Raw genomic sequence first — 57,671 nt, 5'->3', positions numbered from 1 at the left:
CGGCCGGCGCGAGCAAGGTGAGCGACCTGTCCGTGCTGGGCCACCCCATCTGCCAGGAGCTGGCCGCGGCCGTGGGCGACACCGTGAACATCGCGATCCGCGACGGGAACGACGTGATCGGCATCGACCAGGCGATCGGCACGTCGATCATGAGCATCGACTGGGTGGGCAAGCGCACCCCGATCCACGCCACCTCGGCGGGCAAGCTCTTCATCGCGCACATGACCCCCGCCGAGGTCGCGGAGATCTTCGCCAAGCCGCCCGAGCAGTACACCCCGCACACCATCGTCGACCCGGTGCGCCTCAAGGCGGAGCTCGAAACGATCCGCGAACGCGGCTACTCCACCAGCAGCGAGGAGCAGGAGATCGGACTGGCCGCCATCGCCGCCCCGATCCACTCCTTGAGCGGCGAGATCATCGCGGCCGTGACACTGTCGGGGCCGACGTTCCGCATCAACGAGACCACCATTCCCCACCTCGCAGAACAGGTGATGGCGGCCGGCGCGAAGATCTCCTGGCGCCGGGGACATGTGAAGCGCGGATGAGCACGGCACAGGGCTGACGCAGGCCGCGAGACCGAGGGCGGAGCGGGGCGCGGCGCCAGGGACTCTTGACGGCTGGGGATTCCCAGGCTCACCATTTGTCTCGCATCACGATGTCGTTTCGCAATATGAAACAACCTCTCGGTCGACATCCATGACCGATCACTTCCGAAGGCGCGGCGCGATGACGCAGCCGACGCCCCAGCCCCGTTGCGTCCCCGAGGAGCGGCTGTGCCCTCAACCACCCTGGATCCCCTGCTCCAGCCCTTCCGGCTCAAGCACCTCACCCTGCGCAACCGGGTGGTCAGCACCTCCCACGAACCGGCGTTCGGCGAGGACGGCATGCCCAAGGACCGCCCTGGACTTCACCGGTGAGGTCAAACGCAGACTCGGCATCCCCGTGATGCACGCGGCGCGCATCGCCGATGTCGCCACCGCGCGGCACGCCCTGCGCGAGGGGCTGCTGGACCTGGTCGGCATGACCCGCGCGCAGATCGCCGATCCGCATCTGGTCGCCAAAGTGCGGGCCGGGCAGGAGGACCGCATCCGGCCCTGCGTCGGGGCGAGTTACTGTCTGGACGCGATCTACGACTCCGGCGACACCAAGTGCATCCACAACCCGGCGTCCGGCCGGGAACTCCACGTACCGCACGTCATCTCCCCCACGATCGGCCGCCGCAGGAAGGCGGTCGTCGTCGGTGGCGGTCCGGCCGGCCTGGAAGCGGCGCGCGTGCTGGGCGAACGCGGCCATGACGTCGTCCTGTTCGAGGCGAGCGACCAGCCCGGCGGGCAGATCAGGCTCGCCGCGTCGAACCCCCGCCGAGGCGACCTCAGCCAGATCGTCGACTGGCGCCTCGCCGAGTGCAAGCACCTCGGCGTCGACCTGCGCCTGAGCACATACGCCGAGGCCGACGACGTCCTCGCCGAACACCCCGACCTCGTGATCGTCGCCACCGGAGGCACACCCAACCGCAGCTTCCTCAGCGAGGGCGAGAACCTGGTCGCCGACACGTGGGACGTGATGACGGGCTCGCTGCGACGTCCGCGCGGTCCTCGTGCCGCTCCTGGCGAGAGACCGGCCGAAATCCTCGTCTACGACGACCACGGCGGCTTCCCGGCCATGGACGCCGTGGAGGTCCTCACGGCGTCGGCCGACGTCCGGATCGAGTACGTCACTCCGGAGCGCACCCTCGCTCCCGACGTCGGCAGCATGAACTCCCCCGCCTACCTACGGGCGTTCACCGCACACGGCGTCACCACCACGCTCGCCCAGCGGCTGCGCGCCGTGCGCCGCACCGGGGACGGACGGCTCACCGCGACCCTCTACAGCGAGTACACCGAGGCCGAGACCGAGCGGATCGTGGACCATGTGATCGTCGAGCACGGGACGCTGCCCAACGACGAGCTGTACTTCGACCTCGTCCCCGGCTCGACCAACCTCGGCGAGGTCGACCTCCGCGCCCTGCTGGCGCACGAGGAGCAGACGGTGGTCCGCAACGAGGCGGGGCGCTACCAGCTGTTCCGCATCGGCGACGCCGTCGCCGCCCGCAACGTCCACGCCGCGATCTACGACGCGCTGCGGCTGTGCCTGCCGGTCTGAGCGCCGCCTGCCCGTCAACTCCTGTGTCCTGTCGGAGAGATGCGATGAACCCAGTGGCACCGGCCGCCGAGGTGGCCGACCTCGTTTCCCGGCGTCCCGCCGGACAAAGCCTTCAAGCCCCTTTCTACGTCGACGAGGAGTTCTTCACCCTCGACATCGAGGCGGTCTTCGCCCGGCACTGGCTGTTCGTCGCGGCCGAAGCGGAGCTTCCCGAGCCCGGCGACTATGTGACGGTCACGCTCGGGTCGTACTCGGTCATCGTCGTCCGCGACGACGACGAGGGCGTACGGGCCTTCCACAACGTCTGCCGCCACCGCGGCGCGCGCATCCTCGACGAGGGGCGCGGTTCGGTGGGCAACATCGTGTGCGGGTACCACCGGTGGACCTACGGCGTGGACGGCAGACTGCTGCACGCCGAGTCCCAGGCGCCCGGCTTCGCCCCGTCGTGCTTCTCGCTCAGGTCCGTGCACGCGCGCACCGTGGCCGGGCTGGTCTTCATCTGCCTGGCCGAGGAGCCGCCCGCCGACTTCGACGAGGTCGCCGCCCGTATCGAGCCGTACCTCGCCCCGCACAACCTCGCCAAGGCGAAGGTCGCCACGCAGATCGACCTGGTCGAGCACGGCAACTGGAAACCGACCATGGAGAACAACCGGGAGTGCTACCACTGCACCGGCCCTCCCGAACTCCAGACCTGCTACTTCCCCATCTACGGCTACGCGGAGCAGGACGTCCCTCCGGCACTGCGACCGGCCTACGAGCGCTTCCAGCGGGCCGACGCCGACGCCCGCGCCACCTACGAGTCGCTCGGCCTCCCGTACGCCGCGATCGAGGGACTGGACACCCGCGCCACCGGATTCCGCATCCAGCGCGAACCCCTCGACCTGGCCGGGGAGTCCTTCACCCCCGACGGCACGGCCGCCTGCACACGCCTGCTGGCCGACTTCCCCACCGCCCGCCTGGGACGGCGGTCCTTCCATCTGCAACCCAACGCCTGGTTCCACTTCCTGGCCGACCACGCGATCACGTTCGCCGTGATCCCGCTCGGCCCGGACCGCACGCTCGTCCGCACCACCTGGCTCGTGCACGCCGACGCCGTCGAGGGCCTCGACTACGACCTCGACACCCTGACGAAGGTGTGGAAGGCCACGAACGAGCAGGACGCGGTGTTCGTCAACCGGTACGTGACCCGGCTCAAGGCACACCTGGAGCAGAAGCGATGACCGAGACCGAAGAACTGCTGGTGTGCCGCCAGGTGCACCCGCTCACGCACGACGTCACCACGTTCGTGTTCGAGTACGCCGAACCCCGGCTGTTCCGGCACGAGCCGGGCCAGTTCCTGACACTGACCCTCGATATCGACGGCCGGCCGGTTCAGCGCTGCTACACCATCTCCTCCCCGCCCACCCGCCCCTTCCTGCTGTCGATCACCGTGAAACGCGTACCGGGCGGACTCGTCTCGAACTGGCTGCACGACCACCTCAAGCCCGGTGACACCGTGCGCGCGCACGGCCCGCTCGGTGAATTCACGACGGCCCGCTATCCCGCCTCCAAGTACCTCTTCCTGTCCGGCGGTGTCGGAGTGACGCCGTCGATGGCGATGACCAGGACGCTGTACGACCTGGCCGACCCGGCCGACGTGGTCTTCGTGCACGGCGCCCGCACCCCGGCGGACATCGTCTTCCGCCACGAGCTCGACCTCATCGCCGCGACCGCGCCGAACATCCGCGTGGTCCACGTCTGCGAGGAGGACCGCCCGTACGCCCCCTGGGGCGGCTACCGCGGCCGTCTGACGATCGAGACGCTCCGGCAGGTCGCGCCGGACTTCCTCGAACGGGAGGTCTTCACCTGCGGACCCGCCCCCTACATGGCCGCCGTACGGAACATGCTGGCGGACGCGGGCCTCGACATGGACCACTACCACGAGGAGAGCTTCACCTTCGAGACACCGGCCACGCCGGCCGACACTGCGCTCGCCACCGCTACGGGCGCCGGTTTCAAGGTCGAGTTCACCCGCAGCGGACGCACGGTCGAGTGCGACACCGACACTTCGATCCTCGCTGCCGCGTCGCGAGCGGGGCTCAGCCTGCCGGCCTCGTGCGCCCAGGGCATGTGCGGTACCTGCAAGACCACCCTGGTCTCCGGTTCCGTCGACATGCAGCACAACGGGGGCATACGGCCACGCGAGGTCGCCCAGAACAAGATCCTGCTCTGCTGCTCGAAACCATTGGAGGATCTCGTGATCGACGCGTGACGCCGGCACGAGAAACGAACCGTTCCTGAAGACTGGGCGGGAGTGAGTCCTATTGCCAGAACCCATGCTCAGCCAACGCCCCGCAGGGTGTTCGGCGTTCTGGTCCCCCGTGTTCGCTCCGCGTCCGGCTCGCATGGATCGTGTCCGGGGTCCGGGAGGCGGGGACGGGTTTCCTCACGCCCGGAGACGCCCGGTGCGGCCTGGACGATCCGATGCGCCTGCCCATCGCTCCGGTGAGCAGGGGGCGGGGCCGTCCGTCGCCGGATCGGGTGTCTCTGAGCGCGCCTGCCGATCGCCACGGCGGCCGCGTCGTGGCGAGTGGTCTTCCTTTTCTTCCCGGTGAGGGGCTTTTCAGTGCTGGGCGCCCCACTTGGATGTCCCGGCCTCACGGTCGGCCCGCTCCCGCTCCAGCCGGTCCTGAAGCAGGTACAGACGGCGGGTCTTGGCGAACCACTCCCGCCGGGTGCGGTAGCCGCCCGGCGCCTTCTTGGTGCCCTTCTGTCCGGCCGGGAGGGACAGCCGGTGCGTGATCGTGCGGATGCCGGCTTCCAGGTTCTGGATATGGGCGAGCTGACAGCGGCGGGCCAGGGCCCACTGATCATGCGCGGACCGCCCATGTGTCCGACGAGTGGTCGAGGCCGTCCGCGCAGCGGGCCCTGAGGTCCTTCCCGGCTAGCGAACCCAGGTGCGCGTCCACCAGGGCGCAACACCTTCTCATCCTGCGGCGTGAGCTCCGTGAGGCGGGTGCGGATGGCCACGCCGGTGGGGCCGAGCGCGACGAACGGCACCGCCACCTCCCGCAGTCTGCCCACCCTTCGCTCGACGTCTACACAGCGTGTGTGGCTGAAGGTCTCCACGATTCGAGGGGATTGACACAGCGGGCCTGTCCATCGCGACGGGACACCCGGACAACCGGGCCGCCGCACCACGACAAAGTCGTAGACGACGGGTTCTCCGAAGTCAGCGTGGTCAGGCGGTTTCGCGGCCGGCTTCCCGCTCGATGCCCAGCTGCTCGATCGCCGAGGCCATGTGCGCGTGCAGGATCTCTCGGGCCGCCACCGCGTCGCCGCGCGCGATCGCGTCGGCGATGGGCGCATGGGATGTCGCGGACATGGCCACATCACGGCGTTCGCCGGCGGCAGTCATGATCACAACGCGCATCGGTCCCTCTAGTTGCCGCCAGGTCTTCAGGAGAATCGAGTTGCCGGAGAGCTTGCACAACAGGAGGTGGAAGCCGAGATCGGCCTCGACTTTCGCAGCCAGATCCGCCCCTGATTCGAAGGCGTCGTGGAGCTTTTCCAGGGCCTTGCGCAGGGCTTCGGCCGCTTCCTGCCTGCTCGGTGACGCGATGATCTGTGCCACCGCGAGTCCCTCCAGCGCTTCCCGGACCTGGAAGAGTTCCCGGACCTCGGTGGGGGTCAGCTGGGACACGCGGAGCATGCCGCGCGCTCCCGCGGTGACGAGTCCCTCCTGCTGGAGATGGCGCAGGGCCTCCCGTACCGTGCCGCGGCTCACCGACAGGCGTTCGGCGATCTCCACTTCTCCGAGATGGTCGCCGGGGCGGTACTGGCCGGTGGTGATGGCCGTCCGCAGGGCCACGAGCGCGCGCTCACGGAGGGTCGTCGAGCGGGTGAGACTGGAAAGCGCCTGACCGGACACCGCCGAACCTCCTTCGACTGCACGAGCGATCATAGTAGCCCAGCTGTCATCTGTTGACAGTCAGCAGCGTTCTGTACCGCGTGGCAGCAAGTGCCGTACGGCCGGAACCGCGCTACCCGGGTAGATCGCCAGGTCTCCGTTCGAACGGGTTGACATCGCCTCTCCATCGGACTCAGCATCGACTCTCGACTGTTAACAGTCGACAGCCAACAGCGGGGGCCTCGGGACGGTTGCCCGCCTACGGTCAAGGAGGATCGGCATGGCTGAGTCCAAGTCCGGACAGCCGGCGGCACAGGGATCGCCGGAGCGTCTGAGAGTCGCCATCGGGTGCGGAGTCGGCGCGACCATCGAGACGTACGACTTCATCGGCTTCGGAACGGCCGCGGCTCTCTACTTCGGCGACGTGTTCTTCCCCGACTCCGACCCGCTGTCGGCGACCTTGTTGTCGTTCGCGACGCTCGGGATCGGCTTCGCGGCACGTCCGCTGGGCGGTGTCATCGCCGGTCATCTCGGGGACCGCGTCGGCCGCAAACCCGTCCTGGTCGGATCGCTGCTGCTGATGGGCATCGCGACCGTGCTGATCGGCTGTCTGCCCACCTACCAGATGGTCGGGGTCTGGGCGCCGGTCCTGCTGGTGATCGTCCGCGTGATCCAGGGGCTCGCCTTCGGTGCCGAGTGGGGCGGTGCCATCCTGATGACCTTCGAGCACGCCCCGTGGCGACGGCGCGGCCTGTACACGGGCATCACGCAGGCCGGCTTCCCGGTGGGACTGCTGCTCGCCAACCTCGCTTTCCTGTTCAGCGGGCACACCCTGGACGACACCTGGGCCTGGCGCGTGCCGTTCCTGCTCAGTGCCGTCCTGATCGCCGTAGGTATCTTCATCCGGCTCAGGATCGACGAATCGCCCCAGTTCGAGGCCCTCAAGGAGTCCGGCGAGGTCGTCAGGAACCCGCTGCTCACGGTCATCCGGGAGGACTGGCGCAACGTCCTGCGGGCCTTCTGCCTGCGGATCACGGAGACCGCGGGGTACGCCGTCTCGGTCACCTTCGTGCTGTCCTACCTGGACGACGGCGACGCCCCCGACGTCTCGGGCACCACCAGCCTCACCGCCCTGGTGACCGCCGCGGCCGTCGGCATCGCCGCCACCACGCTCTGGGGGCGTCTGTCGGACCGGGTCGGCCGCCGTCCGGTCTACCTGTTCGGATGTGCCGTGAGTTTCCTCTGGGGCATCCCGCTGTTCCTGCTCGTCAACACCGAAGCCGCGGCACTCATCCTGATCGCCTTCGTGATCAGCTACGCCGTCTGCCAGAACTCGCTGGCCGGTGTCCAAGGAGCCTGGTTCTGCGAGCTGTTCGCCACCAGGACCCGCACCGCCGGAACGTCCCTGGCCTACCAACTCTCCGCGGTGGTCTCCGGGTTCACTCCCCTGATCGCCACCGCGCTCTACTCCGCCACCGGGTGGACGGGGCCGGCGGTTCTCTTCACCTGCTACGGGCTGCTGGGCCTCGTGGCGACGCTGCTGACACGCGAGACGTGGGGCGTGGACGAGCACCGGGAAGCCGACCGAGCCGTGACCGCATCCGCCGAACCCGCCCTCCCCGCTTCCCACTGACAGAGACGAGGATCGACGTGATGTCCACTCAGTCACCCGACACAGGGGTGTCGTCCACCCGGCGCGTCAACGCCCTGAAGGACTCCGCCCACCGCATCCGCATGCACGCGCTGGACATGGGCGAGACCCAGGGCCAGGGCTACATCGGACAGGCGCTGGGCGTGGCCGACATCCTGGCCGTCCTCTACAAGGACGTCCTCAACCACCGTGCCGACGCACCGGACTGGCCGCAGCGCGACAGGTTGCTGCTGTCGATCGGCCACTACGCGATCGCCCTGTACGCCGCACTCGCCGAGGCCGGCGTGCTGGACGTCGGGGAGCTCGCCACCTACGGAAGCGACGACTCACGGCTGCCCATGTCGGGCATGGCCTCCTACACGCCCGGCATGGAGATCTCCGGCGGCTCCCTGGGGCACGGTCTCGGCATCGCAGCCGGCATGGGACTCGGTCTGCGCCACCAGGGCAGCGACGCGCACGTGTACAACCTGCTCTCGGACGGTGAACTGGACGAGGGCTCCACCTGGGAGGCGGCGCTCGCCTGCGCTCACCACGGTCTGGACAACGTCACTGCCATCGTCGACGTCAATGCCCTGCAGGCGGACGGCCCGACCGAGGGCGTGCTGCGCACCGAGCCGGTCACGGCCAAGTGGGAGGCGTTCGGCTGGCATGCGGTCCGGGTGAACGGCAACGACATCGAGGCGCTCCTCGCGGCCTTCGACGGTTTGCGCGGGCACCGCGGATCACCGGCCGTGCTGATCTGCGACACCAGGATCGGGTGCGGCGTACCGATGCTGGAGACCCGGGAGAAGGCGCACTTCATGCGCGTCGAAGAGCACGAATGGCAGCTAGCCCGCGGCGAGTTGACGAAGCGCCACCGGGTGCGATCCGGCTCCGACCGCGCGACCCGGGGAGAGGGACTCGTCCGATGAACAACGCTGCGCCGACCCAGGCCGCCATCACCCCGACCGGAGCCCCGAAGCGGGGGCTCACCACCTCGGCGATGATCGCCTCGATCGCCGAAGAGGGACAGCGCACCACCAAGGCCCCCTTCGGGCACGCACTGGCCCGGCTCGCCGACGAACGCCCCGACGTCGTCGGACTCTCCGCGGACCTGGCCAAGTACACCGACATGCACGTCTTCCGCGAGGCCCACCCGGACCGCTTCTTCCAGATGGGCATGGCGGAACAGGTGATGCTGGGCGCGGCCGCGGGGCTGGCCGAGGTGGGCCTGACCCCGTTCGCCTCCACCTACTCCGTCTTCGCCACCCGCCGTGCCTACGACTTCCTGTGCCTCGACATCGCCGAGCCGCAGCTGAACGTCAACGTCGTCGGCGCCCTGCCCGGCCTGACCACCGGCTACGGTCCGAGCCACCAGGCGACCGAGGACCTGGCCATCCTGCGCGGCATGCCCGGCCTGACGATCGTGGACCCCGCGGACTCGGTGGACATCGAACAGGCCGTGCCGGCACTGGCCGCGCACCCGGGCCCCACCTACATGCGGCTGCTGCGCGGAGCCGTTCCCACCGTCCTGGACGAGTACGACTACCGGTTCGAACTCGGAAAGGCGGCACAGTTGCGCGGTGGACGCGACGTGCTGTTCGTCTCCACCGGCCTGATGACGGTACGCGCCCTGACCGCGGCCGAGGAACTCGCGGACGACCATGTGGACGTCGCCGTCCTCCACGTGCCGACGATCAAGCCGTTCGACCGCGAGACGGTGCTGCGGGAGGCCGGCAAGGGACGCCTCGTGGTGACGCTCGAGAACCACAGCGTCGTCGGAGGTCTCGCCGAGTCCGTCGCTTCCTGCCTGGCCTTCGCCCGCCAGACGGCACGCATCGTCCCGATCGGGCTGCCCGACGCGTTCCTCGCCGCGGGTGCTCTGCCCACCCTCCACGACCGCTACGGCCTCTCCGTCGCGGCGATCAAGGAGCGCGTCCGCCGCGAACTCTGATCCGCGCGCACGAAGCCCCGCACACACCGGCGCCACACCCTTTCCCACTCCTCAGGTCCTCAGGAGATCCACATGGCTATCGAGCACACATCCCGTACCGCCGTCGTCACCGGTGCGGGCTCCCGACGCGGCATCGGACGTGCCACCACACACGCACTGGTAGCCGCCGGCTACCACATCGCCGTCCTCGACCTGGACAAGGAAGCCGCCGAGGACACCGCCCGGGAAGTGGCCGCCCGGCACGGGGTGGCGGCCCTGGGCCTCGCGGCGGACGTCACCGACGCAAGGGCGGTCGACGCCGCGATCGGGGAGGCGGAAGCGGCACTCCCGCCGATCGGTGCCCTCGTGAACAACGCGGGGATCACGTCCCCGACCCGCTTCCTCGACGTCACGCCCACCGAGTGGGACCGGATCTTCGAGGTCAATGTCCGCGGAAGCTTCCTGGTCACCCACCGCGTGGCTGCCGGGATGGCCGAGCGGGGGTTCGGCCGCATCGTCTTCCTGTCGTCCGTCTCGGCCGAGCGCGGCGGCGGGGTGTTCGGAGGAGTGGCCTACTCGGCGGCCAAAGCCGCCCTCCTGGGCTTCGCCCGGTCGCTCGCCCGTGAACTCGGCCCGTCCGGAGTCACGGTCAACTGCGTCGCGCCGGGCCTGATCGACACCGACATCACCCAGGGGAAGCTGGACGAGGAGCGCAAGGCGGCGATGATCGCGGACATTCCGGTACGCCGCATCGGCGGTGTCGAGGACGTGGCCGACGTCATCGCCTTCCTGGCCCGGCCCGAGTCGGGCTACCTCACCGGTGCGACGTACGACGTCAACGGAGGGTCCCACATCCACTGAGGATGGCTTCCTCTGCCCGCACTGAGCATCAGCCGACCTGGGTCGGCAGTTCACGGGAGGATGGCGTGGGCCGACGCCGGGTCTGTGGTGTCGGTCGACGCCTTCTCCGGTGGGGCGTCGGCGACGGCCGGCGCGGCGAGCGGGTCGGGAGCGGGGAATGCAGCGGTCAGCCCGAGACATGAACTTGAACCTCGATATTGCACTTCCCCAAGGGAAGCGCGACCAACTGCTGTGCGGGCGCGCCCAGTTCGAAGCGGGTCATGCCGGTCGGCTGCGGGGCGGCCGACTCCGTCGCCGGTCGTGACCGCCGGACCCTCTCGTCCGCGAGAGCGGCCAGTTCCGACTTCCCCAGCGGTGCCGTTTCCCCGGAACCCACCCGTCTGCAGTGCCTGTACGGCCCTTCTGCCGAACCAGGCGCGTCCGGTCCGAACATCACCAGGCCGAGGGGCCGAGAACCTGCACCTGTCCCACAGCTGTCAATGTTGTGCACTTTCTTGACCAGGGTTAGGCACGCGCCTACCTTCAGCGTGTCCCCCCGGTCAAGGGAGACCGAGATGTCCCCGTCCCCCGTCGCATCACCGTCCACGGCCCTCGAACGAGCCCGGCAGCTGCGCCGAGTCGCTCTCTCCGGGCTGCTCGGAACAGCCGTGGAGTTCTACGACTTCCTCGTGTACGGAACCGTCGCCGCCCTAGTTTTCGGCGAACTGTTCTTCCCCGGCGCTGACCCCGCCGTCGGCACCATCGCCGCCTTCGGCACCTTCGCCGCCGGCTATGTCGCCCGACCGCTCGGCGGCATCGTCTTCGGCCACTTCGGCGACCGACTCGGCCGCAAGTCGATGCTGCTGCTCACCATGGGCCTGATGGGCGGCGCCAGCTTCCTCATCGGTCTGCTGCCCACGTACGCCACGATCGGCGTCTGGGCGCCGGTGCTGCTGATCACCCTGCGCGTGATGCAGGGCATCGCCATCGGCGGTGAATGGGGCGGCGCCACGCTGATGGTCGTCGAGCACGCCGGGGAGCGGCGCCGTGGACTGTGGTCCAGCTTCACGCAGATGGGCGCTCCCCTCGGCTCCCTGCTCTCCTCGCTCGTCGTCACCCTCGTCGTCGCCATGCCCAGGGACCAGTTCACGGCCTGGGGCTGGCGCGTGCCGTTCCTGCTGAGCGTGGTGCTGCTCGGCGTCGGACTCTTCGTCAGGCTCAAGGTCGTGGAGAGCCCGCTCTTCGCCGAGGTGAAGAAGGAGGGCGCCGAGGCGCGGCTGCCCATCCTCGACGTACTGCGCCGCCCGCGCCCCGTGCTGCTGGCCTGCTGCGTCGGCATCGGCGCCTTCACCGCCCAGTCCCTGCTGACCAGCTACATGATCGCGTACGCCACCGGCATCGGCTACGCCCGCCCGCAGGTGCTCACCGCGCTCACGGTCTCGGCCTGTGTCGCCCTCGTCGTCCTGCCCTGCGCCTCCGCGCTCTCCGACCGGATCGGCCGCCGCCCGGTGGTTCTCATCGGAGCCCTCACCTCGGTGGCGACCGCCTTCCCCGTGCTGGCGCTGGTCGACTCCGGGTCGCCCGGCCTCCTCATCCTCGCCATCGTCCTCGGCCACGGCATCGCCCAGTCCGTGATGTACGGACCGCTGGGCGCCCTGCTCACCGAGATGTTCGGCACCCAGGTCCGCTACACCGGCGCCTCCCTCGGCTACCAGGGCGCCACCCTCATCGGCGCCGGCTTCTCCCCGATGATCGCCGGAAGCCTGGTGGCGGGAAGCGGCAACGGCACCCCTGTCGCCCTGCTGATCTGCGGAGGCTCCCTCATCACCGCGTTGACCGTCTGGTTCGTGCGCGAGACCAGCAAGGCATCCCTCTCCGACACCACCGAACCCACAGGAACCCCCCGCACGGAGGAGATCTCCGCATGACCACCGGAACGTCCACCCGGACCCGCACCTCACGTCGCACCGCCTGCGCGGTGGCCCTCCTGCTCGCCGCCACCGCTCTGCCCGTCCCGGTGGCGGCCGCGACGGCGGCCGCGACGACCGGGACCAGACACATCGAGGGGCGACTCGCCTCGGGGGCAACGTACGTGATGGACGTGCCCGCCCACCACTGGAACGGCACCGTCCTGCTCTTCAGCCACGGTTACAACGACGGCCCGGAAAACCCCGCCGAGAACGCCGGGGACGACGCGACCAGGGCGCTGCTGCTGGAGAAGGGCTACGCGCTCATCGGCTCGTCGTACGCCACCACGGGGTGGGCGGTGGCGGACGCGGTACCCGACCAACTCGCCACCCTGTCCGCCTTCACCGACCGCTTCGGGCCGGCCCGTCGGACCATCGCCTGGGGCCGGTCGTACGGCGGATTCATCACCACCGCCATCGCCGAGCGCGCCGGGGAGCGGATCGACGGTTCCCTGTCCCTCTGCGGCCTGGTCCACGGCGGTGTCGCGAACTGGAACAACACCCTCGACCCGGTCTTCGCCATCAAGACGCTGCTCGCACCCGACTCCGACGTCCCGCTGGTGAACATCCCGAGCCAGACGGCCGCCAACGAGGCGGCGAGCGCGCTGACGAGCGCGGTCCACGCGGCCCAGGCCACACCTGAAGGGCGCGCCCGCATCGCCCTGGCCGCCGCCCTGCACAACATCCCGGGCTGGAACCAGCCGGCACAGACCCGGCCCGCCGCGGACGACTGGGACGCACAGCAGGCCAACCAGTACCAGGCCGTCACGGGGCTGTTGAGGATCGCCGCCTTCAACCGGCGGCAGGCGGCCGAGGTCAGGGCGGGCGGCAACATGTCCTGGAACACCGGGTGGACTACGCGAGACTGCTCGGCAAGTCCTCCGTCCGCAAGGAGGTCACCGAGCTGTACAAGAAGGCCGGCCTCTCCCTGCGCGCCGACCTCGCCGCCCTGAACCGCGCCCCGCGCATCAGCGCCGGCCCGGACGCCGTCGCATGGATGAGCCGCACCAGCGCCTTCACCGGCAAGCTGACCAAGCCGCAGCTGACCGTCCACACCATCGGCGACGCCCTCGTCCCCGTGCAGACCGAGAGCGCCCTGCGCCGCGCGGTCACCGCCGCAGGTTCGGCGTCCCTCCTCCGCCAGGCGTACACCGACAACGCCGGACACTGCACCTTCAGCCCCGCCGAACAGCTCGCCGCCCTGGACACCCTGGAGGACCGCATCACCACGGGCAAGTGGCGCGGCACGGACGCGAGGTCCCTCAACTCCCGTGCCGTGGCCGCCGATCCCACGACTCCGACCCGCTACGTGCCGTACCGCCCCACCCCGTACCTGCGGCCGTACGACCTCGCCCACCCCGCCGACGGCCAGTGACAGCCCTACGGCCGTCCACCGGACCGTCGGCGGGCAGCCGTACCCTTGCCCGCATGGAGGACCACGACATCCTGGACACCTCGGACACCCCGGACACCGCCGTCGGCCCGCAGCCGCGCCCGCAGTCGCTCATGCTCGCCTTCTTCGGCAACCACGTCCTCGAAGAGGGCGACCGTGACCTCTGTGTCTACTCGGGCAGCATCATCGACGTCCTCGTCCGGGTCGGAGTCGGTGAGCCGGCCGTACGCTCCACGCTGTCCCGCATGGTCAACCGCGGCCTGCTGCAACGCCGGCGCAAGGGACGCAGGATGTACTTCGGGCTCACCCCCCAGGCGACGCGCGTCCTGTGGGACGGCCGCACCCGCATCTGGACACAGGGCGCCGTCAACGACGACTGGGACGGCACCTGGACCCTGCTCGGCTTCTCCCTCCCCGACTCCTGGAAGCGCCAGCGCCACGACCTGCGCTCCCGCCTCACCTGGTCCGGATTCGGCGCCCTGTACAGCGGCCTGTGGATCGCCCCGGGAAACGTCGACATCTCCGGCTTCGTCGCGGAGCTCGGCCTCACCGACCACGTCAAGATCTTCCACGCCAGGGCCGACGTGACCACCGACATCGAGCTGATGATCCGCGACACCTGGGACCTGGAGAGCATCGCCGCCCGCTACGTCACCTTCGACAAGCGCTGGACCGCCCACCTGGGCACCGGCTCCGGCGACGACCCGATCGGCACCCGCCTGCGACTCGTCAGCGAATGGCTCGACACCATCCGCACCGACCCCAGACTCCCCACCCGCCACCTTCCCCCCGACTGGCCGGCCCGCCCCGCCCAGGAGACCTTCCGACGCGTCGCCGAACAGACCACCGAGCCCGCCCGGCGCCTGGCCAGGAAGCTACTGGACACCGTCCCGCTGCGGTAGGCGAAGACATCCACGACCACCGACGCGCAGCGCGCTGCTCACCGCCGGCGCCGGCAGCTCCCGCATCTACGGGCCCGAGGGCGCCGACATCGACCCCTCCCTGATCGACCTGGCCAGGAACGCCGCCGACCCCGCAGGGCACTACGCGAAGACCGACGCGACCGTCCGCTCCACGACGACCGGCCCAAGTCACCGTGGTGCGGCCGGACGAGGGCGAAGGACCGCACTTCCCCGACCCGGTCGAGCCCGCCCCGGACGAAACCGCGGCATGAGGCACGGGCACGCTTCTGCGGCTGCCCCAGCTTGGAACGCTGGGGCGCGCTACCCGGGCGGTACGGCTGCACGCGCCCCCGCCGCGCCTCGGCGACGGACCACTGAACGGACCTTCGGCCGGCTCCTGCACCCTGCCCTCACAGGCCCCGTTATCTTTTTCGCGGTCCTGCAAGAGGGCCGCTGGCCTCCGGGCCCGGCATGACTGTGTCCCCCTGTCGAACGGATGACCTGGGGGGTGGTGTCACCGGGCCCGGGAGGTGCCGTCGGAGACGCTGATGAGAGGTCCGGCCACCGCCCGGTCCGGCGCAACGCCGGACAGCTCGCGGGCGGCAGGTCTGCATAACGTGGATGCGCGCGTACGACACCACTGCCGAGGCCGGCCTGTTCAACTCGCCTGGAAGGGGCGCGATGTTCGACACCGAAGGCGTGGGCGTGTTCCTCGGCCTGGACGTCGGCAAGACCGCTCATCACGGTCATGGGCTCACCCCGGCCGGGAAGAAGGTCCTCGACAAGCAGCTGCCCAACAGCGAGCCGAAGCTGCGGGCCGTATTCGACAAGCTGACCGCGAAGTTCGGCATCGTTCTGGTGATCGTGGACCAGCCCGCCTCCATCGGCGCCCTGCCGCTGACCGTGGCCCGGGACGCGGGCTGCAAGGTCGCCTACCTGCCTGGACTTGCCATGCGGCGGATCGCCGACCTGTATCCGGGCGAAGCCAAGACCGACGCCAAGGATGCCGCGGTGATCGCGGACGCGGCCCGCACCATGCCGCACACCCTGCGCTCTTTGGAGCTGACCGACGAGATCACCGCCGAGCTGACCGTGCTCGTCGGCTTCGACCAGGACCTCGCGGCCGAGGCCACCCGCACTTCCAACCGGATACGCGGCCTGCTCACCCAGTTCCACCCGTCGCTGGAGCGCGTTCTGGGCCCCCGCCTGGACCACCAAGCCGTCACCTGGCTGCTGGAGCGCTACGGCTCCCCGGCCGCACTGCGCAAAGCCGGCCGCCGCAGGCTCGTCGAGCTCATCCGGCCCAAGGCCCCGCGCATGGCCCAGCGGCTGATCGACGATGTCTTCGAGGCGTTGGACGAGCAGACCGTCGTAGTCCCGGGGACCGGCACCCTTGACATCGTCGTGCCCTCCCTGGCCCGCTCTCCCGCCGCCGTCCACGAACAGCGCCGGGCCCTGGAAGCCCAGATCAACGCCCTGCTGGAGGCCCACCCTCTTTCCCCGGTCCTGACGTCGATGCCCGGCGTCGGCGTCAGGACCGCCGCCGTCCTGCTGGTCACCGTCGGCGACGGCACCAGCTTCCCGAGAGCCGCCCACCTGGCCTCCTACGCCGGCGACCACGAAGTCGTCGGGCACGTCGATCCACGGCGAACACGCGCCCCGAGGCGGCAACCGCCAGCTCAAACGCGCCATGTTCCTCTCCGCCTTCGCCTGCATGAACGCCGATCCCGCCTCCCGCACCTACTACGACAAGCAACGCGCCCGCGGCAAAACCCACACACAGGCACTCCTCCGCCTCGCCCGCCAACGCATCAGCGTCCTGTTCGCCATGCTCCGAGACGGCACCTTCTACGAACCCCGCACGCCCACGGACGTCGAGCTCGCCGCATGACCCCAGCAAGACCGAATCACCCCAAACCCGACAGGGGCGCCTTGACGAAGGACATAGAGGCACCCATCCCGTCACGGCCACGTCCAGGCGGGCGAGGGCGGCCGCGACCAGGGCGGGTGCCGCCTCGTGCCCTTCTCGGACGAGGACGCCGAAGCGCGCCACAGCGCCACCTGGGTCACCTCCGCCCGGACCGCCGCACGCATCCGCTCCCGGAGACCGAGCGGCTTGGCGACAAGACAGCAAAGACTCATCTTGATACTGCGTCTCATATTGGGCTATGATCTCACTCGAATACTTCGTTCGAAGCTTTGGCGACAAGACCTGTTCGACTGCCGCGACTACCGGGCACGCCCGCGAGCCGCGGCAAGGAACCACCGCATCCGGACCGGCCCCGTGCCGCTCCGTCAAGACGAGGAAGGCACGACAATGGCGAAGATCCTGTTCATCATGACCAGCAGCGACGCGTGGACGCTCAAGGACGGCTCGAAGTGGGCCGGCGGCTACTGGGCCGAGGAGGCCGTGGTCCCGTTCGAGGTGTTCAAGGCCGCCGGCCACGAGATCACCATCGCCACGCCCGGCGGTGTGGTCCCACCCGTGAACCCGGTCAGCCTCACCCCCGAGCCGGCGGGTGGCGAGGCCCGCGCCGCGCGCATGCGCGAGGTCATCGACACCGCGCCCGAGTTGGCCAAGCCCGTCGACCTGGCCGATGTGGACCTGTCCGGCTTCGACGCGGTGTTCGTCCCCGGCGGCAACGGCCCCATGGAAGACCTGGCGTACGACGCCGACGCCGGGCGTCTCGTCACCCAGGCCCTCACCGGCGGCACGCCGCTCGGCATGGTCTGCCACGGCCCGGCCTCCGTGCTCACCGCACCGACCGAGAACGGCTCGCACCCCTTCGCGGGCTACCGCATCACCAGCTTCACCAATGCCGAGGAGCAACTGATCGGCCCGGGCGACAAGGCCAAGTGGCTGCTCCAGGACCGCCTGACCGAGGCGGGAATCGCAGTGATCGCGGGCGAGCCCTTCGCCCCGCACATCGAGGTCGACCGCAACGTCGTCACCGGCCAGAACCCCGCCTCGTCCGGTCCGGCCGCCGAAGCGCTGCTCGAGCAGCTCGCCTGACCCCTACCGGCGCGGGGCGGTTCGCCGCCGCCCCGCGCCCACGAGCACCGACAAAGCCCCACCCCCCACCTACCCCAGCGCCGCGAGCCCCTCTCGCTGCAACGCCTCTCACCCGGCCCACGTCATCGTCACGCCGCGCTGCCCCCGGAACGGCCAGGACGGACGGTCGCCCGCGGCAGCAACTGAAGCGCCAGGCAATGCCGTTCGAACGGCTCGACATAGAACGGCTCAGGGCGCGAGCGGCGGACGTCGGCACCGATCTGAGGGACTGTCAGGCCGAACTTGGCCTTGCGCCGATCCACGGCGACTGCGGCTTGCGAGGCGATCGCGACGGTGCTCGCCACTGCGGCCGTCGACCCTCGAAATTGCCCGTTCGAGCGGGAAGAGCACTGCGACATCTCTTGACGTGCGCCCTGCGAATGCGTAGACATGATCGCGCGGTCACACGCTTGACCTCGCTCGATACAGGCATCTCGACCACAGGCATACGGCCACCAGGAGACGCGATGACACCAGGAGTGGGACGCAACACGGACGCGCCCGCACCACGCAGCGCGGACGTCGCCCACCTGGCCGGAGTCTCACGCAAAACGGTCTCCCGGGTCCTGAACAACGAGCCCTACGTCTCCGACGAAGCCCGCCGACGCGTCCTCGAAGCCGCCGAGCAACTGGGCTACCGCCTCAACCACGCCGCCCGCGCACTGGCCTCAGGACGCACCCGTACCATCGGAGTGGTCGCCCTGGGAACCGCCGGATACGGCACCGCCTCCCTCCTCGTCCACATCGAGCACGCCGTACGCGACGCCGGATACGCCCTGCGCATCGTCAACACACCCGACGGCGACCCGAAGAGCATCGCCGGCGCGGTGGAAACACTCCTCGAGCAAGGCGTGGACGCAATCGTCGTCTCCGAGCCCGTCGTGGAAGGAGAAGTCTCCGTCCGTGTCGACGTACCCGTCCTCTTCCTGGGGGCACCGCCGGCCTTCACCGCCGCCCGGACACTGACCGTGGACATAGCCGCCCACCAGCTGGCACGGGCCGCCACCGAACACCTGCTGGACCTCGGACACCTGACCGTCCATCACCTCGCCGGACCGCTGCGGTGGTACGCCTCCAAAGACCGCCTGGAAGGCTGGCGGGCCGCACTGACAGCACGCGGCGCGCGGAAACCGCCCGTCGTCGAGGGCGACTGGTCACCCGCCTCCGGACACGCGGCAGGCCGCGAACTGGCCTCCGACCCCGACGTGACCGCGGTCTTCGCAGCAGGCGACGAGATGGCCATCGGCCTCATCCACGCCCTGCGGGAAGCCGGACGCCGCGTCCCACAAGACGTCAGCGTCGTCGGATTCGACGGCAACTCCGTCTTCGCCTACATCACCCCACCCCTCACCACCGCACGCCAACCCTTCCAAGCCGCAGCACGCGAAGGCATCCGGCGACTCGTCCACACCATCGAGAAACCGGACACCGACCTCCCACCGCCAATCGACCCACCCATCGAACTCATCCTCCGCGGCTCCACCGCACCCCCACCACCCCACCAGGGCTAGCCAGCACCACCCACACCTGAACACCGGCCTCTCCGTCTTTCGTCAGCAACATCGCCACTGGCGGCAGGGCCGTCTCCAGCAACGGCTTCCCCTCGGTGTGGGAGCCGTTCCTCCTGGTCGACGACAACGAGCTCATCGTCTGCTACTCCGACCAGCGCGACACCAACCACGGCCAGAAGCCCGTCCAGCGGGTCTCCATCGATCTCCGCATCTGGGGCCCCGCCGTGGACGGCGTGTCGATGCCGGCCTACGCGGACCGGCCGGGCATGCCGTGGTCACCCCGCTGCCCAAAGGCACCCTCGCGGTGAGCGGCGACATCTGGAAGACCTGTCCCTCAACACTGAGAACGGCGCTCCCGACGCCTGGACCCGCATCCGCTCCGACGGCGCCGCCGCCGGCAACAGCCGCTGCCTGCTCCCCATGGCCGACGGGCAGAGCCTGATGGTGTTCAGTGTTCCGCGCGGGCGGACCCGGTCCGCCGGGACCGGGACGGCCGCTGCGTTCCGCCCGCCTCCTGGCTCGACCGAAGGCTCGGCCGGACGCGCGGTGGAAGTGCGGGGCTGTTCCGTTCCCGCACCTCCACCGCTGGGGCCGCTCAGCCCGACCGTGTGGTGGCCGCTGGTGTCATGACACCTGGACGAGCTGCCATTGCTGGTCGAGTGCGCCGGTGTCGGTGTACTGGACGACGCGGGCGCCGTCCGCCGTGGAGGCCTGCCACACGGCCAGAACCTTGCCCGAGTTGCGGTTCACGATCTTGTAGTAGGAGCCGACCGGCACGAGTTGCCACTGCTGGTCGGCGCCGTAGTTCTCGACCCACTGGATCGCGTCCGTCCCATTGCTGGTACTCGCGGACGGGATCGCCAGCACGCGACCGCTGTTGCGGTTGAACAAGGTGCGGTAGCCGCCGCCGACGTCGGTCACGTGCCAGTGCTGGTTGTGCCCGCCGTTGTCGGCCCACTGCACGACCTGGGCGCCGTCCTGCAGATTGGCCTGGTAGACGTCGAGCGCCTTGCCGCTGGCACGGTTGATGAGCTTGTAGTACGGACCGGCGGAGTTGCCGAGATCCACGTCGCCGACGTACACGCTGTTGCGCGCGTTGACCCAGAAACCCTCGACCGAAACGATGAGCACGCGCCCGGTGCCTCTGACGTACTGCAGCTGCCGGCTGTACCCGCGCGGCATGACCGTGCGCACCGGGGTCCACGCGCCCGCGCCGTTGTTCGTGTTGATCCGGACGTCGGTGGAGCCGTACGAGTTGTAGGCGAGGCGGCCGTTGGGCAGCGTGATGACGTACGGGCTGCCACCGTGGTCGATCGTCGTTCCGCCGTTACCGGCGTTCCACGACTCCGGGTTGGACGAGATCTTGAAGTTGTTCGGCGTGTTCGCCTGACCGACCATCTCGTACACCATCATGTACTGGCCGTTCGCCATCCTCGTCACGACCGGCATGCCCGGCCGCATGGCGCGGTCCGCCAACGCGACGTCCTCGACCACCGGACCCCAGTTGACGGCGTCGGTGGAGGCCTGGTGCACGATCTTCTGGTCGTGGTTTGCCTTGTCGCGTTCATCCGAGTAGTAGACGATGAGCTTGTTGTTCGCAACCAGCAGGTACGGCTCCCAGATCGGTGTGGGGTTCGCGCTGCCCCACTCGCCGCCACCGACCGCTATCTCACTGACCCAGCTCCAGGTGAACCCGTCGTCGCTGCTCCGGTAGAGCTCAAGGGCTGTCGCGGACCGGTCCGGTGGCGTGACGATCCCGGCCAGCAGGATGGTCCCGGCCGGCATGTTGCCGATCGCCTGCGGCAGGACGTACAGGAACGGGCTGGCCCAGTTGCTGCCCCAGCGCCGCGGCGACTGGTCCGCAACGGAAGCGATCTTCGACCACGACTGCCCGTTGTTCGTGCTGCTGAAGATCGGGAACGTCTGCCCGGCGGCGGGCTGGTTGTTGTCCTCGAAGGTGACCAGGATCCGCCCGGTGTTGGTCTGCGCCGACTTGGCGTACGACGTGCAGTACGGGCGGTTGCAGTCACCCGACGGCGCGAACAGCACGGACGGCCCGAACGCACTCGCCGGCGTGGTGGACACCAGCAGCCCGCACGCGACGAGTATCGCCACGAGCCACGCCGGCGACAGCTTTCTCAGAAGTTTCATCTGACGTTGCTCCTTGCTCGATCCGTGCCGGTCAGGGCGCGGGCACGATCTTCCACTGTTGGTTGATGCTGTTGATGTCGCCGTACTGGGCGACATCGGCGCCGTTGGTGGCTCGCCCCATGCCATCCAGGTAGAGGACCGGTGGCGCGGTTCATGATCCGCACGTGGTCGGATCTGGCCGCCGCGTCCTGCTTGCACAGCGCGACCGCATGGGCCCGGGTGGACGGCGCTCACCGTGTCCGGTATCGATGCGGCATGCCCATGTCAGTCGCCCTCCTGTGCCGCGGCGTCGAACGGCTGACGCACCGTGGTCAAAGAGGGGTTCACTAGGCGGCGACGGGCATGCCCTCGAACCCGACGACGCTGATGTCCTGCGGCAGTCGGCCGCCGACAACGCACGGATCAGGGTCCCGGGCCATCTCGTCGCCCGCGGCGAACACCCCGGTCACGGCGCTGTCATCGGCCAGTTCGCGGCCTGCCGCGTATCCGGACGCGGCCGACCAGTCGCCTTCGACAACAGGCGGCACGCTCCGGCCTCGCGCCGCCAGCGCGGCCCGCCCCCCTTGGAGGCGGTTTCTGGCGGCCTACCACCGCTGCGGGCCGGCGCCATGACAGACGGTCGCGTGCTCCGGATCCAGCAGGTGTTCGGTCGCCGTTCGTGCCAACAGGTCGGCCACGATGCCCGCGGCAAGAGACCGGGCCGCGGCGAAGACCGGCGGCGCACCGAAGAGCGAAGACCGGCGACGCACCGAGGAAAAGGACCGGCACGTCCGGGCGGAGGGAGACTTCTCCCTCGTCGATCGGCGCGAAAATGACGATGCCGTCCGCACCCTGCTCAAGCGGCGACTCCACGACGCCGGCGACACCGCCCCGGTCGCCTTCCATGGTGCTGACGACCCGCAACGCGTAACCCGCGTCCCGGACAGCTCGCCCAATGGCCACCAGCAGCGAGGCGACGCCGTACCGGGCGGTCCCGAGGGTCGCCACATGGATGGCACGAGGACGACCGGATGCCGACGACCGGGCTGCTTTGTTCAGCCGGTGGCCAAGCGCTTCGGCAGCGTCGAGAACGTGGCGGCACCCCTCGGCGGACACGTACGACTCGCGGTTGAAGACCCTGGACACGGTCTTCCTCCAGACGCCGGCCAGACGAGCCACATCGGCACTGAGCGGCACGGCGAAGCTGCTGCTCGGTCCCTGCAGTCGCGTCACGGCGTCTCCCGATGTCCGCTCGCCAACATGGCGCCAGGCTGATCAGTATGACCGCGCGGTCATGACAGCGCGGTCATGTCTACGCGGTAAGAAGCGCCCCCGTCAAGAGTCTGAAACACGCACGTAGCCTCAGCTTGGCGGGCCGCTTCTGTCGCCTGTAGGAATACGCGCAGGGCGGTGACCCTGACCGCGGAGGGCCCGACCTTCCGTGAGCGTCAGCGGTTGGCGGTCAGGGCACGGCATGAAACTCCCGGCCAAAGTTCACGAGTTGGCCAGCCAGGAACGTCGTGACGTGCCCTCCTGTGGGACGGGAGACCGTGTGTCAGGTCCCGTCGGCCCGTGCTGCCCGCGCGTGGTTGAGGAAATCCGTCAGCCCCACGGGCGACGTCATCGGCTAGCGGGATCACCCTCCGGTGTGCGGCGAACGCGGCCCGGTACGAACGTGCCCCACTTGATCGAAGGCGGCCCGTAGGCCGCAGTAGCTGAGCTGCGGAGACGCCGCCAACCTGGGTGAGACCCCGCCAGGCGTCCCGCTCCGCCGGAGCGAGCCACCGCGGTCTCTCCTCCATACCGTGACTGTATCCGGTCGTTGATTTGTCATCTACCTTGCCCGGGGGATTGCCGCGAGGGGTATGGGCATTCGGCAGGGCCGGCGCGGGAAGCCGCTCCCCCATAGCCTTCGACCGCCCGCGCCGGACCGCCAGGCAGCCAGATCTCGGCCGCGATCCAGGTGTATCGATCAAGGGCGTTGTCGACACTCGCCGGGCTTGATCATGAGGAAGCATCCGGTGCCGGCGCTCCGCCATGGGTAAGCGCTACCGGCACGCGGCCCGGGCGACCGGGCCGTCAGGACAGGTCCTCGTCCAGCTTGCCGACGACGCGCTCGGAGACATCGGCCAGCACCCGCAGCTCCGAGGGCGTGACGTGGTCGAGGAACAGGTCGCGCACCGCCTTGACATGCAGCGGCGCGGCGGCCTCGATCGCCTCACGCCCCGCGTCCGTGATCACCACGAACGCACCGCGCCCGTCCTCGGGACACTCCTGGCGCACCACCAACCCCCGCTTGGCCATGCGGGCGATGTGGTGGGACATCCGGCTCTTTTCCCACTCCAGCGCCCGGGCGAGGTCCTGAAAGCGCTGCCGCCCCTCCGGGACATCCGTCAGATGGACCAGCACGGCGAAATCCGCGGCCGAGATGTTCGACTCGGATTGCAGCAGGCGTGACAGGCGACCTCCCAGCCGCTCATGCAGGCGCACAAAGCTCCGCCACGCGTGCTGCTCCTCTGGCGTCAACCACCGCGCCGTCTCGTCCATGGTGAAAGTGTAAACCTAGTTGACTTCTCATCGAACTGTCGTCGGTCCGAGGCAACCTGATCACCACCGCCAGGCCCTGATCGAGGGCCGCACACACCCCCGGGGCGCGGCACGACCTGTCCTGCCCCGACTGTCCCGTGCCGCGCCCCCGGGCCTGCTGCCTCACGACCGAGACCGTCGGGCCGGCGTGTCAGGCCGTCAGCGTCCGCACGTTCCACATCACCGGTCCGGCCTGCCCGGTGAGGGACGGCCCGGGCCCGGATGCTCTTGCCCCGCTGCCCGTAGCGGCAGCCCCAGCGCGTCGTGAGCTGCGCCACCAGGCACAGGCCCCGGCCTCCCCCGTCGGCGGTCCGAGCCCGTCGCGGCCGCGGTTGCGCAGTGCCGGGGGGATGACCTCGCAGACCTGTACACCTTCGGTGTCCCGGTACCTCGCGGGCGCCTGCGCCGCGAGGCACTGCACCAGGGCGTCCAGGCGGGTGAGCAGTTCGCCGTCGGGGGCGAGTTCGAGATCGGCGAGCGTGTGGAGGGCGGCACGCAGCCGTCCCATGCCGGCGGTGGCGTGCAGACGATCTCGAAGACGAGGCCCGGCCCGCGGGAGTACGTGAACGCAAGGCGATCGCGACCGCCGGTGACGATCCCGACGACCTCGTTCTCGTCGCACGCCTCGTCGACGACCGGCTTCCGTCCCGTCATGGCAGGACCCCTGGCCGCAGGAGTACGGCTCGAACCAGACAACGAGTCGCTCGGCGCCCACGTCGGCGCCGAGGAACTGCGCGCACTGCCGAACCGCTTCCCGGAGTCGCAGCGCGGACGGGCCGTGATCAGCGCACCGGCCGCCGCTTGGCGGTGCCGAACACGCAGTCCGAGGCCGACCCCCGTGTCGGCCGCAGGTTCACCGGCGGCCCGTCTCTCGATTTCCTGCGCTCTCGAGCGACTGACGTTGACACGTCATCCACCGGCCCACTAATTTAGATGACGCATCAATTACTGCTGTGGGATCCGCCGAGCGGGCCCGCACAACCCGATGACAAGAGGTACCTGTGAACGTCACCTTGTGGGCTGTCGCGGCCCTGCTCGCGCTGGTCTTCCTCGGCGCCGGCGCTGCCAAGCTCGCCCAGCCGAAGGAGAAGCTGCTCGCCAGCCCGTCCATGAGCTGGGCCGAGGCCTTCTCGCCCGGGCAGATCAAGACCATCGGCCTCCTGGAGGTCCTCGGTGCGGTCGGGCTGATCCTGCCCGCGGCCGTGGACATCGCTCCCGACCTGGTCCCGCTGGCCGCGTCCGGCCTGGCCCTGACGATGTTCGGCGCCGCGATCACGCACAGCCGTCGCGGCGAGTCCCAGTCGGTCGTGGTGAACGTGGTCCTGCTCGCCCTGGCCGCCTTCCTGGCCTGGGGGCGGTTCGGCCCGCACGCCTTCTGACGGCAACCGAGAGAGAGGCAAGCCATGCCTGCCATAACCGTGGACGACGTGCTGGTCCTGCCCCGCCTGCCGGAGCTCGATCCGGCCGGCACGGCCTACCGGTCCGTCCGCCGCCTCACGTCGGCACAACACGGCTTCGAGGGGGAGGGCTTCCCGGTGCGCCGGGCCTTCGCCGGCGTACCGCCGCCAAAGCTGGATCCGTTCGTTCACATGGATCACGTGGGCGAAATGGAGCAGGCGCCCGGAGAGCCCCAAGGCACCCCGTGGCATCCGCACCGCGGCTTGCGGTTCCCCGGTGCGTCGGTCTACCGCGACCTCGCCGACATCCGCGTCAGTCCGGCCCGGCTGGCCGGTAGGAGGTCTTGCGAGGCGGGTGAGGACGTCGCGGATCTCCTCGGCCTTGGCGGTCTCGATGTTCTTGACGGTTGAGCCGTGGTAGGAGCCGGTGCTGGCGTGCACCGTGGCGAGGCCGAAGCGCCGCTGAACGGGCCCTGACCACACCGCCACGGTCTGGATGCGTCCATAGGACATCGCGGTGAGGTGTTGGTGGAGCAGTCCGCCGCATAGCAGTAGTTCGTCCTCGGTCAGGCAGTATCCCGTCGCCTGCCAGCGGGCTCCGAGGCGTTGCCAGCCTACGGCCGCCCCTCCAGCGAAGGCCGTGACGAGGGTCCAGAACGGCCATACGGCCAGATCGGCGTGCATGAGCTGGACGAGCGCGGTGGGGACAACCCCGAAGAGGAGGGCGATGAGCGTGGTCCAGAACGCGAGGGTGAGGCGCCACAGAGTCAGGGCCTTGTGGGGCAGGCGTGTGAAGGTCACGCCAGGTGGCTGGAACAACGCGCGGGGCTCGCGGGGTGGGGTGCCGCTCATGGGGAAGCTCCAGGGGGGTGGGATAGACCGGGAGCGGGGCCGGCCTGCTGCGCGGGGCGGCTCGCCGCTGGCCGGGCACGGCCCGGCTGACTGCACAGTGCGGAAGCGGTGACTTAGCGCCGCAACCCCGCGCCTCACCCACCACCGGCACGGGAGCACCTGCCGCGGTGTGGGGCTCATCGGCCAGCAAACGGCGAGGGCCGTCCCGCTGGGGGACGGCCCTCGCCTTGGTGAACGGATGCCTTCTCGGTGGTGCAGCTAGGCCACGACGTCGGGCCGCTCGTAGCCGTCGATGACCTTCCTCACACGGGTGCCGAGGATGGTCTCCCCGGGACCGGCGAGCCACTGTGCGGTCGTGAGGGACGGTGCCTCGCGCAGGCTCGCGATGAGCTCGGACAGGTCGATGCGAGGTGCCCGGTTGGCGTTGCACGCGCTCTCGAAGTCTCCAACCCCGGGAACGTACGCGACGTCGTGGCCATCGGCTTCCTCGAAATAGGGGTCTAGCAGACCGCCTCTCAGGCGCTGGTGCTGCGGTCGAGGATCGTGCTGGCGTGCGCGGAGGGCCTGTCGAACGCGCGAGTCGCGGATGACCTGGGCATCTCGCGCGAGACCGTACGCAAGTGGCGGTCCCGGTTCGCCGCGGACCGGCTGGAGGGCCTGGCAGACCGGCCGCGTTCGGGGGCGCCGCGAAAGATCACGGACGAGCAGGTCGAAGCTCTGGTCGCCAGGACGCTCGGCCAGGCGCCGCCGACGGGTGATTCGCACTGGTCGACGCGTTCGATGGCCGGGGCCACGGGGATGTCGCAGTCGGCTGTCTCGAGGATCTGGCGGGCGTTCGGCCTCAAGCCGCACATCGTGGAGACGTGGAAGCTGTCGACCGACCCGCAGTTCGTGACCAAGGTCCGCGACGTGGTGGGCATTTACCTGTCCCCGCCGGAGAACGCCCTGGTCCTGGCGGTGAACGAGAAGTCGCAGATACAGGCCCTGGACCGGACTCAGCCTGTGCTGCCGATGGCGCCGACCACGCCGGCGAAGATGACGCACGACTACGTCCGGCACGGCACGACCAGCCTGTTCGCCGCCCTGGACATCGCCTCCGGCTCGGTCATAGCCCAGCACTACCGCCGCCACCGCCACCAGGAGTTCCTCCGTTTCCTGAAGGTCATCGACGCCGCCGTTCCCAAGCACCTCGACCACCTGGTCCTGGACAACTACGCCACCCACAAGACCGAGCCGGTCAAGAAGTGGCTGCTTCGGCACCCCCGCTTCCATCTGCACTTCACTCCTAACGACTCAGGACACTAGGTGTGGGAAACGGGGGAGGGGAAGAGTCAGGAGGTGTGGGCGGCCAGTCGGCGGTCGACCTCGTCGGCGGTGGCGTGTCCGCAGGCCAGGGTGGTGACGCGCTCACCGTCGACGGCGAGGAGCGTGGGGAAGCCGCTGACGCCCAACTCGGCGGCGCGCCGGAAGTCGGCTTCCGCCTCCGCCCGCGTCTCGGGTGCTTCGAACGCGGCGACGACCGCCTCGGCGTCCAACCCGGCGGCCCTCGCGAGCTGCCGGTACGTCGCCGCGTCGGACAGGCTCTGTCCGTCGACGTAGAAGACGGTCTGGAGGTCCGTGGCCAGCTCCGCCGCACGCTCGGGAGCGACCCGGCGCAGCGCGGCCACCCCGCGGGCGGCGCCCTCGGAGTCCATCACGAACGAGCCCTCGTCGGCCAGCCGCTCGTAGGCCTCGCCGAACCGGGCGCCGGTCTGCTCGCTGATCTGGTGGTTGGCGCCCTGGATGAAGCCGAACGAGCTCATGGGTACGCGCCGCCGGCCGGTGAACAGGCCGCCGGAGACGACCTCGACCGGCAGTTCGGGGTGCCGGGAGGTGACCTCGCGCAGCGTCCCGGAGAAACCGTGTGACCAGCCGCAGTAGGCATCGAAGACGTAGACGAGCTTCATCGAAGACCTCGGGGGACGTGGCGCCCGCCTTGTGCGGGCACTCACCACGGGCAACATTATCTGACTCATCAGATATTTCAACGCGGGCAGGCCCGGCTGTGTGACTCGTGGCACAGTGCGCCGCTCAGGGCAGCAGCGGCAGGGAGTCGCGGGCCGCGTGGCTGAGAATCCGCAGATCCTCCGCGAAGCGCTCCCGGTGGGAGGCGGGCAGAGGGTCCAGGAAGTACCGCTTGATGTTCTCCACATGGAGCCGGGAAGCGCGCACGGCGGTCTCCTCGCCCAGCGCTGTCAGGCGTACCAGTCGCCCCCGCCGGTCGCCCGGATCCGTGACCCGCTGCACCAGCCCTGCCGCCACCATCCGGTCCACCAGCCGCGTCGCCCCGCCCGTGGTGAGCACCTGCTCCTGGCTGATCGCCCGCATCGACAGCCCTGGTTCGCCCGCCCGCCCCAGGATCAGCAGCACCTCGTACATCAGGTGGCTGATCCCGCACTCCTCCTCCAGTCGCCGGCCCAGGATGTACTCCAGCCGGGTCGCGGCACCCTGCAGCCGCCCGAAAGCCAGGACCAGTTCGTTGTCGGCCGCCTTCTTCGCGGTCGTGATCTCCCTCTGCCCGTCCTGCTCGCCCACGGCACCTCCGCATGTTCGTCCAGGCGGAACCTATCGCGCCTGATCGCATGCGGGGGCCCGGAGCTCATGTGGACCTCGGCGGCACGCCTGCGGCGCGGCCGGTACGGCACAGCGACCGCGAGCAAGGTGCCCCGTTGCCGCACCGCTCAGGCAACGCTCCCCCGCGATCGGCCCATGCCTGCTGGACGCCACCCAACTCGACCCCGCCGCACTGCGACCGTGGGCCGCGCAGCCCGGAACGGACCGGGCTGAGGAGGGGCCGACGTGCGGATCCGCATACGTGCCCGGTCCTGCCCCAGCTACTGCTGGGAGGTGCCCCCGGCTGGACGAAGGCCTCGCCGACGGACTCCGTCGGCCCACCATCGGCGCGCAGTTGCAAGCGCCGCGGTCTGCCGAACATGTCGGTTGACGGAGTGCACCCGGCGGTGCTCAACACCCGCATGGCGGATGTCGCGCGCGCCCTGCGCCGTCTGCCACTGCCCGAAAACCTGTTCGAGGACCCGAGCCCGCTGCGCTCGTCGACGCCGGCGAGGGGTACCGTCCTCCGGCGCCCGAGCCGCGCGGACGACGGCCGGCGCCGCACCGCCCCCGCCCTGTGCCCGGCGTGCCGGGCTGTCCATCGAACGGTTGAATTCGATCCCGACGTCGGGGCGACGCAGAGTGTCCCGCCTCGGCCGCAGAGTGGACGCTGCCGCTGCGCACGAGGAGATGGAGCAGTGGCAGAGAGGATTACCCCCATCATGTCCAGCAACTTCAGCAGGCGTCGGATTCTCGCGGTCGGTGCGGGTGCGGGTCATGTCCCTTCTCGTGTCACTCCAGCGGACGTGACCTCCAGCCGATGGCTGAGCGGCTGCCGGACGGCAACGAGCAGAACCTGGCGGGGCGCTGGGCAAGCGGGCCAACTGCCAGGTTGCGGTAGAGCGTGCACGCGGTCTCCGACACTGCCTCCTGTCCGCTGCAGTGGCGGTTGTGGGTGCCCCGAGGAGTGGGCGAACGATGCCCGACGGCGCAGCCGTCAGGTGGGCGGCGCCCAGTGCCGGGCGACGAACTAACGCATCGCCGTACGGGCCGGCGAATGCAGCCAGGCACCGCAGGCGAAGTCCTTCTTCGCGACAGCCACGTCGATCGGGCGAAACCCGGCGACCAGACTACGCCCGTCGGGGAGGATCACGTCCCGGTACATCCCGTCCGGCACGGCCGGCGCCAGGTCGTGCCCGCTTCGTCGTCGAGGCGTCGCGCAGTCCGAGTCGATCGGCCGGTTGACCAGCACCACGGATTCGCCCAGGTATCCGCGGTCGACCCGGGAGACCGACCCCAGCGCGAGAGCGGCCCGCATCCGCATCCGGCCGAAAGCACCGGGCGTACGGCATCGCTCCCGGCCGGGAAGACGACCGACTGGCCGTCCCCCTGCACCTGCTGCTGCGCACGGAGGCGCAGCACCCGGGCCCGGTGCAGCGCTTACTCGACCACGAGCCGGAGCCGGCACTGCGCGTCCTCCAGTGCGCGGCCACAAGGCCGTAGTGCTTTACATTTCAAGCATTTCCCCGCTACGGTGTCTGACGTGTCAGATAAATACCTGAACGGAAGTAGTCAGACCTTCAGAGGAGAGCAGTCGTGACCAAGATCAGTCGCCGCGGTGTACTGCCTGCCACGCCGCAAGCCAAGCCGTCCAGCCCGGAAAGCAACTCTGGGCGACGGAGACCGAGCATCTCCATGAAGCATGCGCTGCCTCCGGTGTTGAGCGTGCTCGTCGCCGTCGGTCTGTTCGCCGCCCCGGTATCGGCAGCGCCGGCTTCCGAGGTGCGCTCGGCCAAGCCGTTCCCCAAGGTCTTGAACTTGCCGAACGGGTTCTCCCCCGAGGGCATCGCCATCGACGAGCGCGTGGCCTTCACCGGGTCGCTGGTCGACGGGTCGATCCAGCGCATCAACCTGAAGACCGGCGCGACCGAGCAGTTCGCCCCGTCGCCCGGCCCGAGCCGGGTCGCGGTCGGTATGCACGTCGACCGCTTCGACCGGCTGTGGGTGGCCGGCGGCGGCAAGGGCTTCGGCCGGGACCTCATCACCAGCTTCCGGGTGTACGACACGAGGTCCGGCGCGCTGCTGGCCGATGTCCCCGTCCCCGAGGCCGTGTTCCTCAACGATGTCATCGTGACCCGCAGTGCGGTCTGGTTCACGGATAGCTTCGGCCCGAACCTCGTCCGGGTGCCGATCGGAGCCAACGGCAAGATTGGTTCGCCTAAGAAGGTGGCGCTCGGCGGCGACTGGACCGGTCTCAGTGCCAACGGCATCGTCGCCACGCCCGACGGCAAGCGCCTGATCGTGGCCCAGCAGGAGGCCACCGAAGGTTCGGGTGGGGCTCTGTATGTTGTGCCGAACGACTCCGCCGAGGTGGCGAACGCTCGACGGATCACTCTCCACGGCCACCTGGACTCGCTCGCCGCGGGCGCTGACGGCCTGGTGCTGATCGGGCAGACCCTGTATGTGGTCAACTCCGAGGGCGTCGCCGAGATCAAGCTCTCGCGGTCGCTGACCGCCGGACGGGTCCTTGGCACGACCGAGGTGCCGGATGCGGGATGGCCGACCACGGCCAAGCCGTTCGGCTCCCGCCTCTACGTGGTCGACGGCAACTTCGGGGAGAACTTCTCCAACATCGGTAACCCGAACGCCGTCTTCAAGGTCGTAGCCATACCCCTGCCGTGACGCACTCAACCCGGCAAAGGCGGTCCGACCATGCTCGGACCGCCTTTGCCGTATTATTCCTGTCCTTGTGTCCCCAGTGCGTCCCCGTCGCCCCTGAGAGACCTGTCCGATAAGGATCCCTGGGCTGTCGCTCCGGAATCAGCAGCACCTCGGGGTCGTCCCGCAGTGGCCCAGGCCGTGCCGCCTGGGCACTCGGCAGCCAGGTGCTGCTTGGGCGTCGCCACCACCCTCATCGGTCTGGTGCCGACGAGGGACTCCATCGGCATCGCCGCGCCGATCATCCTCGTCGTGCTGCGGATCCTTCTTCCCGCCCGCTGGCAGGGCATGGAACACATGGCGGTGAGCTGGGGAGGCACCAACCCGCCCACCGCCACCGCGAGCAAGGAGACCTACCTCTCGTCCATCCTCGCCTTCGCCTCCCGTATGAAGCGGGCCGGGGTCGATATCGAGCTGAGCGACCATGCCTTCGCCGACTACGGTCTGGAACGCATGGAAGAGCTGCGCAGTGCGCCCGAGGGCCCCGAGAACCCGTTCATCCTGGGGACCTCCGTAACACGGCGCTTCATGGAGGTCATGGAGAACATAGGTCGTTGGGCATGTCGCCAACGCGGCGATCTCGTGACTGCCAGTGCCGAGCCGACCACTCGATCAGGGTGGTGACCTCGGTGACGCGGGGCGCGCTGAACTCCATCAGTGACAGTCCGGTGGAGTGGGTGGCCTCGGCGTTCGGGCCGGCGGTGCGCCTGGCCTGCTCGTAGAAGTGAGGATGTCGTGGGGTCGTGATCGTGGACGACCGGGGCCCGCGCACGGCCCTTGTACCGCTGCGGGGGCGGAAACGGCGGTACGGCGTGACGGGCGCTCCGCGGTGAGGCCCGGACACGAGTACGGTCACCGTCGCACGCAGCACACGGCGGCAAAGGCGACGGGCACAGGTGGCTGCGGGGGTTGAACTCACGGGGTGTCTCCAGGTGGGGCGGGTGCGCCTCTACGCTCCGGTCGTGTCGGGGACGGGGGTGTTGAGGAGCTGCTGCTCCCAGAAGGTCACCACCCCGGTGGCGCCGCCGTGCGCCAAGGTCGCCAGCTGGTCCTCGGGGGAGATGAGGTTCGTCCGGGCCCAGTCGCGCTGCCACTCGCCCGTGATGGCCATCCAGGTGATCGGGACGATCCCGGCCTGCACCATGCGCTGTACGGCCATGTCCCCTGTGACGGGTCACACCGGAACCGTCAGCGTCGCGGTGTACCCCTGCTCGACGCTGCCGCTGACCGTCGCGAGCTGCTGGTCGTACCCGTCGTTGAAGACGCTGTCCGACTCCAGGGAGAGCTCGCTGAGATTCCTCACGCTCTCGCTGTAGCCGTCGGTGGCGTACACCCTGTCGCTCACGTCCTTCGGCAGCGCGAGCTGCGAGGTGTTCGTGATGGACCTGGCCGCCGTGGCGTCGGCCAGGCTGCCGTAGACCTCGAAGTGGACGTGCGGCCAGCGGCCCGGGTAGCAGCCGGGGAATATGCTCTTGAACGTGACCTGTCCCTTGTCGTCCGCCTCCTGGACGCCGCGCAGATAGTTCTCGTCCGTCACGCCGTCGTTGTACAGGGAGTACCTGCCCTCCCGGTCGCATTGCCAGATGTAGACGGCGGCGCCCTTCTTGGGGGTGCCGCAGCCGGAGGCGGCGTCCACCACCGTGAGCGTGATCGTCAGGGGCACGCCCTCGGCGGTGCCGCCCGCGGAGTCGCCGAAGCTCTTCGTGATGTCGCTGCGGACGACACCGCTCTCCCTCAGGACGTCCACGCCGTTGGAACCGTCGCCGGGGAAGGGGCCTTCGGTCTCCTCGGGGATCGTCTCGCACTGAACGGGCGACGACGCGGACGACGGGGAGGACGACGACGGGGAGGGCGACGGGGACGAGGACGCCGTGGTCTCCTCCTCGGAAGTGCAGCCCACCAGCGGCACCAGGCTCACCCCCGCCAGCAGTCGCACCATCCGGCGACGGGCGAGAAGGGGAAGGTCGTAGGAAAGCCCCCGGTCGTGCTCGTGCACTTCCTCGGCGTGGTGTGCGTTCATGGCAACAGACTGTATGAGCCGGTTGCTGTAGGGCACCAGGCATCCGGGCTGTCGGTCCCCTACCGATCGACTGTCATTTGCGTGTCACTGCGCTGACCCCTTCGTCGGTGACCAGGCGGTGGCGGTCTTGTCGTGATGGCCGATGCCTTCGCGATGACGGGGGCCGGGGCCTGGAGGACGATCTGACGGATCGCGGAGGTCCTGCGCGCTGCGGAGGGACGCGGATCTGACGCAGATGGACTTGGCGCTGACCGGGCTGTCCGGGACGCCGTGCCACTGCGAATTGCGGGAGTTGCCGCCGCTGGTGGATTTCGGACTCATGGTCGAAGTCGGGCTGCCGCGCTGGGCTTTCGCCCGTGACAGCCGGCGATGAGCATGGCGCGGCGGCCCAGCCGGTCACCGAGGTGGCCGGCGAGGGCGGCTCCGACCGGTCGGAAGAAGAAGCTGTTCCCGATGGTCGCGAACGAGATGATGAGCGAGTCCTCGCCGAGCCCGTCGAAGAACAGCTTGCTGAACACCAGGCCGGTGGACAGGGCGTAGATGAAGGGTCGTACCACTCGATGGTGGTGCCCGCCATGGCGGCGAGCGCGACCGTGCGGTGCTGGCCGCTGGTTGCCGGTGAGGATGGGGACATGGCACGTCCGATCGTCGTGGGTCCTCGTTGACCCGGAGCGGAGACAGGGAGTGCGGGGTGGAGCTGGAGGGTTGGGGGTGGGGACGGGGATGTGTCAGACCGCGTAGTCGGGGGCGATGCGGTCGATCCTGCGGCGCAGTGCGTCGAACAGGGTCCTGCCGGCCTGGGTGCGGTCGCCCATCTGGTAGGACTCCGTGGTCGAGCGCACGGCGGCCTCCAGGGTCACCGGCATGAGCGGCTGCCCGGACGACTGGGCGGCGAGCTGGATCTCGCAGGCCCGTTGCAGGGTCCACAGGGCCGCGAACGCGGCGGGCAGGGTCGGGCCGAGCGCCAGCAGGCCGTGGTTGCGCAGGATCATCAGGTTGCGGTCGCCGAGGTTGGCCACCAGCCGCGGCTTCTCCTCGGGGTCGACGGTGATGCCCTCGAAGTCGTGGTAGGCGACCATGTCGTGCAGCTGGGCGGCGTAGAAGTTGTCCGAATCCAGGCCGCCGCGCAGGCAGGCGACCCCGGTGCCCGCGGTGGTGTGGGTGTGCATGATGGCGTGCGCGTCAGGCCGGTTGGCGTGGATCACCGAGTGGATCAGCAGCCCGGCCTCGTTGATGGGCCAGTCCGAGTCCGACAGGATGTTTCCGTCGAGGTCGATCTTCACCAGGTTCGAGGCGGTGACCTCGTCGTACGTCAGGCCGAACGGGTTGATCAGCAGGTGCCCGTCCTCGCCGGGCACGCGCACGGTGATGTGGTGAAGATCATCTCGACCCAGCCGAGGTGATCGAAGATCCGGTAGCACGCGGCCAGTTCGAGCCGCGCCTGCCATTCCGCATCACTCATGCCCGCGGGCTTCTTCGTGCTACCGCCTGGCCAGGCGCAATGCCCGGCCGTTCGCGGGCGGCAGGTCTGCATAACGTGGATGCGCGCATACGACGCCGAAGCCCTGGCCAGCACCGCACGAACCCCGTTCGGGAGGATGGGTTGTACGACATCGACGACGTGGGTGTTTTCCTCGGCCTGGACGTCGGCAAGAGCGCCCATCACGGGCACGGTCTGACTCCGGCCGGCAAGAAGGTCTTCGACAAGCAGCTGCCCAACAGCGAGCCGAAGCTGCGGGCCGTCTTCGACAAGCTGGCCGCGAAGTTCGGCACCGTGCTGGTGATCGTGGACCAGCCCGCCTCGATCGGGGCCCTGCCCCTGACCGTCGCCCGGGACGCCGGCTGCAAGGTCGCCTACCTGCCCGGCCTGTCCATGCGGCGGATCGCCGATCTCTACCCGGGCGAGGCGAAGACCGACGCAAAGGACGCCGCGGTGATCGCGGACGCCGCCCGCACCATGCCGCACACCCTGCGCACGCTGGAACTCACCGACGAGATCACCGCCGAACTGACCGTCCTGGTCGGCTTCGACCAGGACCTCGCGGCCGAGGCCACCCGCACCTCCAACCGGATACGCGGCCTGCTCACCCAGTTCCATCCCAGCCTGGAACGCGTCCTCGGCCCACGCCTGGACCACAGCGCCGTGACCTGGCTGCTGGAACGCTACGGATCTCCAGCCGCCCTGCGCAAAGCCGGACGCCGCAAGCTGGTTGAGGTGATCCGGCCCAAGGCCCCGCGCATGGCCCAGCGGCTGATCGATGAGGTCTTCGACGCGCTCGACGAGCAGACCGTCGTGGTCCCGGGCACCGGCACCCTCGACGTCGTGATCCCGTCTCTGGCCCGCTCGCTCGCGGCCGTCCACGAACAGCGACGAGCCCTCGAAGCGCAGATCGGGCAGCTGGAGGCTCACCCTCTTTCCCAGGTCCTGACCTCGATGCCGGGGGTCGCGGTCAGGACCGCCGCCACCTTGCTGGTCACCGTCGGCGACGGCACCAGCTTCCCCACCGCCGCCCACCTGGCCTCATACGCCGGCCTCGCCCCGACAACAAGGTCTTCGGGAACCTCGATCCACGGCGAACACGCCCCCAGAGGCGGCAACCGGCAACTCAAACGCGCGATGTTCCTGTCCGCGTTCGCCGCCCTGCACCGCCTCCCGCACCTACTACGACAAATGCCGGGCCCGCGGCAAGACCCACACACAGGCTCTTCTCCGCCTCGCCCGGCACCGCATCAGCGTACTGTTCGCGATGCTGCGCGACGGCACCTTCTACGAACCCAGAACCCCACGCCTCGCTTGACGAAAGACATAGGTGCGCCGTGAAGCGCGAGTTGTTCGAGTGGCGGTGAAAGGACGCCACCGCCGTCCTGTCGCAGCAGGGCGGTTGAAGCTGAGGGCAGCCCGACCCGGGAGGTGCCGGGAAGGGTGGCAAGCGGCCCTGACAAAGCCGGGACGTATCAGCACTGCCAGATGGTGCGGGTCCGGCAAGCGAGACGGAAAGGAGTACGCGAGGAACCGGCGTTGACGCCTCCTTACTCGTCACCAGCTCGAACCTGGCGGATCTGGGCTGGTTGCGGTGCGTCTCCGTCTCCCTGGAGATGGGGAACTTCCCGGTCGGTTGCTATGTGTCGGCCGGGGAGGCCACGGCGAAGTGCTGCGGGGTAGTCGTGGCGATGCCGCGGGGGTATAGCCGGGCTCCTCCTCCGTCGATCGAACAGCATGTGAACACGGGAACCGTTCCGGTCCTGACCTGCGGCAACGCCTCCAGCGAGGCCGCAGGCTGGGCCCACCGTCGGCCGAACGGGCCGGGACGGGGCGGAGCCGCCGTAGTACTCCGAGCCGGGGAGAGCCCGGCACATGGGGAAGGGCGGCAGCGGAATCGAGAAGGGAAGGAGACTGCAATGCCGAAAGAAGCACCGCTGAACAGCGGTGCACCAGAGGCCCCAATGGGGCGCACCAGCGGGTATCGGGGATGCAGGCCAAACTTCACCGTTGGGCGGCGGCCGACGAAGGCCGCAGGTTCGACGATCTGTTCAACCTCGTGTGCGACCCGGCGACGCTGCTCGTGGCGTTCGAACGGGTCGCGGGAAACAAGGGGGCCAGAACGCCCGGAGTGGACGGCCTCACCGCCGTCAACGTCGAGCGGGAGATTGGCCCTTATGGGTTTCTGGAGGATCTTCGGCCCGTACTTAAATCGGGTGAGTTCCGCCCGCTTCCGGTGCGTGAACGGAAGATTCCCAAGCCCGGCGGCAGCGGGAAGGTCCGCAAGCTCGGCATCCCGACCATCGCCGACCGGGTGGTCCAGGCAGCCCTCAAGCTGGTGCTGGAGCCGATCTTCGAGGCCGACTTCAAGTCGGTCTCCTACGGCTTCCGGCCTCTGCGGCGGGCACACGACGCGATCGCTGAGATCCACTTCTACGGCACCCACGGCTACCGCTGGGTCCTGGACGCGGACATCGAAGCGTGCTTCGACTCGATCAACCACACGGCCCTGATGGACCGGGTGCGAGTGCGAGTCAAGGACAAGCGCGTGCTGCGGCTGGTCAAGGCGTTCCTCAAGGCCGACGTCCTCACCGAGGACAACAACCGCGAGGACACCCTCACCGGCACCCCGCAGGGCGGCATCCTCTCCCCACTGCTGGCGAACATCGCCCTGTCGGCGCTCGACGAGCACCTGACCGGGCCCTGGGAGCCGGGCGGGGAGATGGCCACCAGCCACCTGCGCGGACGTCGCCGTGGCGCTGGACGTCCGAACTGGCGAATCGTCCGCTACGCGGACGACTTCGTCGTCCTGACCGACGGCGCACGCGGCGACGTCGAGACGCTGCGCGAGGACATCGCCGACGTGCTGCATCCGCTCGGTCTTCGTCTCTCCGAGGCGAAGACGCAGGTGCTGCACATGTCTGACGGGTTCGACTTCTTGGGGTTCCGCATCCAGTGGCGCCGCAAGCGGGGAACGAACAAGTGGCACGTCTACACCTTCATCGCTGACCGGCCCATCCGGCAGCTGAAGGACAAGATCCGTGCCCTGACGAACAGAACATCGCAGCAGAACCCCAGGGACGTGCTGATCAGGCTCAACCAGATCATGCGCGGCTGGGCCAACTACTTCAAGCACGCGGTCTGCAAAGCCACCCTGAGTTCCCTGGCCAGCTTCACGGGCACCGGGTGATCAGCTGGTGGATGGCGCTGCATCGCTGGAAGTGGAAGGACGTCCGCCGACGGCTCACCGACCACAACGGTCGGTGGCAAAGGCCCTCAGCGGACGGGATCGAACTGTTCGACCTTCAGGCGGTGGCGGTCACCCGCTACCGCTACAGAGGCAACACGATCCCCAACCCCTGGGCCCGCCTCAACCACGCCTGAACGGCAGAGTTCGTGGATAGCCCGGTACTCGGAGACGGGTACGCCGGGTTCGGCGAGCGGCACGGAGAAACGGACCGGTGGCAACACCGGCACCGCGCTCCGTGCCGACTCAACAGGCACCCCCATCGAAGATGATCGCCGTCCACCTCAACTTCCGCAGCAGCGCCAAGGACGCGGACGAACCCCCGCCCACCCCTCCTACTTCCTCAAGCCGCCGTCGTCACTGGCGGCACCGAGGACGCGTTCTCCGGCCGCGCGGCTGCCACCTCATGGGTTTCGAGGGCGAGATCGCGCTCGTCATCGGTTCGCGGGCGCGGCGGGTGTGGCCGGAGGACGGCTGGTCGTACGTCCGCTGGGTGACTGCCGCCAACGACGCGGGCGTGTACGACCTGCGGTACGCCGACCGGGGTTCCCATCTCCGCTCGAAGGGCGCGGACGGCTTCACGCCGGTCGGGCACCTGGACGTCGTACCTGCCGAAGTACGCGGAATTCAACGCGGGCGTCGAAAAGTCGGACGCGCTGCTCGCGGGCACGATCTCGCTCGCCTTCTTCGGCATGCTCCAGCCCCTCGGCGGCCTCCTCTCCGACCGCTACGGCCGCCGCCCCTCGCTCCCGCCGTTCCTCGCTCCCTGTTCAAGGAGCTGGGTCACGCGGACCTGTTCCCCTGGTACGTCGGCGTGCTCTGCCTGGGCTCCTCACTCGTGCATCTGGGGCTTCCCGAGACCGCGCACCGGGCTCCCAAACGGTGATCGTACGGCTGGGGTCGCCACGGCAAGCAGGCCGGACTCGCCGTCGGTCGGCGAGCCCGGCGCTCGGATGCTGGTCAGCCCTCCTTCGTTGGGGTCAGTTGATGCGGACGATCTTCCAGAGCTGGTCGTCAACGTCGAGGCTGTTCCACTGGACGACGGCCGCGCCGTCGGCGGTGGAGGACTGGGCGACGCCGGCGACGAGGGTGCTGTTCACGTTCCGGAGCCGGTAGTAGCCGTCGCCTGCGTCGGTCAGCGTCCACTTCTGGGAGTCGGCGCTGGAGGCGGTGTTCTGGACGATGGCAGCGCCTGCCGTGCGGGAGGAGCTGCGGATGTCGAGGTTGAGGTTGCTGTTGACATTCTTGATGGTCCAGGCCCCGTTGCCGGCGGACTGGAAGGTGAACAGCTGGCAGATGCAGGCGGAGTTGTACCACTGGTTGGCCGCGGTGTCGGTGGCGGTGGAGGCGCCGGGGATGTCCAGGTACTTCCCGCTGTTCTTGTTGACGAGGACGTACTGGCCGGTGCCGAGGGGCGGCAGGGCGGTCTGGTCGAGGTCCCAGCGCTGGCAGGCGCAGCCGGTGCTGCTCCACTGGGCGGCGGTGGTGCCCACGGTGGTGGAGGCGCCTGGTATTTCGAGGTTCTTGCCGGTGACCCGGTTCGTGATGGAGTAGCCGCCGGCGGGAGACGGAGCGACGGCCCATTCGTGGTCGAGGGTGCCGTTGTCGTCCCACTGCAGAACCCTGGCGCCGTCGGCGGTGGACTGGTTCTCCACCCCGAGGACCTTGCCGCTGGCGACATTGAAGATCTTGAAGTACCCGGAGGGCTGCCGCTCGAAGCGCCACTGCTGGTCGGTGGCGTTGGTGGTGTTCTGCTGAGTGGCGTAGGTGCCGTTGCTGGTGGACCCGCCCGCGATGGTGAGCTTCAGATCGCTGTTCGCGTTGGAGACGGTGTAGGTGGCGCCGTCGGAGATTCCGCCGCCCAGATCGATGACGCTGATCCTGACGGGGTTCAGGGTGCTCACTCCCACGCGCCCGCCGTTGAGCACCATCAGGCTGTGCCCGTCGGCCAGGGGAAGCAGACCGCGACTGTAGCCGCGGGTGAGGCCGGAGCGGATACGGTGCCAGGCGTCGGGGGCGCCGTTCTCGGTGTTGACGAACAGATCGTCCACGGTGTCGCCGCCCGCGACGAGGGTGCCGTTCGGGCCCCCGGTGGGCAGCCAGGTGACGAAAGGCGACCCGTTCGGGCTGATGCCGTCGGTCGACCGCAGCACCCGGCCGGGGACGGAGCCGAACGACTCGGGGCCGGAAGCGACCTTGTAGTACACGGTGCAGCCGCCCTCGGGCGCACCGCAGTACTCGTACGTCATGACGTGGTTGCCGTTCGGCAGCTTCGCGACGGTCGGCATGCCCGGCCGGTCGGCGTACGTCGGCATCGCCACGTCGTCCACCACCGGGCCCCAGTTGCGGAGGTCCGTCGAGACCTGGTGGACGAGCTTCTGCCCGTGGTCGGTGTCGCGCTGGTCCGAGTAATAGACGATGAGCCTGTCACCGGACAGCAGGAAGAAGGGTTCCCACACGGGGGTGTAGCCGTTGCTGGAGATCGCCCGGCCGCCGGTGGCGATGTTGGTGACGAAGCTCCAGCTCTGCCCGCGGTCGGTGCTGGCGTACAGGTCGATCTTGGTCCCACCCCGGTCGGCCGGGACGGAGTCACCGGCGGCCAGGATGGTTCCGGTGGGGAAACCGCCCATGGCCCGGGACAGTTCGAACAGCTCGGGCTGCCAGCGCATGCCCCAGCCGTTCTGCGTGTCGGCGACCTCGGAGATCTTGGTCCAGGAGGTGCCGTTGTCGGTGCTGCGGTAGATGGGGAAGACGGGGGTGCCGTTGGTGTACTGCTCGAAGGTGGCGAGGAGGGTGCCGTTGGCCGAGCCGTTGTACTGCAGGCGCAGCCCCCGCGCATAGAGCGAGCCGGGGGCGGGCGCGTCGGACGGCGGGGTGTACAGGGTCTGGGCGGGGCGGGAGATGGCGTCCGCCCTGCCCGCGGCGGGTACTACCAGCGTTGCCGCCGCGACGATCAGGGCGAGCAGCAGGAAGAGGAGAGTGGCGGGGTGGGAACGCGGAGCGGCGCCGGGTCTGGCGCCTGACTGCGCAGGAGACATGTGCGGCTCCGATGACGGGGAGGGGAAGGGGAGGTGTTTCGGTGCCCGCCGGTTCCCGGACCGGTCGGCTCGGGGGTCGGCGGAGTCCAGTGGGCGTGCGTCAGCCGGGTCCGGAGGGTCTGGTGACGTCGCCGTGCGGCCCGGCCTCGCGGGGAGGGGCGGCTGGTGGGGCCGGATCCCTCACGAGGGGCGCCGATGGGTGGGGGTGGCAGAGGGGCTGTGCCCCGGGTGTGCGGCCGTACGGTCGGGGCAGTCTGGCGGCTGTTGCTCAGGCGGTGCGGAGCAGCGGCCGGCGTCGGTGGGACGGGGGCGGCGCGGTCGAGCCGCGGACGACGAGTTCGACGGGCGGGTCGCCCGCCTGCGGCAACTCGGCGTCGGGCTTGTCGATGGCGTGCACGAGAAGGCGGATGCCTTCCCGTGCGGCGGCGTCGAAGGGCTGACGGACGGTGGTCAGCGGCGGGGATACATAGGCGAAGACGGGGTTGCCGTCGAACCCGACGACACTGATGTCCTCCGGCACCCGCCGCCCGGCTTCCCGCAGGGCTTGGATCAGGCCGATGGCCATCTCGTCGCCCGCGGCTCCGAGGCCAGCGCGCGCCTCGCCGCGTAGCCGGAGGCGGCCGACCTGGCGGTGCTCCCAGGAAGAGGACCGGCACGTCGACACGGAGCGGGACTTCTCCCCTCACGATGGGTTCGGAGACTACGACGCCGTCCACGCCTTGTTCGAGGAGTGACTCCAGGGCGCCTGCGATGTCTTCCGGGTCGCCATCCGGCGTGTTGATCACGCGGAGCGCGTAACCGGCGTCCCTTACGGCCTGTTCGATGTGCACGAGCAGGGAAGCGGTGCCGTAGCCCGCGGTTCCCAGTGCCGACGCCGACGGAACGGGTGCGTCCCGAGGCCAGTGCCCTGGCCGCGTGGTCCAGCCTGTAGCCGAGTTCCTCGGCGGCTGTGAGGACACGCCGACGGGCCTCGTCCGAGACGTACGGCTCGTTGTTGAGAACCCGGGAAACCGTCTTGCGCGACACCCCGGCCAGCTGTGCGACGTCCGCACTGCGCGGCACGGGCGAGGCCGCGCCGCGCCCCACTCCTGGTGTCATGAAGTCTCCCCTGGCTGTGTCCCTGCAACGAAGGGTCCTGCATCGAGCGTGTCAACGACATGATCGCGCGGTCTGACCGCGCGATCATGTCTACGCAGCAGAAGAGCGTGCGTCAAGAGCTGTCACAGCTCCATTTCGATTCGAGACATTGCGGCAAGCATCGCGGCGGCCTGCGAAGACGAGCCCTGACCTACGTCGACGCTGGATGAGGAACGAATGCAAAGCCTTGACAGCAGCCGCGTGGAACGTTCAGTCCTCCTGGCATCCCCGATCGCATCTGTGCGTTCGCGTTTGATTGTGGTCGCTTGTGACTCTCCCTCGTCACATCCCTGTGGGCCGATGTGCCAAGCCTGGGTACGGCCGCCCTGTCAGGAGCCGAAATGCACCCTTCCTCCCTCGGCCAGCCCATGCCGGGCACCAGCCGCCGCACTCTGCTGCGCGGCATCGGCGAAGGCATTCGCCGACATCTATGCGGCGTTCACGAAGCAGTCCGGGATCAAAGTCGACGTCAACACCAAGGACCACAACACCTTCCAGGAGCAAATCAACTCCTACCTGCAGGGCACGCCGGACGACGTGTTCAACTGGTTCGCCGGCGCATCACGCCCGCCTTGGCCGAGCGCTACGCCGAGCACCCGGCAGTCGCATGTGGCGGCCTGCTACTGCGACACCAGCGCCGCCGCCTTCCGCACCTGGCTGCGCCATCGCTACACCGGCGATCCGAAGGCCCTCAACCACGCCTGGGGCACCACCTCTGGAGCCAGTGGTACTACGACTGGGACGAGATCCTCCCGCCCCGCGCCACCGCCGCCGACCCCAACCCGGCCCATCTGCTGGACGGGCGCCGCTTGCGCTCCGACGAGCTGCTGTCGCTGTACACGGCGGAACGCGACGTCCTGCGTGAGGAGGCCCCCTCGATCCCCGTCACCACCAACTTCATGATGAACTTCAGCATCGACGCCCTGGACTGCTGGCGCTGTGCCCCGAGTTGGACATCGTCTCCAACGACCACTACCTGCGCTCCACCGGTCCGGATCGGAGATCGACGTCGCTCTCTGCGGCGACCTGGTGCGCTCCATGGCCGGCGGACCATGACTGCTGATGGAGCACTCCACGGGAGCCGTCGACTGGCAGCCCGTTAACCGCCCCAAGCGGCCCGGCGAGATGCGCCGCAACGCCCTCGCCCACGTCGCACACGGCGCGGACGGCATCGCCTTCTTCCAGTGGCGTGCCGCCAACTGTGACGCTTTGATGGTCGGCCCGGCCGTACCCACGCCGAACTCGCCCGCTTGGGACCCGAATTCGACAAGGCGGGCCCGCTGGTGGTCGGGATCGAACCGGACGCCGACCTCGCGACGGTCTACTCGACGCCGATCAAGTGGCTGATGCAGAAGTACCCGCCGCTCGCGACCCCCGACGGCGGTCCGGACCCCGCGGCGTATCACCGGATCTTCGACCCGCTCTACCGGTGTGCCTTCGACGCGGGCCGCCAGGTGCGGATCGTGCACGCGCGTCAGTTGCCGTGGACGCACGGAGGAGGCCGCATTGCGTCACCCGGTGCTGGTGGCCCCGGCTCTGTACATCGCCGACGACGCGACCCTCGACTGGCTCGCCGCCTACGCCCACGCGGGCGGCCACCTGGTGCTCGATCCGCGCACCGGATACGCCGACCACGAGGCGCGGGCGCGGCTGGAACCGGCGCGGGGACGTCTGGCTGACGTGGCGGGAGTCACGTACGACGAATTCAGCAACCTCCCCGGTGACGTCCCGGTGCGCGCCGTGGCGGGCGGCCCGCTCGAACTGCCGGAGGGCGGTACGTCGACGGCGACACACTGGATCGAGTGCCTGAACGTCGTCGACGCCGAGGTGCTCGCCGAGTACGACACCCTCACTTCGGCCGCTGGCCGGCGGTCACCACCCGCCGCCACAGCGCGGACCGCGTCACCCGCGTCGGCACCGTGCCCGGCCGCACCCTCGCCCGCGCGCTGGCCGCCTGGCCGGCACCCACCGCCCGCCACGGCTGGGGCGATATCCCGGGCATCCGTGACCGTGACCACGGGATGAGTACCTGCAGGCCGGCGTCCTTGGCCCGCTTCGCCAGCTGGGCGGTCTCCTCGATGCTGCAGTGGCCGTTGGCCGGATCGCTGGACGGGTTGACCCAGGTGCGCAGGCTGACGGCGGTGATGCCGTAGCCCTTGAGGATGGGCTGGGCGGGCTGCTGCGGTGCCGCGTCGGCGGCGAGAGCGGTCAAGAAGGCCAGGGCGAGCATGGCTAGCGTGATGTGCCGGTGCCATGAGGTCCAGTGCCTGACCTGGTAGTGGTCGAGGCCGACCTGGCCCTTGGCAGTCTGGAAGCACTCCTCCACGCTCCAGCGGATGCCGGCGACGCGGACCAGTTCGGACAGGGCTACTTCGGTGGGTGACCAGCACACGTAGAAGGCGAGTTCACCGGTGGACCGGTTTCGGCGGATGAGCAGGTGGCGGTGGCTGCCGGTGCCGATGTGGATCCAGGCCCAGTCGTAGTACCTCGGCCCCTTCGCACCGTTGCCGGCGCTGTGCCGCTGCCAGGCCGTGGCGGGCAGACGGCCGGCGACGATGTCTGCACGGACGGCGGTTCGGCCGTGGTTGATCGTCACCCGCATCGAGCAGGCGACGGCCATCACGTAGCCGATGCCGCGTGCCTCGAGGTCAGAGCGGAGTTGAGGGTCCTGGCCGTAGGCTTCGTCGCCGGTTACCCAGGAGGCGGTGATCCCGGCGTCCAGTGCGGGGCAATCATCTCCCCGGCCAAGTTGGGGCTTGGTGGCGAACTGGATGTCCTTGGGGATCCCGGCCGAGTGCCGGCGTTCGGGATCAGAGCACCAGGAGTGTTCGGGCAAGTAGAGCCGACGGTCTATCAGGGCCCGTCCTCGGCTGGTGGCCAGCGCGAGAAACACGCCGACCTGGGCGTTTTCGATGCGGCCTGCGGTGCCGGTGTACTGCCGTTGCACGCCCGCCGAGGCCCGGCCCTTCTTCACGAAGCCCGTCTCGTCGACCACGAGAACGGCGCCGTCGGCGCCGAGTTGTTCGACGGCGTAGGCGCGCAGGTCGTCACGGACGGCATCAGCGTCCCAGCGGGCGTAGCGCAGCAGGCGCTGCATCGGCCCGGGCCGGCTATGGCCCGCCCGTTCGGCCAGCTGCCAGCAGTTCTTCCGCTCGGCGTCCGAGAGCAGGCCGAGCAGGTAGGCGCGGGCCGCAGCCCTGGGCTCCACCCGCCGGAATCGGCCCGCGATCCGGGCCATGACCTGCTCGAACATCGCCCACCAACATGCAGGGTCTACGCTATGGCCTCCCGGCCACCGCACGATCTTCAGGAGTCCACACAACCCCCGATGATCACGCGGTGGCCGTACCCTTCCCAGCCGGGTCCGAGACAAGATCGCGAAGTCAGACTGAAGTACTAGGACGCCGCTGGGCGGCGGCCATGCCGCGGGCGCCGGTGACGGAACCCGCGCCGGCCGGCTGGTCCGGCCTCACTTCCGCCAGAACAGGTGGTGCGTCACACCGCTCGGGCTGGGCACGACGTCCTGGTGGAACCGGTCGAGCAGCTCATCGGGGGACTCCCACAGCCGGGCCCCGGAGCCGAGCTTCGTCGGCACGACCGCCACATGCAGGGTGTCGACGAGGTCGGCCTTGAGGAACTGCCGGATGATCGTGGCCCCACCGCCAAGCCGGACGTCCTGGCCCTGCGCCGCCTCCTTCGCCTGGGCGAGCACCGCGGCCGGGTCGCCGTCGACGAAGTGGAACGTGGTGTCGGAGAGCGTGAACGACGGGCGCTTGTGGTGCGTCATGACGAACACCGGCGTGTGGAACGGGGGCTCGTCACCCCACCACCCCTGCCACTCGTGGTCCTGCCAGGGCCCGCGCTGCGGCCCGAACTTGTTGCGGCCCATGATCTCGGCGCCGATGTTGCGGGCGTAGTCCCGCGTGATGTAGTCGTCCAGACCTCGGCTGCCACCGGGTTCGGAGCGGTTGATGGGTGGGTGGTCGGTGGCAATGGCCCAGGCGAACATGTTCCCCGGGTCGGCATGGCCGAACGGCTTCTCGAGGCTCTGGCCCTCGCCGGCGCCGAACCCGTCGCTCGAGACGGTGAAGTTCTGGACACGCAGCAACTGGCTCATGTCGCTCCTCCTGCTTCGCGCTTTCTGATCACTTGACGAACGGTAGACCGGCCGGGCCGGGAAAACTCATCGCCGCATCGTGCAGTTCTCATCGAGCTCCCGCGGCGGCGCCGGGCGAGCGTCCAGCGGGAGCGGCGGGTCTTCCGGCCCTTGCTTTCGCCGCGGGCGGCCGCGGCCTGGCGGGCCAGCTCCCGGTTGGCCACCAGCACCTCGATCACCTGGCCGTGCGTCAGCTCCGCCCGGGGGATCGGGCGGGCAAAGGGCATCGACGATCCCCGCAACATCCAGCCGGCGCAGAAACTCGGCAGCGACGGGCAGAGCGCCCAAACGCTTGGTCACCACGGACTCGATCACGCACTCCATACGGGGGCGTTCCGTCCGTGGCCGCGGGGACCGGGAAGTCATCGACACACCCGGACCAACGTTGACAGGACCGTGCCGGACACTGCTCGGCCCCGCTCTCCAGCCGAATCAGCGACCCGCGAAATACGGGGCTAGTTGGGCGGCGAGGGCGCGGTCGTGGGCGGCGAAGAGACGGTGGGCGACGTAGTACATCGGGCGGCCTCCTGCTGCTGGTCAGGACGGGGCGCGGCGTGGTTCGGGGAGGGTCAGGGGTCGTTGGGCCGTGTGGTGGCTGGCGGCTTGGACGGCGCGGCTGAGGGCCGCAGCCGGTGGGATGCGGCGGGCGCGGTGGGCGAGGTAGGTGCCGGCCAGGGTGTCGCCAGCGCCGGTGATCTGCCGGATGGTGGGCACGGCGGGCGGGGTGACGGGCCGTTGTGCGCGGCCGGGCTGGAGAACGCGGGCTGGCCGGGGGCCGTCGGTGACGACGGTTTCCGGGCACGGTTGAGGGCCAGCGTGGTGGGTGAGGAGGGTGTGTTCCTCGGCGTTGACGAAGATCGTGGTCGCGTGCCGTAGCCAGGGTGTGGCTTCGGGGATGAGCTGGGGGGCGCTGGGGAGGTGGAAGTCCAGGCTGAAGGAGCAGCCCTGCGCTGTCAGCGCCTGGAGGACGGCGGGGACGTAAAGGGGGCGGCGGCAGCTGATGTGGAAGGCCCCCTCAGGGTGGCAGTGGATCAGGTGTAGGGCGTGGGCAGTGAGGTGCCTGGCGGCGCCGGTGGCGGTGTCGACGGCCGTGACGGTGCCTGTGTCGTCGTAATGGATGGTGAATGCGGCTGACGGCTCGGGGGCGTGGTGGAGGAGGCTCCAGTCCAGGGCGGGCAGGCGCAGGGCGTCGGGCAGTCCGGCAAGGTCGTCTCCGACGGCGGCGGCCGGCGCGACCGGGAGTCCGGCGCGGGCCGCCGCGGCGGCCAGGTGGAGGGCGGCGCCGCCGAGCTGGCGCACCGGGGGGTGGCCAGGGCGGTAGATCTCGTCGAGGGAGATGTTGCCGATCACGATGGTGCGCTGCATCGCGGCTCCCCCTTACGGTCAGGTCTTGGTGTGGGCGCAGTCGGTCAGGGCGGTGCAGGTCGGGCGGCGCGTGCACAGGCGGGCGGGCGGCTGGTTGAGGTAGAGGCGCTTGAAGTAGATCAGCACCAGGTGGGTCCACCACGTCGGAGCCGCATCGCTTGGAATGGTGACGTTCTGGGTGCCGGCGAGCATGCCTAGGGGTTCGGTATGGCGGGCGACGGCGTGCTCGAGCAGGAGACGCAGGTGTTCGTGGGCGGCGGGTCCGGAGGGGAGAGTGAAGCCGAGGACGGGGCCGAGTTTGGTGACCATGCCGGAGTCGACGGGGATGATGCCGCAGTGGTAGCCGCGGGCGTACAGGGCGGCGCACTGGGCGACTTTGTAGGAGGCCCCGCGCACATCGCGGGCGAAGGCGGCGATAAAGGTCTTGGCGTCCCAGGCGACTGGGTCGGTGCCGTCCTTGTCCCAGCGGGCGAGGGTGTCGGCCAGCGAGTACAGGTAGGTCAGGCGCGCCTCGGTCAGGCCGAGCGGGGCGACCAGGTCGCGCGCCTGGTCGTCGTCGAGGTCGGTGAGGGCGTCGAAGCCGAGCGTGTCGGCGCGGGCGAGCACGCCCGCGTAGGTGTCGACCATGCGGTAGTTGATGCGGGTGGACCAGCCGGCGGCGAGCATCCGCATGCGCGGGTCGGTGATGGTGGGCGGCCACCAGCGGTTGTGGTCGTGGTTGGCCTCCACCTCGGCGCGTACGTCGTCGAGGGAGGCGGCGCGGGTGACGAACGCAAGGACGCGGTCGTCGCTGCGTTTGCTGGGTCTGGTGACGGTCACGGCGCTGCTCCTGGGGCGGGCGGACGGGCGTGGGTGGCCATGGCGAGGTTGGAGGAGATCAAGGGGATGCGTAGCCGCTCCTGCAGGGCGGTCGCGGCGGTCAGGGTCCGCCAGCCGGTGCACGACAGTACGAGCGCGTCGGCCCTGGCGAGTGCGGTCTGCGGAAGGCCGGCGCAAAGGTCGAGGATCTGCCTGGGGGTGATGGCGGGGTAGCCGTCGTCCAAGCCAAGGCTGGCATGGGCGAGGACTTGGATGCCGTGTGTGCCCAGGGCTTCGGCTTCGGCGCGGGTGACCGGTTGCGGGTAGGGGGTGGCCAGAGCGATGCGGGCCAGCCGGCGCCGGTGCAGGACGGTGGTGAGGGCGTCGAAGGCGGTGATCACGCCCGGCGGCAGCGCGGGCCCGCCCGTGAAGCCGGCGGAGGTGCACGCCAGGACGACGGCGTCCAGCGGAAGATGGCGCATGGAGTCCACGGCACCGGTGGCGGCGGCCCGCAGCCCGTGCCAGAAGGAGTCATCGACGGCGGTCGTGCGGGAGGCCGGCACGAGCCGAGCGTAGTGGAAGACCACGCCCGGCTCGCCGAGTTGGGGCAACTCCTCCTCAACCGCCACGTTGGCCCACGGCAGCAGCACCCCCACATGCCGCCGCTCCGCCGCTCCCACCGCGGCGGCAGGGTCAGCGGGCACGGTGAGTGCCGTAGATGACGCGCGGGGCGTGCCCGGTGACAGTGATGTCGGCCGGTGTTCCGACCGGGACGGCGGCCCCGGGCTCGATGATCTGGATCGCGTACGAGCCCAAGCGGCGGAACCAAGTGCCGCGCTCGTCGACGAAGTACGCGTGCACGCCGGGGATCTCCAGGCCGACCGGGTAGACGCGTTGTTTCATCGGCTTGTCCCAGATCTGGTCGATGTCGGCCTTCCACGTCTCGAAGTGCGTCGCGGACGGCAGGCCGTCCAGGCTGGCTTCTTCCTCGGCGAGCGGGGTCCCGGGGAAGGCGCGGGCCAGGCGGACGTTCGTGCGGTGGCACATCAGCCCGGCGTCGTAGATCCGCTGCAGGGCCGTGAGGTTGGCCAGGTGCGTGGCATGGGTCTCACCGGGCAGGCCGTAGATGAGGTTGAGGCCGGGCAGCAGCTTCGGCAGCCCGCCCGCGCCGCGCTCGGCGCCGGCTGCGTTCACGTGCTCGACGGCGCGCAGCAAGATGTCTTCGGTGCAGGTCAGCATGTTGCGTTCGATGACGGCCGGGTCAAACGACTCGATTCCCATCGGCGCGCAGTTGCCCTCGGTGCACAGTTCGGCGACCGCAGCCGCGATGCGCTTGCCGACCGGGGCGGCAACTGCCAGCGGGTCGGCGTCGTCGATGTGCAGCATCTCCAGCTCCGGGCACCCCTCCCGGATCCCTCCCAGCAGGGCGCGGATGGCGTCCTCGCTGCGGCCCTGGTAGGAGAAGAAGCAGGTCTGCTGGCCGAGGCGAAAGTGGCGCACCCCCGCGTCGTACAGCTGTGTCGCTTCGGCCAGGACGTCCTCGACCGTGCGGTGCGCGACCGTGGGCGCTTTCCCTGGCTCGTTGCAGAAGCGGCAGAACGCCTTGCGGGTGCAGCCGCGGTACAGCTCCAGCTCCGCGACCGGCGACCACGGCATCTGCTCGATCAGCCCGGTGAACGAGTCACGGTCCGCCTCGAGCTGCCCGTACGGAGCGGGCGTGCGGCTGCCCAGGGCGAGGTCGCCGGAGGTGATGGTGTGCGTGTGGACCGCGTCGAACAGCCCGGCCCAGGAGGCCGGTTCGGACAGCGCCCATGTAGCCATGGGCCCGAGCAGATAGCGGCGGCCGCGCGCGCAGGCCATCGCGCGGGCGATGTCGTCCTGCGAGCCGTTGACCGCGTGCAGGTGCACCGAGGGGACCTTGTCCCCGGCGACCACGACCACCGCTTCGGCGTCCCTCAGCAGCTCAACCGCCTTGTCGCGGTTCACGGTCGCGGAGTACGTCCACCGGTCACTCAGCGGCGCGTCCACGGCCGGGCGGCCGCCGGCCAGGCACCAGCGGACGTCGTCGATCGTCACGTACCGCACCTCGACGCAGGGCCGTGCCCGGCGCAGGGCCGCGTAGGCCTGTCGCACATAGGCGGACAGGTACGGCGGGACACCCAGACCGCTGGGCTCCACGGTGTAGCAGTCCAAGATCACCACAGGGGCGGTCACCGGAACTCCTCTCGTACACCGGTTCATCGGGGCAGGCCGCCCGCGCCGACACGAGCGGCCCGTACCTCCGTCGAACGACGCGCTTCACAACCGGATGCCGGCGCCCGCCGGGGAAGCCCTGACGGTCTGAGGCCAACATCCTTACAGGCGGCACGAGTTCGAACGGAGGGAAAGTTCAGTCAAGCGCCGCGTGCGCTCCGCAGGAAGGGGGAAGGATGGACTCCTCCGTAGTCCCGCGTAGTCCAGGGACGGGGTGACGGAATGACGCGCACACCGCATGCTCAGCACCTCGCGTACCTGATCCGCGCGGCCTGCCGGGAACGCGGCTGGGGCCCCAGCCAGCTGGCGCGCGCCGTGGGCCAGGCCGAGGGCAGCGGTCCTGGCCGATTACAGCGCCAATACGCGCGCAAATGGATGACTGGCGAGCGTACGCCCGACTACTGGTGGCCCTACGTCGCGCACGTTCTCCAACTCGATCCCGACGCCAAATCCATCCCTCAACCACCCGCGTGCGCACCGGCCCACGCCGATACCGTGGCCTCAGTCATCGCGCTGGGAAGGAGCGACCTCGACGTGGACCGCCGGAACTTCCTCACCGCGTCCAGCGGCTACGCCCTCGCCGCCCTCAGCCTGCCCGACCCCGACAGCATCACCCGCCGCGTCAAGAACGCCCCCGCTGGCGCCGTCCGCGTCGGCCGAGGCGAAGTCACCGCCATCAAGATCATGGCCAAAACTCTCGGCGACTCCGCTTCCGAACTCGGCGGCGGCCACGCCCGCCACCTCGCAGTGCGCTACCTCACCGAAGACGTGGCCCCCTGGCTGAACGGCACCTACACCGAGGCCACCGGCCGCGATCTGTTCGCCGCCGCCTCCCAGCTCGCCCACCTCGCCGGCTGGATGGCCCAAGACGAAGGCGACACCCCCGAACTCCAGGGCATCGCCCAGGGCTATTACGCCCATGCCTTCCGCCTCGCCGAAGAAGCCGGGGACCCCGAGCTTGCCGCCACCGCCCTGCGGGGCCTGGCCGTCCAGTGCATCGACCTCGGCTACCGCGCCGAAGCCGTTCAACTCAGCGAAGCCTGCGTCACCTACGGCCGCAATCTCGACAACCCGCGCGCCGTGGCCTACTACAACGCCACACTCGCCAACGCCGCAGCCCAGGACAACAACCGCCCCCTCGCCGCCCAGCACCTTGCCCTGGCCGAATCCGCGATCGGCAAACCGCCCTCCAGCCCCGGCGACTCCTGGGCGGCCCACTACTCCCCCGGTCGCTGGGCCCACGAAACCGGCATGATCCACAGCCGCCTGGGCGACCTCACCGCCGCCGAGGAACACCTCCGCCACGCCCTCGACATCCACGGTCTCGACCGACGCCGCTGTGTCTGGTGGCCGGTCGCCCTCCGGCCGCCGTCGCCGAGCCCGTCTGGCAGGCGATCGTCGAAGCGGGGCGGCGTGCCCCGGGCGGTCAGGACCCGCTCGCGGCCGTCGGCTTCCCCCGGCTTCCCGCCGACTCGGACACCCCGTGGGTGATCCCGGCCGACGCTCGGAGCGTGGACCTCGACGGCGGATCGTGGGGTGCGGGCCGGCTGTCGTGTTCGGGCCGCGGCGTGTGGCGGTGGCAGCCGCTTCCCCGCTTCAGCCTGGACCAGGGCCGGTCGGCCGAGATCGGGACCGCTGGCCAGAGTCCGGCGCTGCGCCTGCGCGCCCTGGTGAACCTGCCGTGGGCCGACCCGGGCGCGCTGGAGGTCAGCAAACCCCGGCGTACGCTGCTCGAACAGCAGCTTGCGCACAGCGCGGTGGCCGGCGCGATGACGATGCTGTCCCGGCGTCGGGGCGCGGAGTTGCCCGCCGCTCGCTGGGAACGGGGGCTCTTTGGCAACTCGGCCCGTTCCATCGGGTACACGTGCACGATCGCCGCGCCGGACGGCGGCCCGGCCGTGAAGGCCTCCGTCATGCTCGCCCTGCCCACCACGATGGAGTCCACCGTGGTCGCCTGCGCGGACGTCCTGATCGAGAATCCGGAGGCGTGGGCCGCGCTCCTCGGTCCCGGCGGGGACACGCAGCTGGGCCTCGACGAGGTCCAGGCCGTGCTGCTCGCCGCGTGGGAGACGGCCGCCGAGCTGCTGCCCGATGTCGTCGGCGACTCGGCCGGGCTGTCGTGGGCCGCCCCACCCACCACCGAACTGCGGATGACATGCGAACAGCCCGCCGACAACGGCGTCCTGCCGGATCTGGACACGCACGTCGACCTGACGCCGCTCGGCCCCAACGACGGCGGCCCCAGGTCGCGGATGGCAGTCACGATCACTTCGGCGCCCGCCATGGTCCGCGCAGAGCGCCAGCGCCTGCTGCGGGAGGCGCTGGTATACATGGCTCGCCAGTTCGGCTACGTCGACGCCGAGGTGGACCTCCTGTAGGACCGGACTGTGCGCACCGGCATTGCGCCAGAGAAGAGAGCGTGGAACCTGGCCTAGCGGAGTGCTTGGCGGTGGGGCCTGTCCGTCGTCGCGGCAGGGCAACCAGCAGGGAGCGCCGAGCTCGAAGTCGATCTGGACGGTGCCGCTCCAGTCGACCGTGTCGGGGACCTCGAAGGCGGTAGCCGGCTGCACGAAGACCCGGAGGAACTTGCCGTGGCCCACCATAGTGAACGCAGAAGCGTCAGCGTGGGGCTGACCTGCGGTGACACCTCCCCGCAGGTGTCCGGGACGCGCCACCAGGTTCCCCCAGCGCAGAGCCGCCTAGCTGATCACGAAGGGAATCAGGGCCACCTCCACATCCCACGGCGTCGATGAAGGGGACCTCAGCACGAAGCTGTACTGGCGGCCATCGTCATCGGGGACAGCCGCAGAGACGCAGCGCGGATGGTTGGTCAGCAGCTGAGTGGCCTTCTCCACGATCGGCTTGGGCTGCGCTGCATGGATGAACAGCGGAAGCACCGCGAAGCGGTCGTAGCGGGTCAGGTAGCCGAACAGCTGGTCGATGGCCTCGTGGAATTTCGAGGCGCCCTTCCAGATTTTGCACTCGCCGACGAGGACATTACGGTCCTCAATCCGCAGCAGCAGATCGGTTTTCCCCGCGCCGTTCAGGCTCTCCGCTGTGCAGCGGCCCGCGAACGCTGCGCCCAGCGCGACCAAGAGGACGTCTCGAATGTCTTCCTCGCCCTTTCCTCGAGTGGTGGATGGAAGGCGTTCGATCTGGTTGCGGGCGTGGCGTAGAACGCGCAGAGCTTCGGTGTAGAGCTCCGCGTCGGCCCTCTCATGATCAGGCCGACGCTCTCCGGCCTTGCGGATGCGCAGGCTGTCCGTGATCTGATAGCCGTCGTATTCGAAGTCACGACGGATCCTGTCGAGCTCTTTCGCCCACTTCTGCTGGGGCGTCTCCTCTCCGGATCCGGTGTATCTCTCCACCTCATTGCGGTAGGCGCGGAGCATCCTCTCGAACACGGCTATGGCGAGGGTGACCTGTTCGGGGTCGCTCCAGGTGATGTGGTCGGCGTAGGAGGAGAAAAGCCGCTTCCTCTGGGCGCCGGAGGTGTCCTTCGGTGGTCCGGGGGTGAAGCCGCTGCCGTCCCAGCAGGCTTGGAGTGGGGAGAGTTCGATCCGTGAGCTGATCTCCCGCATGCAGCTGCGGGTGGGGCCGCTAACGAGGTCTGTCGCCATAAGGGGTGACGTTAGCCTCGATCTTGCATGAGGGTCCGTCAGCTTGCTGACGGACCCTTTCGGCTCGTTCGGGGCAGAGATTCCTGCGGGTGGGCAGGCTGGTGGCCCGGCTGTCGCGTCGGGTGGGCGCCGGGTTCCACGGCTCCAGTTGGGTGGTGCTGCTCGTAGGGGCGGGACGTTGCTGGTCAGCCGGGGTTTGGCAGGGCCGCGAGCCGTTGCAGGGCGTCGGTGATCACACCGGTCCAGGGCCAGTGTTTGGCGAGGCGGAGGATGCGGCAGCGTCCGGTGGTGACGAGCTGAGCGGCCGCGGAGAACAGCCGCAGTCGCAGGCGGCGGGGCTCCCAACGGCGGGCTTGGCCGGTGAGGGCGAGCAGGGGCATCCAGGCCAGGAGGTCCAGGGCGATCTGGATGATCTCCAGCCAGATCTGGTTCTGTGCTGCGTCGTGGAGGGGCAGGTTGCGCAGGCCGGTGGCGCGGGCGGCGCGGATGCGGTCCTCGGCTCGGGCGCGCTGGCGGTGGCGTAGTTCGAGTGAGGCGATCGGCGTGGTGTTGGTGTTGGTGGCGAAGCAGGTCAGGCGCATGCCGTCGGCGTCGGCAAGCGCAACTGGGCGCCGGGGTGCGGCCGTTCCTTCCGCACGATCAGCCGCATCCCCCTGGGCCAGCCCTTGAGGCAGTCGCCGTCGAGTTCGGCCACCCAGGCGCCGTCGCGGATCTCGCCGTCGGGCTCGACGGCCGGCGTCCAGGCCGATGCCGGGACCTTCACAACGGCCTGGTGGATGGCATCGGTGATGGTCATGCCGACCGAGTAGGACAGCCACCGGCCGCGGGCGCAAAGCCAGTCGACGAACTCGTGCGTGCCCCCGCCCGAGTCGGTACGGATCAGCGTCCGCCGTCCGCGCCGGTACTTCTTCGGCAGCTGCGCCAGCGCGAGAGAGGCGGCTTCGATGTGGTCTGCCGCGGTGTTGCTGCCCGCGTTCCCGGGCCGCAGCAGAGCGGCCACCGGCTCCCCGGACCCGCCCCGGCCGTGGTCGACGAACCCCATCAGCGGATGGTGCCCGAAGGTCTTCTTCCAGGTCGCGGCCGCATCCTGCTTCTCGGAATGTGCGATCACCAGCACCCCGTCCAGGTCCACGACCACCTGCCCGGCCGCGTCCGGCGCTGCGTCGCCGGCCAACGTCCATACATGTTCACGTACTTGAGCGCGGGCCTGCCGCAGTGCGGTCAGCGCGCGCTTCCCGTCCGCTGCCAGCGCGTCGATCAGTCGGGAGACCGTCGGATCGGAGGCCACCGGCCCGAACACCGACGGCTCGGCCCGCAGCAGACCGACGTCTGCCAGGCAGCCCCCGCCCAGCGCGACCGCGAGCGCCACATCCAGCAGGACCTTGCCCGGATCATGCACCGCCCGCGGCTTGCGCCACGGTGCCAGCGCCGCCGATATCGCTTGATCCAGACCGGTCTTGCGGACCGTCTCCACCAGCAACACAGCGCCGGCCTGGGAGATCACCCCGCGGCCCCCGCCTTCGGTACGGACACGCGGGTAGGACCCGATACGCTTCTTCACCTGGAGAGTGCTTCTTTCATGCGACGACCTGGACCCTAGACAAGTCCCATCGTTGCAGGTCAGGAGCACTCTCCGCGTTTCCGATCACCCACCGGACGCCCTGCCGCGTGAAAGCGCGAGGCTAGTCCGCCATATGTTGATCTACTGAGGGAAACTTGAGGTTGAAGAGGGAGTTGTCGACCAGGCAGCCCGGGCCGGATCAACTCCTCCACAAGCCTCAGAGACCTGGCAGCAGCATCGTGGACGGATGAGCCAGCCAACCCAACAGGTGGCTCAGGTACCGCATGGCGTCCGGGCTCCCCCCTTGCTGACGACGTCTGCCATGAGCACACACCCGCTTGCCCCTTCACATCGATGAGCCACGGCACATGGCGTTCGCCAGCTTCGCCAACCTCACCGAGACGACCGGCGTGCAGCTCGCCAACTACAGCGGACCTTCGCCAGGTCAACAGAGTCCGGACACCCGTGTCCGAGCGCACGATGGAGATGGTGCAGATGGTCGTCAGCGAACTGCTGACCAAACGCCTGCAAACACGCACCCGGGCCACTCCCCACCTCCAGGCCGTTGACCAGGACAAATACAGAAGTCCGGCTGGAGTACTAGTACTCCAGTTGCAGTTCGCTATCTCTGCTGGTCAGAGGCACCTTCTCGAGTCTATTCGGCTGCTGTGGCGTCAGGTGCCGGAAGTTCGTAGCCTCCACCGTGACGGCGACGGTAGTGGCAGCGTCGTGCGGTTGCCTGGTGGCGGCGCCGCCACCAGGACCAGCTCAGCGCGTGATCTGCTTTCCGCCGGTGTGTCGGTTGGGGACGGTGAACTGCCAGGAGCCGCCGGACTTCTGCCACGGTGAGGGGTGCAAGGGCACAGGAACCGTTTCTGCCACCCCCCTTGCCGTCGTCGCGGCGGACATGGCCGCGAGGAAGGCGTGGGCCAGCATGGCGAGGGTGATCTGCCGGTACCAGCCCGGATAACGTCGGACCTCGTACTGGTCCAAGCCGCATTCGTTCTTCGCGCTCTGGAAGCACTCCTCGATCGCCCACCGGCTGCCGGCTATCCGGGCCAGCTCAGGAACCTCTGTGCCGGCGGGTGCGTAGGCGAGGTAGTAGGCGACCTCTTCCAGGCGGGCGAGGCTGCGGCGGGCCAGGACCCACCGGTCGTGCGTGGGCTGATCGCCGTCGAAGTCGTGGATGGCCGGAAGTTTCGCCGCGGCCCAGTCGTAGACGCGCGGCCCCTTCGCCCCGTCACCGCAGAAATGGCGTTTCCAGGCTTCATTGGGCGCTTGGGCGATGACGAGATCGATCCGGCCCAGCGCGGGGACGGGCTGGGACTTCGGGACGGCCAGGACGTAACCGACGCCGGCTTCCTCCAGCATCCGCCGCAGCCGCCATTCCTGGCCATAGGCCGAGTCTGCAGTCACCCAGGCGATGGGCAGTGGCGAGGCCAGGGCCCGCTGGATCATGGCT

Annotated in this window: 41 protein-coding genes and 17 pseudogenes (1 of these 58 running past the window's edge); 31 read left to right on the top strand and 27 right to left on the bottom strand. The window is 69.5% G+C overall.

Annotation, left to right across the window (positions count from 1 at the left end; genetic code table 11):
* The 5 genes from ACFPZJ_RS36065 to ACFPZJ_RS36045 form a co-directional block, all read left to right on the top strand.
* On the top strand, positions 1-545 hold the 3' portion of the coding sequence (locus tag ACFPZJ_RS36065; protein ID WP_381030742.1) for an IclR family transcriptional regulator. 238 nt of this gene lie to the left of the window's left edge; only the last 545 of its 783 coding nucleotides appear in the window; its start codon lies beyond the left edge, outside the window; its stop codon occupies positions 543-545.
* A gap of 228 nt (positions 546-773) precedes the next feature.
* Entirely contained in the window at positions 774-917 is a 144-nt protein-coding gene (locus tag ACFPZJ_RS36060) for a hypothetical protein (protein ID WP_381030740.1), read from the top strand.
* A 28-nt stretch (positions 918-945) separates the two neighbouring features.
* On the top strand, positions 946-2,142 hold the full coding sequence (locus ACFPZJ_RS36055; protein WP_381030857.1) for an FAD-dependent oxidoreductase: 1,197 nt from the start codon (positions 946-948) through the stop codon (positions 2,140-2,142).
* A gap of 44 nt (positions 2,143-2,186) precedes the next feature.
* Entirely contained in the window at positions 2,187-3,362 is a 1,176-nt protein-coding gene (locus tag ACFPZJ_RS36050; RefSeq protein WP_381030738.1) for an aromatic ring-hydroxylating oxygenase subunit alpha, read from the top strand.
* On the top strand, positions 3,359-4,393 hold the full coding sequence (locus ACFPZJ_RS36045) for an FAD-binding oxidoreductase (RefSeq protein ID WP_381030736.1): 1,035 nt from the start codon (positions 3,359-3,361) through the stop codon (positions 4,391-4,393). The genes ACFPZJ_RS36050 and ACFPZJ_RS36045 overlap by 4 nt, the downstream gene beginning before the upstream one ends.
* A gap of 378 nt (positions 4,394-4,771) precedes the next feature.
* Here the strand turns inward: ACFPZJ_RS36045 and ACFPZJ_RS39865 are convergent.
* Positions 4,772-5,151: pseudogene (locus ACFPZJ_RS39865) on the bottom strand (IS200/IS605 family accessory protein TnpB-related protein); the annotation flags it as partial.
* Between the two features lie 211 nt (positions 5,152-5,362).
* Positions 5,363-6,052, bottom strand: coding sequence for a GntR family transcriptional regulator (locus tag ACFPZJ_RS36035; RefSeq protein ID WP_381030734.1), 690 nt, complete (start codon positions 6,050-6,052; stop codon positions 5,363-5,365).
* 259 nt (positions 6,053-6,311) lie between these two features.
* On the opposite strand from ACFPZJ_RS36035, the gene ACFPZJ_RS36030 reads away from it, so the two are divergent.
* The 9 genes and pseudogenes from ACFPZJ_RS36030 to ACFPZJ_RS35990 all read left to right on the top strand — a co-directional run bounded on the left by ACFPZJ_RS36030 (position 6,312) and on the right by ACFPZJ_RS35990 (position 17,709).
* A complete protein-coding gene (locus ACFPZJ_RS36030) occupies positions 6,312-7,664 on the top strand; it encodes an MFS transporter (RefSeq protein WP_381030732.1) in 1,353 nt (450 codons plus the stop codon).
* Between the two features lie 20 nt (positions 7,665-7,684).
* The gene (locus tag ACFPZJ_RS36025; RefSeq protein ID WP_381030730.1) at positions 7,685-8,593 is read left to right on the top strand and encodes a transketolase; all 909 of its coding nucleotides are present in this window, start codon (positions 7,685-7,687) and stop codon (positions 8,591-8,593) included.
* Positions 8,590-9,615 (top strand): transketolase family protein, encoded by a 1,026-nt coding sequence (locus ACFPZJ_RS36020; protein WP_381030728.1) that lies wholly within the window; start codon positions 8,590-8,592, stop codon positions 9,613-9,615. The genes ACFPZJ_RS36025 and ACFPZJ_RS36020 overlap by 4 nt, the downstream gene beginning before the upstream one ends.
* Positions 9,616-9,687: 72 nt before the next feature.
* A complete protein-coding gene (locus tag ACFPZJ_RS36015; protein ID WP_381030726.1) occupies positions 9,688-10,455 on the top strand; it encodes an SDR family NAD(P)-dependent oxidoreductase in 768 nt (255 codons plus the stop codon).
* A gap of 554 nt (positions 10,456-11,009) precedes the next feature.
* Positions 11,010-12,362, top strand: a complete 1,353-nt coding sequence (locus ACFPZJ_RS36010; protein ID WP_381030724.1) for an MFS transporter — start codon at positions 11,010-11,012, stop codon at positions 12,360-12,362.
* Positions 12,359-13,776: pseudogene (locus tag ACFPZJ_RS36005) on the top strand (alpha/beta hydrolase family protein). The gene ACFPZJ_RS36010 and the pseudogene ACFPZJ_RS36005 overlap by 4 nt, the downstream one beginning before the upstream one ends.
* Before the next feature lie 53 nt (positions 13,777-13,829).
* A complete protein-coding gene (locus ACFPZJ_RS36000) occupies positions 13,830-14,696 on the top strand; it encodes a PaaX family transcriptional regulator (protein ID WP_381030722.1) in 867 nt (288 codons plus the stop codon).
* 681 nt (positions 14,697-15,377) lie between these two features.
* Positions 15,378-16,587: pseudogene (locus ACFPZJ_RS35995) on the top strand (IS110 family RNA-guided transposase).
* A 426-nt stretch (positions 16,588-17,013) separates the two neighbouring features.
* Positions 17,014-17,709 (top strand): type 1 glutamine amidotransferase domain-containing protein, encoded by a 696-nt coding sequence (locus tag ACFPZJ_RS35990; RefSeq protein ID WP_381030720.1) that lies wholly within the window; start codon positions 17,014-17,016, stop codon positions 17,707-17,709.
* Positions 17,710-17,837: 128 nt separating this feature from the next.
* On the opposite strand, the gene ACFPZJ_RS35985 is transcribed toward ACFPZJ_RS35990, so the two are convergent.
* Positions 17,838-18,053, bottom strand: coding sequence for a hypothetical protein (locus tag ACFPZJ_RS35985; protein WP_381030718.1), 216 nt, complete (start codon positions 18,051-18,053; stop codon positions 17,838-17,840).
* A gap of 162 nt (positions 18,054-18,215) precedes the next feature.
* Here ACFPZJ_RS35985 and ACFPZJ_RS35980 point away from each other — a divergent pair, with 162 nt between their 5' ends.
* Together ACFPZJ_RS35980 and ACFPZJ_RS35975 are read left to right on the top strand one after the other, a co-directional pair.
* Positions 18,216-19,259: a LacI family DNA-binding transcriptional regulator gene (locus tag ACFPZJ_RS35980; protein WP_381030716.1), complete on the top strand. Its 1,044-nt coding sequence runs from the start codon at positions 18,216-18,218 to the stop codon at positions 19,257-19,259.
* 95 nt (positions 19,260-19,354) lie between these two features.
* Positions 19,355-19,567 carry a hypothetical protein gene (locus tag ACFPZJ_RS35975; protein ID WP_381030714.1) on the top strand — a complete coding sequence of 71 codons (213 nt, stop codon included), beginning with the start codon at positions 19,355-19,357 and terminating at the stop codon, positions 19,565-19,567.
* 316 nt (positions 19,568-19,883) lie between these two features.
* Here the strand turns inward: ACFPZJ_RS35975 and ACFPZJ_RS35970 are convergent, their stop codons facing one another.
* The 4 genes and pseudogenes from ACFPZJ_RS35970 to ACFPZJ_RS35955 all read right to left on the bottom strand — a co-directional run bounded on the left by ACFPZJ_RS35970 (position 19,884) and on the right by ACFPZJ_RS35955 (position 24,483).
* Positions 19,884-21,410 (bottom strand): RICIN domain-containing protein, encoded by a 1,527-nt coding sequence (locus tag ACFPZJ_RS35970; RefSeq protein WP_381030713.1) that lies wholly within the window; start codon positions 21,408-21,410, stop codon positions 19,884-19,886.
* A 270-nt stretch (positions 21,411-21,680) separates the two neighbouring features.
* Positions 21,681-22,586: pseudogene (locus tag ACFPZJ_RS35965) on the bottom strand (substrate-binding domain-containing protein); the annotation flags it as partial.
* Positions 22,587-23,468: 882 nt separating this feature from the next.
* Positions 23,469-23,936 (bottom strand): MarR family winged helix-turn-helix transcriptional regulator, encoded by a 468-nt coding sequence (locus ACFPZJ_RS35960; protein WP_381030711.1) that lies wholly within the window; start codon positions 23,934-23,936, stop codon positions 23,469-23,471.
* Positions 23,937-24,126: 190 nt separating this feature from the next.
* A complete protein-coding gene (locus tag ACFPZJ_RS35955) occupies positions 24,127-24,483 on the bottom strand; it encodes a hypothetical protein (protein WP_381030709.1) in 357 nt (118 codons plus the stop codon).
* Between the two features lie 493 nt (positions 24,484-24,976).
* On the opposite strand from ACFPZJ_RS35955, the gene ACFPZJ_RS35950 reads away from it, so the two are divergent.
* Positions 24,977-25,354: a DoxX family protein gene (locus tag ACFPZJ_RS35950; protein ID WP_381030707.1), complete on the top strand. Its 378-nt coding sequence runs from the start codon at positions 24,977-24,979 to the stop codon at positions 25,352-25,354.
* Positions 25,355-25,378: 24 nt separating this feature from the next.
* Positions 25,379-25,636: pseudogene (locus ACFPZJ_RS35945) on the top strand (cupin domain-containing protein); the annotation flags it as partial.
* A 159-nt stretch (positions 25,637-25,795) separates the two neighbouring features.
* On the opposite strand, the pseudogene ACFPZJ_RS35940 reads toward ACFPZJ_RS35945, so the two are convergent.
* Positions 25,796-26,056 (bottom strand): annotated as a pseudogene (locus ACFPZJ_RS35940) (PH domain-containing protein); the annotation flags it as partial.
* A 672-nt stretch (positions 26,057-26,728) separates the two neighbouring features.
* Here ACFPZJ_RS35940 and ACFPZJ_RS35935 point away from each other — a divergent pair.
* A pseudogene (locus tag ACFPZJ_RS35935) lies at positions 26,729-27,520 on the top strand (IS630 family transposase); the annotation flags it as partial.
* A gap of 35 nt (positions 27,521-27,555) precedes the next feature.
* On the opposite strand, the gene ACFPZJ_RS35930 reads toward ACFPZJ_RS35935, so the two are convergent.
* Together ACFPZJ_RS35930 and ACFPZJ_RS35925 are read right to left on the bottom strand one after the other, a co-directional pair.
* On the bottom strand, positions 27,556-28,170 hold the full coding sequence (locus ACFPZJ_RS35930) for a DsbA family protein (protein ID WP_381030705.1): 615 nt from the start codon (positions 28,168-28,170) through the stop codon (positions 27,556-27,558).
* 124 nt (positions 28,171-28,294) lie between these two features.
* A complete protein-coding gene (locus tag ACFPZJ_RS35925; protein ID WP_381030704.1) occupies positions 28,295-28,798 on the bottom strand; it encodes a MarR family winged helix-turn-helix transcriptional regulator in 504 nt (167 codons plus the stop codon).
* Between the two features lie 879 nt (positions 28,799-29,677).
* On the opposite strand from ACFPZJ_RS35925, the pseudogene ACFPZJ_RS35920 reads away from it, so the two are divergent.
* Positions 29,678-29,814, top strand: a pseudogene (locus tag ACFPZJ_RS35920) (transposase); the annotation flags it as partial.
* A gap of 32 nt (positions 29,815-29,846) precedes the next feature.
* Here ACFPZJ_RS35920 and ACFPZJ_RS35915 read toward each other — a convergent pair.
* Complete coding sequence (locus tag ACFPZJ_RS35915; RefSeq protein ID WP_381030702.1) at positions 29,847-30,134, bottom strand: hypothetical protein; 288 nt, start codon at positions 30,132-30,134, stop codon at positions 29,847-29,849.
* 278 nt (positions 30,135-30,412) lie between these two features.
* Here ACFPZJ_RS35915 and ACFPZJ_RS35910 point away from each other — a divergent pair, with 278 nt between their 5' ends.
* Complete coding sequence (locus tag ACFPZJ_RS35910) at positions 30,413-31,498, top strand: SMP-30/gluconolactonase/LRE family protein (RefSeq protein ID WP_381030700.1); 1,086 nt, start codon at positions 30,413-30,415, stop codon at positions 31,496-31,498.
* A gap of 210 nt (positions 31,499-31,708) precedes the next feature.
* Positions 31,709-32,158, top strand: coding sequence for an MBL fold metallo-hydrolase (locus tag ACFPZJ_RS35905; RefSeq protein ID WP_381030698.1), 450 nt, complete (start codon positions 31,709-31,711; stop codon positions 32,156-32,158).
* Positions 32,159-32,483: 325 nt separating this feature from the next.
* Here the strand turns inward: ACFPZJ_RS35905 and ACFPZJ_RS35900 are convergent.
* From ACFPZJ_RS35900 to ACFPZJ_RS35880, 5 genes and pseudogenes are all read right to left on the bottom strand, one after another.
* Positions 32,484-32,696 (bottom strand): annotated as a pseudogene (locus ACFPZJ_RS35900) (hydrolase); the annotation flags it as partial.
* A gap of 12 nt (positions 32,697-32,708) precedes the next feature.
* On the bottom strand, positions 32,709-33,554 hold the full coding sequence (locus ACFPZJ_RS35895) for an intradiol ring-cleavage dioxygenase (protein WP_381030697.1): 846 nt from the start codon (positions 33,552-33,554) through the stop codon (positions 32,709-32,711).
* Between the two features lie 317 nt (positions 33,555-33,871).
* The gene (locus ACFPZJ_RS35890) at positions 33,872-34,111 is read right to left on the bottom strand and encodes a hypothetical protein (RefSeq protein ID WP_381030695.1); all 240 of its coding nucleotides are present in this window, start codon (positions 34,109-34,111) and stop codon (positions 33,872-33,874) included.
* 171 nt (positions 34,112-34,282) lie between these two features.
* On the bottom strand, positions 34,283-34,918 hold the full coding sequence (locus ACFPZJ_RS35885) for a class II aldolase/adducin family protein (protein ID WP_381030693.1): 636 nt from the start codon (positions 34,916-34,918) through the stop codon (positions 34,283-34,285).
* The gene (locus ACFPZJ_RS35880) at positions 34,885-35,016 is read right to left on the bottom strand and encodes a hypothetical protein (protein ID WP_381030691.1); all 132 of its coding nucleotides are present in this window, start codon (positions 35,014-35,016) and stop codon (positions 34,885-34,887) included. Before ACFPZJ_RS35880 ends, ACFPZJ_RS35885 begins: the two co-directional genes overlap by 34 nt.
* 141 nt (positions 35,017-35,157) lie before the next feature.
* On the opposite strand from ACFPZJ_RS35880, the pseudogene ACFPZJ_RS35875 reads away from it, so the two are divergent.
* The 5 genes and pseudogenes from ACFPZJ_RS35875 to ACFPZJ_RS35855 form a co-directional block, all read left to right on the top strand.
* Positions 35,158-36,352: pseudogene (locus ACFPZJ_RS35875) on the top strand (IS110 family RNA-guided transposase).
* A 672-nt stretch (positions 36,353-37,024) separates the two neighbouring features.
* A complete protein-coding gene (gene ltrA / locus ACFPZJ_RS35870; RefSeq protein WP_381030690.1) occupies positions 37,025-38,224 on the top strand; it encodes a group II intron reverse transcriptase/maturase in 1,200 nt (399 codons plus the stop codon).
* A gap of 11 nt (positions 38,225-38,235) precedes the next feature.
* Positions 38,236-38,418 (top strand): hypothetical protein, encoded by a 183-nt coding sequence (locus tag ACFPZJ_RS35865; protein WP_381030688.1) that lies wholly within the window; start codon positions 38,236-38,238, stop codon positions 38,416-38,418.
* Between the two features lie 131 nt (positions 38,419-38,549).
* Positions 38,550-38,846, top strand: a pseudogene (locus ACFPZJ_RS35860) (fumarylacetoacetate hydrolase family protein); the annotation flags it as partial.
* A gap of 28 nt (positions 38,847-38,874) precedes the next feature.
* Positions 38,875-39,167, top strand: a pseudogene (locus tag ACFPZJ_RS35855) (hypothetical protein); the annotation flags it as partial.
* A 94-nt stretch (positions 39,168-39,261) separates the two neighbouring features.
* Here the strand turns inward: ACFPZJ_RS35855 and ACFPZJ_RS35850 are convergent.
* Both ACFPZJ_RS35850 and ACFPZJ_RS35845 read right to left on the bottom strand, forming a co-directional pair.
* Complete coding sequence (locus tag ACFPZJ_RS35850) at positions 39,262-41,319, bottom strand: RICIN domain-containing protein (protein ID WP_381030686.1); 2,058 nt, start codon at positions 41,317-41,319, stop codon at positions 39,262-39,264.
* A gap of 268 nt (positions 41,320-41,587) precedes the next feature.
* A pseudogene (locus ACFPZJ_RS35845) lies at positions 41,588-42,417 on the bottom strand (LacI family DNA-binding transcriptional regulator).
* Between the two features lie 438 nt (positions 42,418-42,855).
* Between ACFPZJ_RS35845 and ACFPZJ_RS35840 the strand changes: the two are divergent.
* Positions 42,856-43,014, top strand: a pseudogene (locus ACFPZJ_RS35840) (carbohydrate ABC transporter substrate-binding protein); the annotation flags it as partial.
* A pseudogene (locus ACFPZJ_RS35835) lies at positions 42,972-44,478 on the top strand (beta-galactosidase); the annotation flags it as partial. The pseudogenes ACFPZJ_RS35840 and ACFPZJ_RS35835, both read left to right, overlap by 43 nt.
* Before the next feature lie 148 nt (positions 44,479-44,626).
* Here the strand turns inward: ACFPZJ_RS35835 and ACFPZJ_RS35830 are convergent.
* The 6 genes and pseudogenes from ACFPZJ_RS35830 to ACFPZJ_RS35805 all read right to left on the bottom strand — a co-directional run.
* Positions 44,627-45,694 (bottom strand): annotated as a pseudogene (locus ACFPZJ_RS35830) (IS701 family transposase); the annotation flags it as partial.
* A gap of 231 nt (positions 45,695-45,925) precedes the next feature.
* Complete coding sequence (locus ACFPZJ_RS35825; RefSeq protein WP_381030684.1) at positions 45,926-46,573, bottom strand: dihydrofolate reductase family protein; 648 nt, start codon at positions 46,571-46,573, stop codon at positions 45,926-45,928.
* A gap of 576 nt (positions 46,574-47,149) precedes the next feature.
* Positions 47,150-47,977 carry a carbohydrate kinase family protein gene (locus ACFPZJ_RS35820; RefSeq protein ID WP_381030682.1) on the bottom strand — a complete coding sequence of 276 codons (828 nt, stop codon included), beginning with the start codon at positions 47,975-47,977 and terminating at the stop codon, positions 47,150-47,152.
* 18 nt (positions 47,978-47,995) lie between these two features.
* Positions 47,996-48,796: a hypothetical protein gene (locus ACFPZJ_RS35815; protein WP_381030680.1), complete on the bottom strand. Its 801-nt coding sequence runs from the start codon at positions 48,794-48,796 to the stop codon at positions 47,996-47,998.
* Positions 48,793-49,479 (bottom strand): maleate cis-trans isomerase family protein, encoded by a 687-nt coding sequence (locus tag ACFPZJ_RS35810; protein WP_381030678.1) that lies wholly within the window; start codon positions 49,477-49,479, stop codon positions 48,793-48,795. The genes ACFPZJ_RS35815 and ACFPZJ_RS35810 overlap by 4 nt, the downstream gene beginning before the upstream one ends.
* Positions 49,469-50,989 (bottom strand): radical SAM protein, encoded by a 1,521-nt coding sequence (locus ACFPZJ_RS35805; RefSeq protein ID WP_381030676.1) that lies wholly within the window; start codon positions 50,987-50,989, stop codon positions 49,469-49,471. Before ACFPZJ_RS35805 ends, ACFPZJ_RS35810 begins: the two co-directional genes overlap by 11 nt.
* A 534-nt stretch (positions 50,990-51,523) precedes the next feature.
* On the opposite strand from ACFPZJ_RS35805, the gene ACFPZJ_RS35800 reads away from it, so the two are divergent.
* On the top strand, positions 51,524-52,519 hold the full coding sequence (locus tag ACFPZJ_RS35800; protein ID WP_381030674.1) for a tetratricopeptide repeat protein: 996 nt from the start codon (positions 51,524-51,526) through the stop codon (positions 52,517-52,519).
* Positions 52,520-52,539: 20 nt separating this feature from the next.
* Positions 52,540-53,406: a hypothetical protein gene (locus ACFPZJ_RS35795; RefSeq protein WP_381030672.1), complete on the top strand. Its 867-nt coding sequence runs from the start codon at positions 52,540-52,542 to the stop codon at positions 53,404-53,406.
* Positions 53,407-53,727: 321 nt separating this feature from the next.
* Here the strand turns inward: ACFPZJ_RS35795 and ACFPZJ_RS35790 are convergent, their stop codons facing one another.
* From ACFPZJ_RS35790 to ACFPZJ_RS35780, 3 genes and pseudogenes are all read right to left on the bottom strand, one after another.
* Complete coding sequence (locus ACFPZJ_RS35790) at positions 53,728-54,609, bottom strand: hypothetical protein (protein ID WP_381030670.1); 882 nt, start codon at positions 54,607-54,609, stop codon at positions 53,728-53,730.
* Positions 54,610-54,833: 224 nt separating this feature from the next.
* Positions 54,834-56,209: pseudogene (locus tag ACFPZJ_RS35785) on the bottom strand (IS1380 family transposase).
* Between the two features lie 768 nt (positions 56,210-56,977).
* The coding region (locus ACFPZJ_RS35780) for an IS701 family transposase (RefSeq protein ID WP_381030668.1) at positions 56,978-57,671 on the bottom strand (694 nt) is incomplete at its 5' end.

Source organism: Streptomyces bullii, assembly GCF_042657145.1.
Taxonomy (GTDB): Bacteria; Actinomycetota; Actinomycetes; order Streptomycetales; family Streptomycetaceae; genus Streptomyces; species Streptomyces bullii.
The sequence above is the reverse complement of the archived record's forward strand: the minus strand, read 5'-3'. Positions and strand labels throughout refer to the sequence as shown.

What these genes read in the sequence shown, in the direction of transcription:
- ACFPZJ_RS36055 (WP_381030857.1), top strand. Translation starts at nt 946, where the DNA reads ATGCACGCGGCGCGCATCGCCGATGTCGCCACCGCGCGGCACGCCCTG.
- ACFPZJ_RS36050 (WP_381030738.1), top strand. Translation starts at nt 2,187, where the DNA reads ATGAACCCAGTGGCACCGGCCGCCGAGGTGGCCGACCTCGTTTCCCGG.
- ACFPZJ_RS36045 (WP_381030736.1), top strand. Translation starts at nt 3,359, where the DNA reads ATGACCGAGACCGAAGAACTGCTGGTGTGCCGCCAGGTGCACCCGCTC.
- ACFPZJ_RS36030 (WP_381030732.1), top strand. Translation starts at nt 6,312, where the DNA reads ATGGCTGAGTCCAAGTCCGGACAGCCGGCGGCACAGGGATCGCCGGAG.
- ACFPZJ_RS36025 (WP_381030730.1), top strand. Translation starts at nt 7,685, where the DNA reads ATGTCCACTCAGTCACCCGACACAGGGGTGTCGTCCACCCGGCGCGTC.
- ACFPZJ_RS36020 (WP_381030728.1), top strand. Translation starts at nt 8,590, where the DNA reads ATGAACAACGCTGCGCCGACCCAGGCCGCCATCACCCCGACCGGAGCC.
- ACFPZJ_RS36015 (WP_381030726.1), top strand. Translation starts at nt 9,688, where the DNA reads ATGGCTATCGAGCACACATCCCGTACCGCCGTCGTCACCGGTGCGGGC.
- ACFPZJ_RS36010 (WP_381030724.1), top strand. Translation starts at nt 11,010, where the DNA reads ATGTCCCCGTCCCCCGTCGCATCACCGTCCACGGCCCTCGAACGAGCC.
- ACFPZJ_RS36000 (WP_381030722.1), top strand. Translation starts at nt 13,830, where the DNA reads ATGGAGGACCACGACATCCTGGACACCTCGGACACCCCGGACACCGCC.
- ACFPZJ_RS35990 (WP_381030720.1), top strand. Translation starts at nt 17,014, where the DNA reads ATGGCGAAGATCCTGTTCATCATGACCAGCAGCGACGCGTGGACGCTC.
- ACFPZJ_RS35980 (WP_381030716.1), top strand. Translation starts at nt 18,216, where the DNA reads ATGACACCAGGAGTGGGACGCAACACGGACGCGCCCGCACCACGCAGC.
- ACFPZJ_RS35970 (WP_381030713.1), bottom strand. Translation starts at nt 21,410, where the DNA reads ATGAAACTTCTGAGAAAGCTGTCGCCGGCGTGGCTCGTGGCGATACTC.
- ACFPZJ_RS35960 (WP_381030711.1), bottom strand. Translation starts at nt 23,936, where the DNA reads ATGGACGAGACGGCGCGGTGGTTGACGCCAGAGGAGCAGCACGCGTGG.
- ACFPZJ_RS35955 (WP_381030709.1), bottom strand. Translation starts at nt 24,483, where the DNA reads ATGGGACGGCTGCGTGCCGCCCTCCACACGCTCGCCGATCTCGAACTC.
- ACFPZJ_RS35930 (WP_381030705.1), bottom strand. Translation starts at nt 28,170, where the DNA reads ATGAAGCTCGTCTACGTCTTCGATGCCTACTGCGGCTGGTCACACGGT.
- ACFPZJ_RS35915 (WP_381030702.1), bottom strand. Translation starts at nt 30,134, where the DNA reads ATGCGGGCCGCTCTCGCGCTGGGGTCGGTCTCCCGGGTCGACCGCGGA.
- ACFPZJ_RS35895 (WP_381030697.1), bottom strand. Translation starts at nt 33,554, where the DNA reads ATGAACGCACACCACGCCGAGGAAGTGCACGAGCACGACCGGGGGCTT.
- ACFPZJ_RS35880 (WP_381030691.1), bottom strand. Translation starts at nt 35,016, where the DNA reads ATGAGTGATGCGGAATGGCAGGCGCGGCTCGAACTGGCCGCGTGCTAC.
- ltrA (WP_381030690.1), top strand. Translation starts at nt 37,025, where the DNA reads ATGCAGGCCAAACTTCACCGTTGGGCGGCGGCCGACGAAGGCCGCAGG.
- ACFPZJ_RS35865 (WP_381030688.1), top strand. Translation starts at nt 38,236, where the DNA reads ATGGCGCTGCATCGCTGGAAGTGGAAGGACGTCCGCCGACGGCTCACC.
- ACFPZJ_RS35850 (WP_381030686.1), bottom strand. Translation starts at nt 41,319, where the DNA reads ATGTCTCCTGCGCAGTCAGGCGCCAGACCCGGCGCCGCTCCGCGTTCC.
- ACFPZJ_RS35825 (WP_381030684.1), bottom strand. Translation starts at nt 46,573, where the DNA reads ATGAGCCAGTTGCTGCGTGTCCAGAACTTCACCGTCTCGAGCGACGGG.
- ACFPZJ_RS35820 (WP_381030682.1), bottom strand. Translation starts at nt 47,977, where the DNA reads ATGCAGCGCACCATCGTGATCGGCAACATCTCCCTCGACGAGATCTAC.
- ACFPZJ_RS35790 (WP_381030670.1), bottom strand. Translation starts at nt 54,609, where the DNA reads ATGCGGGAGATCAGCTCACGGATCGAACTCTCCCCACTCCAAGCCTGC.